Here is a 56,705-nt window from a genome sequence, read left to right on the forward strand (position 1 = left end):
CCGGTGGCGGCGGCCGTCGCGGTCGCGAACCTGAAGCTGCTGCGCGACGAGGGGATCGTCGAGCGCGTGAAGACCGACACCGGCCCGTACTTCCAGGCGCTGATGCGCGAAACCTTCGCGCGTCATCCGATCGTCGGCGAAGTGCACGGGCACGGGATGGTCGCGAGCCTGCAACTGGCCGAAGCGCCGGCCGAACGCCGCCGCTTCGCGAACGGCGGCGACGTCGGCACGATCTGCCGCGACTTCTGCTTCAACGGCAACCTGATCATGCGGGCGACCGGCGACCGGATGCTGCTGTCGCCGCCGCTCGTGATCTCGCGCCAGGAAATCGATGAACTCGTGTCGAAGGCAAAGAAGGCCGTCGATGCCACCGCCCAGCAACTGGGTATTTCGTAACGGTTTTGCCTACAGGCGTGCGGCGGGCGCCGCACGCCGCCATCACCCAAGGGAATTCCACCATGCGTGCCTGCTTACTTCGCCAAGCCTGTTCCATCGCGGCCCTTGCCGCGGTGGCCGCGTTCACGTCGGTCGCCAGTCCGTCGGCTCATGCCGAGGACCTGAACGTCTACAACTGGTCCGACTACATCGCGCCGGACACGATCCCGAACTTCCAGAAGCAGACGGGTATTCACGTCAAGTACGACAACTACGACAGCGACGACACGCTTCAGGCGAAGCTGCTGGCCGGCAGCTCCGGCTACGACATCGTCGTGCCGACGTCGAACTACATGGCCAAGCAGATCCAGGCCGGCGTGTACCAGAAGCTCGACAAGTCGAAGATTCCGAACCTCGCGAACCTCGACCCGCTGCTGATGAAGATGATCTCGGATGCCGATCCGGGCAACCAGTACGGGGTGCCCTGGGCGTACGGCACGGACGGCATCGGCTACAACGCACAGGCGGTGAAGAAGGCGCTCGGCGACAAGGCGCCGGTCGACAGCTGGGCGCTGGTGTTCGATCCGGCCAACATGGAGAAGCTGAAGAGCTGCGGCGTGTCGTTCCTCGACCAGGCCGTCGACGTGTTCGCTGCCACGCTGCAGTACATGGGCAAGGACCCGAACAGCAAGAACCCCGGCGACTACCAGGCTGCGTTCGAAGTCCTGAAGAAAGTCCGCCCGTACATCACCCAGTTCAACTCGTCCGGCTACATCAACGACCTCGCGAACAACGACGTATGCGTCGTGCTCGGCTGGTCGGGCGACGTCGGCATCGCGCACCGCCGCTCGGCCGAAGCGAAGCGTTCGTACGACATCAAGTTCTCGAATCCGAAGGAAGGCGGCCTGCTGTGGTTCGACGTGATGGTGATCCCGAAGGATGCACCGCACCCCGAGGCCGCGCTGAAGTGGATCAACTACATTTCCGACCCGAAGGTCAACGCGGCGATCACCAACACGGTGTTCTACCCGACCGCGAACAAAGCCGCGCATCAGTTCGTCACGCCGGCCGTCGCGCAGGACCAGACCGTCTATCCGCCCGAAGACGTGCTGAAGAAGATGGTGCTGATGAAGCCGATGCCGGCCGAGATCCTGCGCCTCGAGAACCGTCTGTGGGCCCAATTGAAGACGGGCCACTGATCGCGATGCCTCACGGCGGCGCAGGCATCGCGGTCCGCCTGCCCGCCTGACATTCGCGGACCTCCGTCCGCCCGCGCGCCACGCGCGCTGTTCCATCCGGCACGAGCCGTTGCTCGCGAGTCGCGTTGCGCGCCTCGCGTGGGGACGCTCACGCCTGCAATCCGTGAAGAACGAATGGTGACTCCCATGCAATCGATACCCTCTTCCGCTGCTGCACGCCAGACCCAACCTGCCGCCGCACCCCGTACGCAAAACGATGCGTTCGTGCGCATCGAAAACGTCGTGAAGAAATTCGGCGACAGCACGGCCGTCGACAACGTGAACCTGACGATCGCGAAGAACGAGCTGTTCGCGCTGCTCGGCAGTTCGGGCTGCGGCAAGTCCACGCTGCTGCGCATGCTCGCCGGGCTGGAAACGGCGACCTCCGGCAAGATCTTCGTCGACGGCGAGGACCTCGCGTCGCTGCCGCCGTACCGCCGCCCGGTCAACATGATGTTCCAGTCGTATGCGCTGTTCCCGCACATGACGGTCGAATCGAACGTCGCGTTCGGCCTGAAGCAGGAAGGCACGCCGAAAAACGAGATCAGGGAACGCGTGGCCGATGCGCTCGCGCTCGTGCAGATGACCAAGTACGCGAAGCGCAAGCCGCATCAGCTGTCGGGCGGCCAGCAGCAGCGCGTCGCGCTCGCCCGCTCGCTGGTGAAGCGCCCGAAGCTGCTGCTGCTCGACGAGCCGATGTCCGCACTCGACAAGAAGATCCGCCAGAAAACCCAGCTCGAACTGGTGAACATCATCGAGAAGGTCGACGTGACCTGCGTGATGGTCACGCACGACCAGGAAGAGGCGATGACGATGGCGAGCCGCCTCGCGGTGATGAGCGAAGGCAAGATCGTGCAGATCGGTTCGCCCGGCGAAGTGTACGAATACCCGAACAGCCGCTTCTCGGCCGAATTCATCGGCTCGACCAACCTGTTCGAGGGGCGCGTGGTCGAGGACGAGCCCGACCACATCTTCGTCGAAAGCGACGATCTCGAGAACCGCATGTACGTGAGCCACGGCGTGACCGGCCCGCTCGGGATGCCGGTCGGCATCTCGGTGCGCCCGGAGCGCGTGCACGTGTCGCGCGAGAAGCCGGGCGCGCGGCACAACTGGGCGCGCGGCGTGGTGACCGACATCGCGTACATGGGCAGCTACTCGCTGTACCACGTGCGTCTGCCGAGCGGCAAGACGGTGGTGTCGAATCTGTCGAGCTCGCACCTGATGAACGACGGCGCGCCCGCGTGGAACGACGACGTGTTCGTGTCGTGGTCGCCGGCCAGCGGCGTCGTGCTGACGCAATGAGGACGCGACGATGAGAACCTCCGCTTCCACGCCTTCCGCGCCGGTGCCGACCGGCGCCGCACGCACCGGCGCGGGTCACGCCAGCCGCCGCCGCTTCGCCGCGCTGTCGCGCTTGCTGCCGTCGGGCCGCACCGTCGCGATCGGCGTGCCGTTCCTGTGGCTGGCCGTGTTCTTCGCGCTGCCGTTCGTGCTGGTGCTGAAGATCAGCTTCGCCGACCAGGTGATGGGCATCCCGCCGTACACGTCGCTCGTCGAGTTCAAGGACGGCGTCGTGCACTTCGCGCTGCAGCTGTCGCACTACGCGTTCCTGCTGCAGGACGACCTGTACATCGCGACCTACCTCAGCTCGCTGAAGATGGCTGCCGTGTCGACAGTGCTGTGTTTGCTGATCGGCTATCCGATGGCGTACTACATCGCGCGCTCGGAGCCGAACCGCCGCAACGTGCTGATGATGGCCGTGATGCTGCCGTTCTGGACGTCGTTCCTGATCCGCGTGTACGCATGGATCGGCATCCTGAAGGACGACGGCCTGCTGAACCACACGCTGATCGCGCTCGGCATCATCCACACGCCGCTGCGGCTCTATCACAGCGATGCGGGCGTCTACATCGGAATGGTCTATTCGTACCTGCCGTTCATGGTGATGCCGCTCTATGCGCACCTCGTGAAGATGGACCTGACGCTGCTCGAAGCCGCGTACGACCTGGGCGCGAAACCGTGGGTCGCGTTCACGCGCATCACGCTGCCGCTGTCGAAGAACGGGATCATCGCCGGCAGCCTGCTGGTGTTCATCCCGGCGGTCGGCGAGTACGTGATTCCCGAACTGCTCGGCGGCGCCGACACGCTGATGATCGGCCGCGTGATGTGGGATGAATTCTTCAACAACATGGACTGGCCGATGGCGTCCGCGGTGACGGTCGCGATGGTGCTGCTGTTGCTGGTGCCGATGGCGCTGTTCCAGTACTACCAGGTCAAGGAACTGGAGGACGCGAAATGATCAAGCCGAGCAAACCGCTGTCGACGGGCGTTCTCGCCTTCGGCTTCCTGTTCCTGTACATCCCGATCATCAGCCTCGTCGTGTATTCGTTCAACGAATCGAAGCTGGTGACGGTGTGGTCGGGCTTCTCGCTGAAGTGGTACGCGGCGCTGCTGGACGACGACGAGCTGCTGACCGCCGCGTGGCTGTCGCTGAAGATCGGCCTGTTGACGGCCACCGCGTCGGTCGTGATCGGCACGTGGGCCGGCTTCGTGCTCGCGCGCTTCGGCCGCTTCAAGGGCTTCACGCTGTACACGGGGATGATCAACGCGCCGCTGGTGATTCCGGAGGTGATCCAGGGGATCTCGCTGCTGCTGCTGTTCGTCGCGCTGGAGCAGATGTTCGGCTGGCCGAAGGGGCGCGGGATGGCGACGATCTGGATCGGCCACGTGATGTTGTGCGTGTCGTACGTGGCGATCATCGTGCAGTCGCGCGTGAAGGAGATGAACAAGTCGCTCGAGGAGGCCGCGCTCGATCTCGGCGCGACGCCGCTGAAGGTGTTCTTCGTGGTGACGCTGCCGCTGATCTCGCAGGCGCTGCTGTCGGGGTGGCTGCTGTCGTTCACGCTGTCGATCGACGATCTGGTGCTGTCGGCGTTTCTGTCCGGGCCGGGCTCGACGACGCTGCCGCTGGTGGTGTTCTCGCGCGTGCGCCTGGGCTTGAACCCCGAGATGAATGCGCTGGCGACGCTGTTCATCACGGCCGTGACGATCGGCGTGATCGTCGTGAACCGGATGATGATCGCGCGCGAGCGGCGCCGGATGGCCGACTTGAAGGCCGCGTTCGCGATGGCCTGAACGCTCGACTCCTTCAACGATAACAAGCAGTGCAGACAAGCATGACGCGCCGCCCCGGGGGGGGGCGCGATTCGATCCCGTTTTGACAGGCGCACGACTAGGAGAATCCGCAATGAAGAAGAAACTGATCTGCCTGCTGGTGGCCGGCGCGTTGCCGGGCGTCGCGCTGGCCGGTTCCACCTCCGCCGAAATCAAGGCGCTGCAGGCGCAGGTCGCGGCGCTGCAGAAACAGATGAAGGCGATGCAGGCGCAACTCGCCGCGAAGCCGGCCGGCGCGAGCGGCGGCATGGCCGGCGGCGGCAACGCGGTCGCGGTCGCCGCCGATCCGAGCTCGCCGGATTACGGCCGCGCACGCGCCACGCTGACCAACGACGAGGTCAGCGAAATGAAGCAGCAGATCGCGAACCAGCAGCTGAAGGTCGACTCGCTGACCGACGCGGCCACCACGGGCCCGCTCGCCGGCCTGTCGGTCACCGGCTACATCGATCCGACCTACATCTACAACCGCGCGGCCGGCACGTCGTCGTTCCTGTTCGCGAACCACGAGAACGCGTACAACTACTTCAACAGCACGTTCGGCGACCTCTACCTCGACATCAAGAAGACGTTCGGCGTCGGCCCGATGGCGCCGTCGGCCGAAATCACGCTGATGCCGAACCGCGGCAACGGCATCACGCTGCTGCAGAACTCGCGCGGCTCGATCACCGACAACCTGCTGAACACCGCGGTCATCAACGTGCCGATCACCGCGGAAACGACGCTCGTCGCCGGTTTGATCCCGAGCTTCGGCGGCTACGAAGTGCAGCAGTCGAACCAGATGCTCACGCTCACGCACAACCTGCTGTACGATTTCTCCGATCCGGGCAGCTACGTCGGTGTCGGCGCGAACTACACGAAGGGCGCCTGGGCGTGGAAGTTCTTCCTCGGCAACGAGCAGTACCGCACCTACGGTTCGGTCACGCAGACGGGCACCAATGCGCTCGGCGACCCGATCACCACGAGCAACAAGGTGCCGACCTTCACCGCGCGCGCGGACTACACGTGGTCGAGCGCGCTCGATCTCGGCGGCTCGTTCAACATCGGGCGGCAGACGCTGTCGAGTGCGATCGATTCGGACGGCGTCGTCCACTACGGCCCGGGCGGCGCGGCGCCGAGCGGGTACGGTTCGTTCTTCTTCGGCGAACTCGACGCGACCTACACGCTCGCCGATATTCAGTACAACGCCGAAGTCGACTACGGCCGGCAGCAGCATGCCGCGTTCAACGGCGGGCTCGCGCAGTGGTACGGGCTGTCGCTGCTCGCGCACCGCAAGTTCAACGCACCGGTGGTCGGCCGCATGGGCGTGACGCTGCGCTACGACCTGCTCGCGAACTCGAAGAACGGCGGCGGCGGCGGCGGCATCGCGCTGAACGGCAACGGGATGGACCCGAGCAACGGCTTCGGCGTCGATGCGGACTGCCTCGCGCAGTCGAAGGCCGGCGGCGGCCTGGGCTTCGAGTGCAAGGGCGCGGTGCGCCAGGACGTCGCGCTCGACCTGCTGTTCTATCCGACCCAGCAGATCACCGTGAAGGTCGAATACCGGCACGACTGGGCGAACAACAAGGTGTTCCTGCGCAACGACGGGTCGTACGGCAAGTCCAACGACCTGCTCGCGACGCAGTTCATCTATTCGTTCTGATGCAGCACGCGCGGGGCGCCGTGCCGCACGCACGGCGTCCCGCGCCGTTTTCCGGCTGCGCGCCGTTCGCAGCCTTGTCGAGGGAGTCAGTTTCATGACGCAGTCTTTCACCCGCCGCGCCGAGGCGCTCGCGCGCGACTCGTATTACGAAGCCACGGCCACACGACCCGTGGCCGACGATCCGATCCTCGAGGATGCGATCGACGTCGACGTCTGCGTGATCGGCGCCGGTTTCGCGGGCCTGTCGACGGCGCTCGACTGCCGCGCGCGCGGGCTGTCGGTCGCGGTGATCGATGCGCACCGGCCCGGCTGGGGCGCGTCGGGCCGCAACGGCGGCCAGGCGATCACCGGCTTCGCGAAAGACGAGGTGATCGAGAAACAGCTCGGCGCCGACGGTGCGCGCGCCGCGTGGTCGCTGTCGCTCGACGGCGTCGCGCTGATCGCCGAGCGCATCGCGCGCTACGGGATCGACTGCGACTTCACGCGCGGCTACCTGACCGTCGCGACGAAGCCGCGCCGCGTGGACGACCTGCGCGCGTGGATGAATGCCGCGACGTCGCGCTGGGGCCACCCGTCGCTCGCGTGGCTCGATACCGGCGAGATCCACGCGCGCATTGCGTCGACGCGTTATCTGGCCGGCGTGCACGACCCGCTGTCGGGCCACCTGCATCCGCTCAAGTATTGCCTCGGCCTCGCCGATGCCGCGCGCCGCGAAGGCGTCGCGCTGTACGCGCACACGCCCGCGCTCGACGTCGTGCGCGGCGCGCGGCCGGTCGTGCGCACGCCATCCGGCGAAGTGCGCTGCCGCTTCGTCGTGTCGTGCTGCAATGCGGGCCCCGGCGGTGTGCTGCCGGCCGCGACCGCCGCGCGCATCGCGCCGATCGCGTCCTACATCATCGCGACCGAGCCGCTCGGCCGCGCGCATGCCGACGCGCTGATCGCCCGACGCGAAGCCGTGTGCGACAACAACTTCTTCCTCGACTACTTCCGGCTGTCGGCCGACGACCGGATGCTGTTCGGCGGCCGTGCGAATTCGGCCGGCGCGTCGCCCGCCGCGCTCGCCGAAGCGATCCGGCAGCGCATGGTCGGCGTGTTCCCGCAGCTCGGCGACGTGCGCGTCGAGCACGCGTGGGGCGGCTTCGTCGACGTCACGCGCAACCGCGCGCCTGACTTCGGCGCGATCGATCCGAACTTCTTCTACGTCCAGGGCTTCAGCGGGCACGGCGTCGCGCTCACCGGGATCGCCGGACGCGCGGTCGCCGGCGCGATCGCGGGCGACACGCGCGCGTTCGATCTGTTCGCACGCGTGCGTCACCGGCGCTTTCCCGGCGGCGACGCATGGCGGCAACCGGCACTCGAGCTCGGGATGCTGTATCACCGCGTCCGCGAGCTGTTCTGAGCCCTCTCACTCCGCCCTCCTCATCATGCAGACATTCGCCAACCAGCCGCACGTCGCGTCGTACTACGCGGCGACCGTCAACGACACGACCCGCCACGCGCCGCTCGCCGGCTCGACCGACGCCGACGTATGCGTGATCGGCGCGGGCCTCACGGGCCTGTCCGCCGCGCTCAACCTCGCCGAGCGCGGCCATTCGGTGACCGTGCTCGAAGCGTCGCGGGTCGGATGGGCGGCGAGCGGCCGCAACGGCGGCCAGCTGATCGGCGGCTTCGCGTGCGGCATCGACACGTTCGCGCAATTCATGCCGGAAGGCGACGTGAAGCGGATCTGGGACATGGGGCTCGAAACGCTGTCGCTCGTGAAGGCGCGCATCGCGCGGCACGACATCGACTGCGCGCTGGTGCCCGGCTACCTGACCGCGGCGAACACCGAGCGCGACGCCGATGCGCTGAAACGCTGGCGCGACGAAGCCGCGAAGCGCTTCGGTTACGACCGCTTCCACTTCGTCGAAGCGGACGAACTCCCCGACTACGTGCAGTCGGCCCGCTATTGCGGCGGCCTGTACGACCCGGACAGCGGCCACCTCCATCCGCTCAACTACACGCTCGGCCTCGCACGGGCGGCCACCGACGCGGGCGTGCGCATCCACGAGGACAGCTGCGTGACGCACGTGCGCGACGTGTCCGGCGGCCACGTCGTCGAGACGAGCGGCGGCAACGTGCGCGCGCGCTTCGTCGTGCTCGCGTGCAACACCTACGTCGGCACGCTCGCGCCCGCATTGTCGAAGAAGATCATGCCGGTCGGCACCTACGTGATCGCGACCGAACCGCTCGGCGAAGCGCGCGCCGCCGCGCTGATGCCCGCGCGCGCGGCGATCTGCGACAGCCGCTTCGTGCTCGACTATTTCCGGCCGGCGCCCGACACGCGGCTCGTGTGGGGCGGCAAGGTCAGCTATTCGACGCGCGAGCCGCGCGATCTCGCCGCGGCGATGCGCGCGGACATGCTGAAGACGTTCCCGCAGCTCGCGGACGTGAAGGTCGACTATGCGTGGGGCGGCTTCGTCGACATCACGATGAACCGCGCGCCGCATTTCGGCCGCATCACGCCGACGACCTACTTCGCGCAGGGGTTCTCGGGGCACGGCGTGAACACGACCGCGCTCGCGGGCAAGCTGATCGCCGAGGCGATCGACGGACAGGCGAGCCGCTTCGACCTGTTCGACAAGATCCGGCATCGCGACTTCCCGGGCGGCGAGGCGCTGCGCACGCCGGCGCTGGTGCTCGCGATGAGCTGGTATCGGCTGCTGGACGCGTTCGGCGTGCATTGAGCGGCGTACGCCCGCGAAACACGGCCGCGTTGAAAACGCGGCCGCCCGCTTCCCGCTAGTCGCCCACCTTCTGCCGCATCGTCACGAACTCCTCGGCCGCGGTCGGATGAATGCCGATCGTGTCGTCGAACTGCGTCTTCGTCGCGCCCGCGCGAATCGCGATCGCGATGCCCTGAATGATCTCGCCCGCGTCGCGGCCGACCATGTGCGCGCCGATCACGCGCTGGCTGTCGCGCGCGACGACGAGCTTCATCAGCGTGCGCTCGTCGCGGCCCGACAGCGTGTGGCGCAGCGCCTTGAACGACGTGCGGTAGATGTCGACGTCGCCCAGCGTGCGGCGCGCATCGGCCTCGGTCAGGCCGACCGTCGCGACCTCCGGCTGGCTGAACACGGCCGACGGCACGTACGCGTGATCGACCGCCACGCGCGAGCCGCCGAACAGCGTGCGCGCGAGCAAGCCGGCGTCGCGCGTCGCGACCGGCGTGAGCTGCGGCCGCGACGTGACGTCGCCGATCGCGTGGATCGACGGCACCGACGTCGCCGAATACGCATCGACGGCAATCGCGCCGCGTGCATCGAGCAGGATGCCCGCCTGCTCGAGCCCGATCCCGTCGACGTTCGGCACGCGGCCGGTCGCATAGAGCACCTGATCGTACGGCCCGTGCCGCGCGTCGCCGACATGCACGAACAGCGCGCCGTCGTCCGCGCGCTCGATCGATTCGATCACCGCGCGCGGGTGAATCGCGACGCCCTGCTTCGTCATCTCGTCGGTCAGGAACTGGCGCACGTCGTCGTCGAAGCCGCGCAGGATTTTTTCGCCGCGATAAAACAGGTCGACGTGGCTGCCAAAGCCGTTGAAGATGCCCGCGAACTCGACCGCGATATAGCCGCCGCCGACCACCGCGATGCGCTTGGGGCACGTCGCGAGCGACAGCGCCTCGCGCGACGTGATCGCATGTTCGATGCCGGGCCGCGGCGGCAACGACGGCCGCGAGCCGGTCGCGATCGCGATGTGGCGCGCGCGGATCGAGCGATCGCCGATCGCGACCGTATGCGCATCGACGAGCGTCGCGCGGCCGGCGTGCATGTCGACGCCCGATTGCCGCAGCAGGCTGATGTAGATGTCGCTCAGCCGGTTGATCTCGCGGTCCTTCGCGGCGATCAGCGCGGGCCAGTCGAGCGTGCCGGCGCCGAAGGTCCAGCCGAAGCCCTTCGCGTCGTCGAGTTCATGCGGGTAATGCGATGCGTAGACCAGCAGTTTCTTCGGGATGCAGCCGCGCAGCACGCAGGTGCCGCCGATCTGCTCTTCTTCCGCTATGCCGACGCGTGCGCCGTATGACGCGGACATGCGCGCGAGCCTCACGCCGCCCGAGCCGGCGCCGATGACGAACAGGTCGTAGTCGAAATCCATCGCATTCCCTCATCGCAGTTCGGATGGGGTGACGATAGCAAGATTCGGGGATTCGTGCGGCGCGCGGTGCGTGCCGCGCGTCCAATAAAAAACGGCGAGAGACGTGGCCTCTCGCCGGTCAAACCGGCTGGCGGTTGTGCCATGCGTCACCGATCGACCGCATGCCCGACCTGCCGATTGCGCGGCACCGGTCGGCCCAGGCGCGCGAAGGGCGCGCCCGCGGCCGGACCGGCCGCCATGCTCATGCCTGCGACGTGTCGCTGCCGTCCGTCGCCTGCGTATCGTCCGCCTGCTGCGGCTGCTCGTCCTTCTTCTCGAGCAGGCCTTCGATCGCCTCCGCGCCCTTGAAACCGGCGACGGCCGCGGCCGCCTTGGTCAGCAGGCCCGCATCCGGATCCACCTTTTCCACGCCTTCGACGGCAGCCACTGCGCCGGCGATTTCGCCCACAACGTTCAGGATACCCATCGTCATCCCCTTTCAAGAAAATCGTGAGCGCATCGTCCCACGAAAGAAACCGGCGGACCGCGTTTGTCATCGCCGGATACACAAGTTACGCACAGGCCGCCCGCGCTCGCGGCGCGCCGCCGGAACGACGCACGCGCACGCCTGACGGCATGCCACGCGCGATGCACGCAGCGTAGCGGAAAGCCCGCGCGCGGACTGTAAAAGTGTGTTCTGGATCGCCGACGGATCGCTTACGGCGCGGGCCTGGCGCAATGGAGCGTTTGCCGAATAATCGGTTGCGCGTATGAAGGTCGCGTGACGAAAAAAAGAGGCTCCGCGCGGAGCCTCTTCGATGCGCGCCGGACGAAGCCGGCGCAGGCATTGTCCGACGTTCGTCAGAAGATATTGCGCAGGCCGATCGCGATGCCCGTCTGGTTGCTGCGGCCAGGCAGCTCGACGTTCGCCGCGCCGTTCGTCTTGTTGAAGTCGACGGTGCCGTAGATTTCGGTGCGCTTGCTCAACGCGTACTCGGCGATGCCGACGATCGCGTAGCGGTTGCCGCTCGCGAGCGTGCCGTTCGTGGTCATCGCATTGCGCATGTGGTCGTAGTAGAACGCGCCCGTCAGCGTCAGCGGCGCGCTGACCTGCCAGCTCACGCCCGCGAACGGACCGTCGTCGATGCGGCCGGTGCCCTTCGCGACCGGAATCGACTGCTGCGCGAGCAGGCTGTCGACGAAGCCCGTGTCGTCCTTCGAGCGCAGGTAGCCCGCGTAGATCTTCGCCTTGCTGAACGCGTACACGACGTTCGCGTGGTAGATCGTCTGCTTGCGCGCCGAGTTGTCGCTGTTCTGCTGCGCGCCGGCCGCGATGCTGAGCGGGCCCATCACGTACGACAGCGATACGCCCCATGCATTGCCCTTGCCGAGCGAGCCCGGAATCTGGCCCGAGAAGCCGCCGGCGCCGGTCGATTCGTAGTTGGTGCCGGTCGAGTACATCGCCTTCGCCGTCAGGCCCTCGAACTTGCCCGTGTACTTGATCTGGTTGTCCGCATACAGGCCGCCGCCGAGCGCGACCGGCAACCACGCGTTTTCGAGGTAGTTGCCGACGGTCAGAGGATCGTAGGTATCCGCCAGCAGGTCGAACAGCGGCGTCTTCTGGCGGCCGAGCGTCACGGTGCCGTACGGGCTCTGCAGGCCGACGTACGCCGCGCGGTTGAACAGGCGGCCGCTGTCGGCGAATGCGCCGTTCTGCAGGTTCACGCCGCTCTCGAGGTTGAACACGGCCTTCAGGCCGCCACCGAGGTCTTCCGTGCCGTAGATGCCGAAGCGGCTGTTCGTGATCGCGCCGTTGGTCATCGACAGCAGGCCGTCGTTCTTCGCGTTGGCGTTGGTCAGGTAACGGATGCTGGCATCGGCCACGCCCCACAGCGTGACCGAGCTTTGTGCTGCTGCGTACTGGCTGGCGAAGGCCAGCGCCGCGCCCCCTGCGATGACTGCGAGTCGGGTGGTCTGCTTCATGAGCGTTCCTTTTTTTAGGTGTCTCCATTCATGACCGGCCGCGTGCGCAGCCGGGTGGCGATCGCGGCGCGCTCATGGCGCGCGCGACGTGGGGTGAATCATAGGATGAGTACGGAGGCTGAAAGAAATTGAAATGCGCGGCAATCGCGCGATTGTCGTCCGGGAACAACGTTTCCCGCGCGGGGCGTGTTTTCGTGCGGCGGCGGCACGGTGGGCGGCGGCGCCGGCGGGCACGCGCGGCGCTGCAAGGTTCGGCGATGGTGCGGCGTGGTCACGCGGATCGCGGAGAAATCGCCGGTGCGATCGTTGCGGCGGGTTGCGGGTTGCAGCCTGCCGTCAGGCCGTTTGCGTCGCCCCGTCGCTGCTGTCGCCCTGACCACCCTGACCGCCCGCGCCACCCGCACCGCCGTTCCCCGCGCGACGCCACGCACGCCGCACGATTTCCGCGAACGCGCCGACGAGCAGCAGCACGGCGCCCCACAGCGCGATGTCCGGCACGAGCCGCGTCACGAGGCCGCCGACCACCGCGCCGCCCAGGAAACAGAAACTGATCGTCGCGAGCAGCGCCGAGTCGTGCAGCGCGCCCGCGTCGTAGCGCGGAATCAGCCCGACGAACAGCTTCTGCGCGGCGCGCCGCAGGTTGCCGGTCGTCATCACCGACGTGTACGACAGTGCCTCGAGATGGGTGAACGACAGCGTCTGCAGCGTCGCGACGAACGAGATGCCCGGGATCAACCATGCGCTCGACGCGCCGACGACGCCGCTCGCGGCGACGCCGAGAAACGCGATTTCGACGATCAGGCTCACGAACGCCGTATGTCGCATCCAGCCGCGCTGCGCGGCCAGGGCGAGCAGATGCGCGACGAACACCGCGAGCACGAAGCCGCCGAGCGGCGGCACGTGATGCAGCGCGGCGGCCCATTCGCCGGCCGACAGGTTGATGCCGAGCAGCGCGACGTTGCCGGTCATCGTGTTCGCGAACACGTGGCCGTGGCCGACGTACGTGTACGCGTCGAGGTAGCCGCCGGACAGCGTCAGCAATGCGGCGACAGTGAGATTGCGGCTGGCGCCGTCGAGATCCATCGATCCTCCCGTGAAAAGTCGCGCCAGTATCGCGCACGGGAGGGCGGTTGTGCGCCGTTCACTGCCCGATGCCCGTGAGCCCGATCAGCGCGCCGCCCGCGAGCAGCCACAGCGGATGGATGCGCGTGCGCCACGCGAGCACCGCGCATGCGGCCGTGATGCCCCACTGGATCGCGGTGCGGTTCGACGCCTCGGAAATCAGCACCGCGCTGGCCGCGACGAGCCCGGCCGTCACCGGCATCATTCCCTGCTGCACGTAGCGGCGCCACGGCCGGTCGCGAAAGCGCTCCCACGCATGCAGCGCGAGCACCGTCACGATCGACGACGGCCCGAACTTCGCGACCGACGCGACGAGCAGCCCGGCCCAGCCGGCCACGTGCCAGCCGACCAGCGACACGATCATCATGTTGGGCCCGGGCGCCGCCTGGGCCAGCGCGAACAGCGCGGTGAACTCGTGCGCGCTCATCCAGTGGTGCACGTCGACGACCTGCCGCTGCATCTCCGGCAGGATCGTGTTGCCGCCGCCGAACGCGAGCAGCGACAACTGGCTGAAGATCGTCGCGATGGCGATCAGCGTATCGCTCATGGCCGGCGCTCCTGTTGCGTGTGGGGCGAGTCGTGCGCATCGTGCGCGCCTCGCGCGGCAGCCGGCGCCGGCCGCGGCGTGCCGGCCTCGCGGCGGCGCGACGCGAGCCAGATGCTGACGGGCGTCAGCACCAGCATCGTGGTCAGCAGCGGAAGTCGCAGCACCGCGATCGCGACGAATGCGAGTGCCGCAATCGCCGCCGCGGTGCGCGGCGCCCGAAGCAGCGGCTTCGCGACCTTCACGGCCATCGCGACGAGCAGCCCGGCCGCCGCCGCGGCGAGCCCCGCGAACAGGTGCTGCACGCGCGGATCGTTCTGTGTCTTCGCGTACAGCACGCCGAGCGCGACGACGACGAGCGTCGGGCCGGCGATCAGCCCGAGAATCCCGGCGAACGCGCCGGCGACGCCGCGAAAGCGCATGCCGACGGCGACCGACAGGTTGATCACGTTGCCGCCCGGCAGGAACTGGCACAGGCCGAGCAGATCGGTGAATTCGTCGGCGGAGAGCCACTTGCGCTCGTCGACGATCGTGCGCCGCGCGAACGGCAACGCGCCGCCGAACGACATCAGGCCGAGCGACAGGAAGCCGGTGAACAGCTCGGCGAGGCCGACGCTGCGAGGGGACTCGGCAGGCGGCGGGAAGGCGGGCGGCAAAGCGGATTGCATGGGGCTCCTCATCAAACGGTGAATCGAGGTTACCGCCGTTCAGGATTCCGGCAAAACGATTTTATCGGCGCGCCCTTGTGATCTAAAATCACAAGCATGGCACGCGATCTCCCGCCCTTTTCCGCGCTTCGGGCCTTTGAAGCCGCGGCACGACATGAAAGCTTCAGTGCCGCCGGCGACGAGCTGCATGTGACTCACGGTGCCATCAGCCGGCAGATCGCCGGGTTCGAGGCGTGGCTCGGCAAGCCGGTGTTCCACCGCTACGGCAAGCGCGTGAAGCTCACCGACGAAGGCCGCCGCTACCTGGACACCGTACGCGCGGCGTTCGACAGCATCGCGCACGCGACCGAGCAGTTGCGCAACACCGGCGCGGCGCGCGTGCTGCGCATCAACGCGCTGCCGACCTTCGCGATGAAATGGCTGCTGCCGCGCCTGTCGCGGTTCCAGCGCGACGTGCCGAACGTCGAGCTGAAGCTGTCGACGTCGAACGCGCCGCTCGACACGCTGAACGGCTTCGACGTCGCGATCCGCCGCGGCCCCGGCCACTGGCCGAACTGCACGAGCGGCCACTTCCTCGACGAAAGCGTGATTCCGGTGTGCAGCCCGGCGCTGCTCAAGCGCGCGCCGATCACGCGGGCCGACGATCTCGCGCGGCACGTGCTGCTGCATTCGGATACGCGGCCGGAAGGCTGGCGCGACTGGTTCGCGGCGGCCGGCGTCGCGATGAAGGGGCGCAAGCGGCAGTCGTTCGACCACTTCTACCTGGCGCTGCAGGCGGCGGTCGACGGGCTGGGCGTCGCGCTCGGCCCGTTGCCGCTGATCGACGACGAACTCGCGAGCGGGCGGCTGGTGATGCCGCTCGACGGGCCGCGTATCGCGACGCGCAGCTACTGGTGGATCGCGCCGGGCGCGCCGGCCGACGATCCGCTCGTCGCGCAGTTCTGTGCGTGGTTGCAGGGGCAGTCGAATACTGGCGCGTAATGCAAGCGATCGGCAGCGTTGCGCCGCCCACCCGGGTCAGACAACATACGGTCGAGCGCTTGGTCAGGGCTGATCCGGATCACCCCGCCGCCTCATGACGAGAATCCTGGCCGATGCGTTCAGATCAGCGGCTGCGTACCGGGCATGGCCGCGCCTCGCGTCAATTCCTGGCCGGTCTGCGCCGAACGGATCACCAGTTGGACATAACTGTTCGTCGGCCCGTACGGCGCGAAGAACCGTTCGAGCAGCTTCGTGAACACGACCAGGCTGACTTCGCGCAGCGCGGTCTCGTCAAGCGACAACATGATTTCGATGCCGCGCACGAACGACGGGAACTGATTATCCAGCGACATCCATTTCATTGCCGGCTTGTAGTCCAGTTCGGTAATCGCGTCGATGCAGCGCAGCGCGAACGGCGTCGTGCGCACCGCGTGAAGCCGCAGGAATGCTTTCAGCCCCGATAACCCGTCCCGCGTCAGGTCCAGCGGATGCGGCGCAAGCGTCGACAACACGCGCCACAACGCACCGTGGCCACGCGGCAGATCAGCCGTCAACGTCGGTCGGGTAATCAACTGGATCGGACAATCCAGCGCCTTGCTTTCGAGCAGCAAATCGCCCACCGGATTGCCGATCGACAAGCGCGCCGGCAAGTCGCCGTTTGTCACCGTCGTCACCACATCGATTTGGGGCAGCTTTGGCCGGACCGACTGTCCGTCCAGTCCGACCAGCGACAGCATCATGGATTGACGACCGGGCGATCCCGTATCGCGGTCACGAAACGCAACCCAATAGACCGCCGCCGAATCCGGGCGCGGATCGTGACTCAGCGCCTGATAGGGCCGCACCAGGGTTCTAGGCCGATCACTGTCGAGCGATACGTCCTCGTCTTTGTCCTTCTTCCTTGATAACTCGCCGAGATAGACCGCGTCGACCGAATACACGCCCAGCGGCGAATGTTTCGCCAGTCGCATGGGTTGGACCGGATAGGCGTCCTGCCCCTTCAACACAATGGGCAGGGCCGGTTGAGAAAAGAGATTCACGACGGGCGTACAAAACAGCTTGAACGCCGCCGCGTCCAGCGATGCAAGCGCCAGCGCGGCGACCGAGTCGGCAGGCGTATCGCGCAATACGACGTGCAACGTTAGTTCCCGAGCGTCGGGAGCGCTTGCTGCCCGCCGCACGCGGCCGATGTCGAGATCGACGAAATCGAACAGTTCGGGAAACGCGAAGTATTCCAGCAAGTAGCGGTAGGTGGTCGCGGTGCGGCTGGTGGTTCGGTTGTCCGGCAGCAAGCGGTCGTCATCGGCGAAACCGACCGGTTCGAACGGCACCTTCGATATGGCCCGCCAGCGCCCACATTGATCGACCTCGACATACGCGGCCGCCGCGCGCAGCAGCAAAGCGTCCAGCAGCGACGAGACGAACGGCCGTTCGCCGGAAAGATAGATCCGGACAGGCCCGTCCGGAATAGCCGCCGTGAATGGACCGGCAGCCGACGCGAAGCTGATCGACAGCACGCCGGTTGCGTCTGTCGGCAATCTCACGGCCGACGGCGCCAGCATCGCCGGGGCATACCGCGCGGACCGGATTTGCAATGGCGAGAGGGTCACGTCGTAGGCCGACCGGAACCGTATCGGGGCGGTGCGCGCATTCAACGCCATGCCTCGCGGCACGATGATCGGCTCCGTCAGTTGACCGACGATCGTCCGTGGTTCGACCGAGGCAATCGCGCACGACGGTATGGTGCGCAGATAGTGGGGGTGGACGACCTCGAGCAGCGCCTCGGTGAACTCGGGATAGTCGTCGGCCAGCTTCGAATCGAGGTGTGCGGCCAGAAACGAAAAGGTTTGAATCAGACGCGCCACATGCGGATCGTCGCTTCGGCCGCTCTGGATGCCGAGCCGAGCCGCGATCTTTGGATAGCGGATCGCGAAATCGCCGAGTGCCCGCGCGAACAACCCGAGTTCATATTCGTAATGCGACAGCAGGTGATCCATTCAGCTACAGCCCTAGTCGGTCGGAACGCACGAGTGTCGGGCCGACGAAGATAAGTTTGCGCAATCCTCCTTGTGGGCCGTATGGCTGCATCCGGATCACTTCATGCCGCGGGCCGTACGACGGGAGAGATTCGGCCGCCTCGGCGTCGAGAATCGCCGGGCCGACGACGTGTCGGTCATAGAGATGTTCGATTTCCGCTAGCCGTTCCGCCCGCGTGCGCTTGCCAGGCTCCGGGAAGTGGCGTAGCCGGTTCAAATAAAGCCAATGATGCACAACCTGCGCGTCGGGCGACGATTCGCCGATCAATGCCGTTTCCTTCATCGGATCTACCGAACCGCCCATACGCGATGACCTCTATTCAAGCGACGAAATCAGTCGCGCTCCGCACTCCGTCGGATCATCGTGAAAGGCTACCGGCGTACCGTGATGGTTGCGCGTACTGTTTTGGGGAATGATCCTGAACTGCCCGCCGCACTTCGGACATTCGGTCAGGTGCCCTTCGAGCGCGACGGGAATGCCCTGCGCTTTCAGATCGTCACTCGCGGTGATCACGTGGCCACCGTGCGTCGTCTTGTCATTCAGGCGGATCACGCCACGTCCGTTTTCATCCTTCATCATCCTTTCCGCATCGTTTGCATTGTCATGCCGTTGAACAAGCAAGACCTGATCGGTCCCGCATCCAGGTCAACCGTCGCTCTTCGGAGCGACTCCGCTAAAAGTTTTCGGATGCCGAGCATTGGCGCAAATTCGATTCCATCCGGAGAATTCGAACGCGGTCGCGTACCTGCCTCCATTGTCCTCATCACGAATTCCGTAATTCAGCTCAGGCTTCTCCAGGCTGAGCGGGCCATAGTCGGCAAGTGACGGATCATCCGAACGGGTCACATAGATAAAACGCGCGCGAACCAGCTGGCCGGCCCGATTTTTGTAGGTGACGTATCCGCAAATGAACGTGCGCGTGTAGTTCGGCGTCGAACTTATCCCGTGCAAATCAAGCGTGTTTTCGTATAAATCAAAAAAATCGATGTCTTGGGCATCGACCAATGCTGATTTGACCGCTTCTTCCGCTGCATCGTATTTCGCAGATGCACTTGACGAGCATCCAGCGAACAACACAAGTGCCGTGGTTAGCGCCGCTACGATGTGCCTTTCAATCATGCCGGAAATCCTCTTCGTCAAGCACCGTTAGCTTCGCACTGCCGAGTTTGCCATGTTGGCAGCAGGATTCTCGAGCCAAGCTGCCGCGTACATTCCGCCGTCGGGTTCACCCCTCCAGTCTTCGACCCGCGCTTTCGACCCATTCGGATACTCGCCGCGCTGCTGGGCCAACACAGTGTCTCCCCATCCGACAGGCGTCCCTGAGCGCGGTTCCGCGTAAAGATCATCGGGCGCGATCGCGGAAATTTGCTCGATGGCGGCAGGCCAGACAGGATCGCGACAGGTCGCATTCGCAATGATTCGCATGACGGTAAAGATCAGAATCAGCGGCATCATCAGCAAACGAATGAAGACCGGCGCGCGCATCCCGAAGCTATACAGAGAAAACAGGAACGACTCGCGTGGCGTCTCGCGCTGCGTGTGAAACAGCATCGGTTTGGGCAAACCGTTCGGCCCGCCGTTCATGTACGCGCACCAGTAGTTCCACTGCGCGAGTGCCATTTCAACCTGCTGCTTGCCGGTCCATTCCCGACCTATCGAGAACACGCGAGTGACATTGCCGTGGTCGTCGACCGTATAGTGCCGAATGTGGAAAATCGTGCCGAACGACGTGTCTTCGCGGTGCAGACAAAAGATCGAATCTTCCGTCCACGGTGCTTCCCAAACGATGTCACCTTCGCCGGGTTTCGCGAAAAAGCGTCGTGCGCGAATCGCAAAAAGCTTGCGAGCTTCGCGATGGAAACGGATCGGGCGATAGCGGAGACCAAAGAACAGGCCGCGCCCGAGTTTCCAGACCATGAAACCAAAGCCTAGAGAAATGCATAGCGCAAAAACGTCGCCCAGTGAATCGGCTGCGTATGGGTAGCGAACATGAGTGAGCCAATAGACATATGGCCCGATCCCTATACACATGAAGGCGAACACTACGCCAGTGACAAACCACTGTTTTTCGAGAAAGGAAGGCTCGATCACATCCATAAAGATCGAGTTAATGCTGAAAGTCGCCCCGAAGTCCTGAACGTCTGGACCAACGGCTCGATTGATCGGCAAGCGATGTGCGAGATCCCACTCCGGTACCGGCTTGCCAATGCACTTCTTCATGACGCGTTCGTCCATATGTCAGGCTCCCGCCGCCGAGCTAAATGCCTTGAGTTCCGCCTCAAGCGAGTCGTAGTGCTCCCCCTTGCTGAATTTGCAACGGGAGACCCAATCCTTGAGGGCTGACGCCTTGAAAATTGCGATCGCAATCGCTATCAGAATCGACAAAATCAGGGCCGGCCAGAAAAGGGGCCAACTGAAAAGTGCGGCGACAGCTACGTACGCGCCAAGACTTCCACTTCCGATATAGAGCCATCCCAATTTTTTTTCGCGATTTTGGAAAGCCTCAGGCGCATTCTTGAATATGTCAAACCCGGCCAAGAAGAGGCCTGCGATCGCGCCGAGTCCACGCCCAAACTTCACGCCAACCTCAGCGCCGTCCTTGGATACGCCCCACGCCTGCATCAGATACGCTGACAACGGATGAGCGGGCGTTTTCACTACGGTCTCCGACGAGTATTCGATGAGGGATCCGATGATCGCAACAACAGCACCAGCGCCCTTCATAGTGGTTTCGGTTTCATTGAACTGATCTCGATCCTTCCAATCCAGGGCAGCAAACGTGAGCGTCGCCATCTGAAAGATTACAGTCGCGACGCCCAAGTTGAACTCGGTCGACGAATTGAGCCACTTCTTTGCTGAGTCCACTCCTGGGACTTTAACGGCCTTGATCGCACTGGCCTCGAGCTTCCCGTCCCGAACCAGCGCGTCGACGTCCATCTCGTAGGCGACGACGTTCGGATCACTCGGTGGTGCCGTCCTCAGAACCTGTTTCCCGACCTGGGTCGCCGATGCGCGCTGTTCCGTCCGGTTTCCGTCCAATTTGACGCCCAACTCCCGGGCTTGCTGCAACGCCCAGTCGCGAATGGCAAGTTTGCTGACTTGTGACGGTTTGAGTCGAACTCCGGACTGTATCGCCAAACGAATAGTCACGAAGCCGAGCGCGGCACCGCGCGTGGTCTTCGTGAGTACGCCGACGATCTGATTGGCGGTCGTCACGATGAGCCGATCGCGCAGACTGGCCGCGTTGCCCAGATTTTCGATCTTCTTGAACGCTTCCTTGTAGAGATTCAGGAAGTTCTCGTATTGGATATCAGAACCGTGCACCTGTGCGTCCGCCGCTTTTATCAGCGTGTCCTGATTGAACATCAGGGCGCGCACGTACAGATTGCGGTTGTTCGAAGCCTGACCGTTCAGCCAGTCATCGAGCACTTTCTTGCAGGCTTCGGTGCCGACAGCGGCACCAATGGCCTGTGCGCAGGACTCACTGTATGCGTAGCCGCTCCGAAGGTCCTGCGAATCGTGAACGCCAGCCATCCATTCGGCGAGCAATTGCGACTTGAGCCATTCCGCATGCGCTTGCACAAGCGGCTGCCACTTCGGCTTGAAAGCTTCGAGCGCTTGCTGATACTCCTGTGGGAAGCGTTTCAACGCCTCTTCATCGAGCACGCTGGTTCGCTTCCCATCGGGACCGACCTTGAACGCTGCGTCCTCCCACGCCTCGTTCGCCGCCTCTTCCTGCGTCGCGGGAACGTCCCCCGTCTTTCTGTCTTCCTCCTTCATCGCCTGCTCAAGACTTCCCGTCCTAATCCACGAGCGCATGACGTGAAAAAAACCGACCGCATCCGGCGCGACGGGAGCGCCGACCTTCATATTGACGGCATTGGCATCGGCGATGGTCTTCGAAGTTCCATAGGTCAGTCCAGTAACGGCCTTCGCATTCGCTCGAATTCCCGCTTCAGCACGTTGGAGCAGTTGCGCCGATGTCCACTTCCAATACATCTGTTCGTCGAAACCATTGTTCAGGTTGGGAACCGTCAGTTCCGCGAGATCGTTAGCGACGCCGACAGGGTCGTTGACCGCGACCACAAAGCCTTTCTTGTTCGGAGATTCAGCCATTGCATCACCGATTCGTTTGGCGACGTTGCGCTGACGTAGTCGGATCTCGTCCTTGGGTGTGCGGTTGCTAAAGCCGAACGCTGCCTTCATCGCCTGAGCATCCATCGCAAAATGCGCGATCTTGCTCTGCGTGGCTTGAAATTCGCCCGTATCGGTGGCGCCCCCGGCCAGCATCGCGGGAACGTTGATGCACTGCATATGCTGCTTGCGCCAAGCGTCTTCATTGATTTTGTTGTGTACGAGGTCCTTGGTCCACCGCACGTTCGACCAGCCAATCCAGAGATTGGTCGCCTCGTCACTTCCAGGCGTATGCTGAACACTGACACATCGCCCCAGCGACTCGAAGTCCGTTTCGGCACGTGCGATACAACTTTGAGTGAGTGCGCTTTTGGAGTCGCCCGGAGGTGGCGTCGTGTCGGGTGGGAAATACCAAAGACTGCCATCATCCAGAACCATGTAAGCGCTGAGCCGTTTGCGCTTCTCGTCGTAGGTGTATAGATAGCCTTGACGCAGCGCGCGTAACGTGAATTTGGCGGAGGCAACTGCTTGAGGTGCCCGACCGTCAATTTTGAAATTACCGGACAGCGCTGGGGCTTTCGCTGCGCCACGCGGACAGGCGATGGCGTACCGTACGGGATAGATCAGCAGCGATTGGCGATCGCACAGCGGGCAACCTTTGGTCGTCATGGTTTTGATCCTCGAGTTTCAGAGTCAAGTGCAATATCGAGTCGCAAGTGTTGCAATGCATACTCGACAAGCGCATCGACATCCATAGCGTGGCCGCTCAGAATCGCCTCACTGAACACCCTGTCCAGTGCGATGGGGAATTGCGCGGCGTGCTCGACAGACATGGTGGGTAGCCGGCGTAGCACCCGATCTGCGGCTTCACTGCAATTGATGCGCGGCCATTGCTCGCGACGCGGCCAGCCGGACGGTTGATCGGTGTCCGCTGTGTCGGCGCCGGAACGCGTAACGCACCAGCGATGTCCGGCCCACGCGAACTGCCACGCCTGAATCGGGCCAAACAATACCCGTTGCTGAGACGAATCGAGCACCGCGTGTGTCAGGCTCAGCACACGTGGATCGTAGTAACGCCAGAACGTGGGGTTACCGTCTGCGCCCGGACCGACCAGATAGCGTGCAACGTGTTCGCATATCGCGTCGGCGGGCGCATCGCTGCTGAGCCATGCGCACACCACAGGCGGGCGTTCAATATGTGTTTCTGCTACCCAGCACGCGGTTGCCAGCGCACGCGCTTCGTCGTCCAGCGCGGAGATATCGACGAGTTGGGGCATCAATTCCTCACGGTGTGCCAGCGCGCGCGGGGTACACGGCTGCATATCCAGTGCCAGCAGCTCAGGTGCATGAACTAGTGTCGTCGGTTCCACCAACAGGAAACCGTGTGTGAGCGGCCCCGAGAAGTTAGGGGCTGCTTGCAGGGGAGCAATAGTCATATGCCTTCGCTCATGTCAGTGCGACCGATGCCTGGCCAGCCTGGGCTGCGCCACTGGCAACCTGTTCACACAGATCATTGCCAGGGAAGTTGGCCGGCACGCTCTGCGGCCCCACCGTATCGTGACTGCCCGCATGGATCTTGTTTTCACCGGGCGTATAGCCCACGATGCCTTTCGCGCTGACTTCGAGCTGGCTGTTGCCGGCCGTCAAGCGAATGCCCTGCTTGGCGGTAATGTTGATCCAGTCCGTCGTGCTGATGATCGACAAGACCTTCTTCGCCAGCAGCTCCAGCTCGTCGTTTTCCGCATGCACCTGCACCTTGCCGCTCGCGGCGATCAGCTTCATCCCCATCTTGTGCACGAACAGCGAGAACTTGTCCGATACGCTGGCGAAGAACGATTTCCCCGTCGCGACCGACATGCTTTCGCCGGCCGTCACGGCTACGTGCTGGCCGCCCGTGACGTGCGCGGTCGCGGGCGTCGTCACGGCGATGCCAGCCGCGCCGGCCAGCAGCAAGTGCGCTTCGTTGAGTTCCGGGAAGTCGCCCTTGTCGCTGTTGCCCGTCGCACCCGCGCCCTGGATACCCTCCACCTGCGATTTCAGCACATCGGCGATCGGTGTCTGGTCCGCTCCGTTGTCCTGCGCCTGATAGTGCTGCGCAAGCTTGCCAAGCTGCCCATGTAACGTTTGTGCTTTGGTCAGTCGCGATGCGGGTTCGCTAACGTCCGAGAGGTGCCCCTGCGCAGCAGGACGCACCTCGGTGCTGATTACCATGCCCTTGCCGGAGCGAATCGCGCCGACCTCATCCGTACGCAGCTCGAAGCCCTCGCCCCGAGCATCCTTGCGCCCCTGCCAGTCCTCGATCCGGGTGATCTTGCCGAGCGAGAGTTGGCTCGCCGCATGGTCGGACCGAAGTTGCGCCTGAATGGCGTTCGCCGTGTCATCGAAGATCAGTTGATTGCTTCGGCCGGACGACGCGTTGCCATCCGCGCCGATCAGTTCCCGGCTGCGAATCCCCATCAGTGGATGCTCGTCCGGCAGCTTCCACGACGGCACGTTGCGCGCGTTCATCACGCGGCCCGTGATGATCGGGTGGTCCGGATTTCCATCGAGCCATTGCACGATCACTTCGGAACCGATACGGGGCAGCGCCGCCATCCCTTGGCCGCCGCCGGCCCAGCCGCTCGCGACCCGCACCCATGTCGAATACTTGCCGTCGCGATCCCAATGGAATTGAACCAGCACGCGGCCGTGTTCGTCGGTGTGGATGCTCGTGCCGGACTGGCCGACGACGGTTGCCGTCTGTGGCGCAAGGATCTTCGTGTCGATGCTGTTGTAGCCGCGCCCCGGCCGCCACGGCGTCGCCTTGGGGACACACGTGAACTCGTTGCGGTATTCCGCCAGCACGCCCGTGTCCTGCAAATAGTTGTTGGTCACCACGTGCCGAACCGAGACGATCAGGTATTCGTCGTCGTTCGGGTCGCGGCTCAGCGCCGAACCGTAACGGTCGGTCAGCTGGAACCAGCGCCCCGGCTGCACGAAGCGATTGTTGCCCGTCGCGTCGAAGCGCTTGATCGTCGCCTCGATTTCCTCCATTCGGCGATTCGCGATCTGATACCCATGCTCCATGTTCCGGTAGCCGTACGCGCCTGCGTACTCGTTCCATTCGAGCTGCGGCAGCGCGGCATCGGGACTCAACAGACTCGTTTGAACGTGGGTCGGCGTCGGCGTCTTGAAGTCGAAGCGGGACAGTTCCGCGTGCGTCGATGTCGTCTGCTGGAACGGGGACCAGCTCCGGATGCTGTTCGACTCTTCCGCCCCCTCGCCATTGTGGAAGCGGACTTCGTGAATCTTGCCGTCGATCGCGGGCGCGGGACGCGTCGGGTCGGAAACGGTCAGTTTGTGCGACGTGGCCGTGTGCTCGTACCAGTACAGGTAGCCCGCATGCTCCCAGCGCCGATGAACGTAATTGTGGTCGTCTTCATCGAACTGGCAGGCCATCGTCATGCGCGGATCGTCTTCGCCGACGTGCCACGCCCATTCCGGCAACACGCCGTAGTCCTGAAAAACCGTCGCTGTCTGGTCGTGCAGGTTCTGGTCGAGAAACAAACGATTGTGCTGGCTGTACTTCAGGTAGCGCAGCCACGGGCCTGCGTGCGCCTCATAGAATACCCAGCCGCCATCCGTGCGAACGTGCCGGAACGCGAAAATATGGCCGTTGAAATATCGCAGGCTTCCGTCGCCGCGCGCCAGACTGATCGTAATGCGCTTGCCGATGAAATCTTCGGTGCAAGATGATCGTTATCCGACAGGATTTCGATCTTGTACGCGAAATCCTTCGATAACGCTTCAACCGCCTCGAATGCGTTCGGCAGCAGGATTCCGTAAGGCGCGTTATCGTCCGGAAAGCTGATTTGCACTTGCCGGTTGTATTGCGGGCCCAGCGCAAGGTCTCTCAGGGCCTGTGCCGTGTTCTGCATTGTTCTCGTCCCTCGGTCTGCGCGCGACGTGCCGGTGGGCTACTCGTATGCCCCGGAATACTCCGGCAAAGGGGGACGGATGATGAGAGCATCGCGCCCATGCCGCGATAAGCTCAGACGTATACCACAAAGCCCCGCGACGACACACGGGAAGAAGTGTCAGGAATATTGAACGAATGCTAACGTGTCGTGCGGAGCGAGCGCCGTATCAACGCCGACCAGCGTCTCCATCGAGACCAGGGCTGGCTCTTGAGATCCAACACCGTTACAGAATGTGAAGCCAGAAACGAACGCCCAACAAAATGGCTGATTCCAGTATTTTCCGCCCGATCTGACATCGCTTGGAACGTCTCGGACGAACACCTGCGGTCCCGATGTTTTTGTACCGTCAACCCGCGCTGCCGGGCGGCATTGCACCGCCCGCTCCCGCTCACACCACCGGCCCCGGTTCCTTCTCCTTGCGCAGGATCGCGTACAGGATGATCGCGCCGAACGTCGCGGTGCCGATCCCGCCGAGCCCGAAGCCGCCGATCTTCAGCGAGAAGTCGCCGGCGCCGAGCACGAGCGTGACGGCCGCGACGATCAGGTTGCGGTTGTCGGAGAAGTCGACCTTGTTGACGACCCAGATCCGCGCGCCCGTCACCGCGATCAGCCCGAACACGACGATCGACACGCCGCCGAGCACGGGGCCGGGAATCGTCTGGATCACCGCGCCGAACTTCGGCGAGAAGCCCAGCCCGATCGCGATCAGCGCCGCGACCGCGAACACCAGCGTCGAATAGATCCGCGTGACGGCCATCACGCCGATGTTCTCCGCGTAGGTCGTCACGCCCGTGCCGCCGACGCTGCCCGATACGATCGTCGCGAGCCCGTCGCCGATGAACGCGCGGCCGACGTAGCGGTCGAGATTGGTGCCCGTCATCGCGCTGACGGCCTTGATGTGGCCGAGGTTCTCCGCGACCAGGATCACCGCGATCGGCGCGAGCATCAGCATCGCGTGCGGATCGAACACCGGCGCGCGGAAGCTCGGCACGCCGAACCACGCGGCCTGCGCGACGATCGCGAAATCGATCGGCTTGCCGAGGCCCATGCCGTTGGTCGCGATCGCGTAGATCACGTACGCGATCACGAGCCCGACGAGGATCAAGAGGCGCTGCATCATCCCGCGCGCGAACACCGCGACGCCGCCGACGCACAGCACCGTGACGAGCGCCATCACCGACTCGAAGGTCGAGCCGGACACGCCCTTGACCGCGATCGGCGCGAGGTTCAGCCCGATCACCGCGACCACCGCGCCGGTGACGACGGGCGGCATCAGCGTCTCGATCCAGCGCGTGCCGATCGCCTGCACCAGCGCGCCGAGCGCGACGTACACGACGCCGCACGCGACGATCCCGCCGAGCGCGACCGGAATGTTCGGGTTCGGGCCGCTGCCGCCGTAGCCGGTCACCGCGATCACGAGGCCGATGAACGCGAAGCTCGAGCCGAGATAGCTCGGCACGCGCCCGCCGACCAGCACGAAGAACAGCAGCGTGCCGATGCCCGACATGAAGATGCACAGGTTCGGATCGAAGCCCATCAGCAACGGCGCGAGCACGGTCGAACCGAACATCGCGACGACGTGCTGCACGCCCATCGCGACCATCTGCGGCCACGCGAGGCGCTCGTCGGGGCCGACCACGCGCGAGGCCGCGCCGGTCGATTGGACCCGCCAGCGCGGGAAGTAGGAATCGGACATGGGGAAAGCGCTCCTGTCGGTCGTCGGTCGCCGGCTGCGAAGGATGCGCCGGTCTGGAATCTGGCGCGAGTTTACGGAGCGGAAATGGGGCTGGCAAGCGAACCGGCGGGCGGAGCCGGCCAAACGAGAACGCGGCAGGCCGCGCGAGAGAGCCGGTGCGCGACCGCGCGGCCCCGGCGAAGCGCCCGTCCGCGCACGATGCGCGGCTGGCAGCGGCAAGCACCGGCCGCGAAGTAAGCGTGCGCTCACATCGAGGCCGGCGCCGCGTGCATCACGGATTGATGTACTGGAACAGCGACAGGTTCTGCAGTTGCACGTACGCCTTCTGCGCGCCGGTCAGCGCGTTCTGCACCTGCAGGTACTGGCTGATCGTCGTGACCATGTTGGTGCTGGTCAGGTCCGTCAGGTTGCTGGTCGTCTGCAGCGACGCGGTCTGGGTGACGGCCTGCATCGCCTTCACTTCCTGCTCGCGGCCGCCGACGGATGCCTGGATCGTCGTCACGTTGCGCATCGTGTTGCCGACCTTGATCGACCCGGTCATCAGCGCGTTCTTCAGCGACACGGCCGCGACAGGGTTGCCGGTCACCGGCGTCTTCAGCGCCGCGATCATCGAGTCGAGCGTCGAGAAGATGTCGGCGCCGCCGCTCGCCTGCGGGCCGGGCGTCACGGCGAACGTATCGCCCGTGCTCGGCGTGCCCGATACGGCCACCGTCATCCCGCTGCCGAGCGCGATCGACGCACCCGACGTATAGGCCTGCGCGGGCGTCGTGGTCGGCGGCTTGGCCGAGTTGTCGGTCACCGTGTAGGTCGGCGCGGCGGGCGTGCCGCCGAACGTGATCGCGAAATGGTGATCGTTGGTCGCGGCGGACGGGTCCGTCACCGTCACCGCGCCGATCGCGCCGGTGCCGACGTTGCCGGCGCCGGCCGACGGAACCTGCGCGCTGCCGAGCGACGGCACGGACATGAACACCGCCGAACCGGTGTCGCCCTGCGACACGCTGCTCGAATCGGCGATCTGCACCTGGCGCGTGCCCGAGTCGCCGACGTAGCTGATGCTGCCGTTCGGGCTGGCCGTGAACGGCGCCGTCGAATTGTTCAGGCCGGCGAACAGGTAATTGCCGGCACCGTCGTTCGAGTTCGCGAGCGTCACCAGCTGGTCGCGATAGCCTTGCAGCTGCGTCGCGAGCGCCGAGCGGTCGCTGTCGGCCAGCGAGCCGTCGCCGGCACGCACGATCAGCGTCTGCACGCCGGTCAGCACGCTGCTCACGCTCTGCAGCGCCTGGTCCTCGGCCTGCAGCGACGCGAGCGCGGTGGTCTGGTTGGTCGTGTACTGCGACAGCGTCGCCGACGTCATCGACAGTTGCACGGCCTGCGCCGCGCCGACCGGGTTGTCGGCCGGCGTCTGCAGGCTCGTGCCGCTCGAAATCTGCTGGTACAGCTGCGCGAGCTGCGCCTGCTGATCGTTCATCTGTGAAACGTTCAGCTGGAAGAACTGGGCGCTGGAAATTCGCATCGCTTCTATCCCTCGAATCCGGTCAGTTGAACAGGCCGAGCACGGTCTGGAACAGCGTCGCCGCCGTCTGGATCACTTTCGCGTTCGCCTGGTAAAGCTGCTGGTACTGCATCAGGTTCGCCGCTTCCTCGTTCTGGTTCACGCCCGACACCGACTGCTGCGCGGTCGTGATCTGGCCGACGAGCGAGGTCTGCGCGGCGCTCGACGACTTCAGCTGGCTCGCCGTGTTGCCGATCGCGTTCACGTAGTTCGCATACGCGCCGGTCAGCGTCGTCGTGCCGCCGCCGAGCGCCTTCGCGGTGACGAGCTGCGACAACGCTTGTGCGTTGGAGCCGTCGCTCGTGCCGCCCGCGTACGGTCCGATCGTGAACGTGTCGCCATCCGACGGCGCGCCGGACAGCGTGACGGTCACGCCGTTCATCACGCCCGCCGGGGCCGGCTGCGTGGTGCTGTTGATCGTCAGCTTCGCGCCTGCCGTCGCGTTGTACGGCACGCTGTCGGTCGGGCTCGTGATCGTCACCGAGGTCGGCGGGGTGCCCGCGATCGTCACCGTGGTGCCGGCCGGGAAGCCCGACAGCGACTGCGACGCCGCGTCGTAGGTCAGCTTGGTCGGCGTCGTCGGCACCTGGTAGCCGGCGCTCACCGCGCCCTGCGTGATCTTTGCCGTGCCGATGTTGGTTTTCGATGCCGCAGCGACCACCGGCGACGCGGCCGCGATCGCCGAGCCGCTCGTGGTCGCGAGGCCGAAGCCGGTCAGCGCGCCGCGCGTCGGCAGCACGGTGAACTGGTCGCCGGCATTCATCGCGCCGGACGAGAACGAGAAGTTCAGCCCGCCGAGCGAGACCGGCATCGGACCCGCCTTCTGGTCGACCACCGACCCGCTCGCGCGGTCGGTCAGCGTGTAGTTCGTGCCGTCGTACGACAGCGTGTAGTCGCTCGTCGTCGGCTGCGACGCATTGGCGAACGACACGGACAGCGACGCGTTGCCGGTGTTGCCCTGATTCGAATAGACGGTCGGGTTCGTCACCGTGAACAGGTTGCCGCCCGGCTTGCCCGCCAGATCGACGCCGAGCGCGTTCTGCGCGTTGACCTGCGCGGCGAAGCTGGTCGCGAGCGCGCCGAGCTGCGCCTGGGCCGGGTCGAGCGTCTGACGGCGGAACGCGAGCAGGCCGCCGAGCGTGCCGCCCGACAGCGACGCATCCGGCAGCGCCTGGTTCGGCCCCTGCGGATTCGCGCCGGCGATGCCCTGCGACACGACGGTCAGCTCGCTCGGATCGGACGACGACGTGACGGTCGCAAGCTGGTAGCTCTTGTCGGCGACGACGAGCGGCTGGCCGCCCGCGAGGAATACGCTGTAGCCGCTGTCGTTGCGCACGACCTGCACGCCGGCGAGGCTCGACAGGTTCGACACCGCGAGGTCGCGCTGGTCCATCAGCTGGTTCGGCGGCTGCCCCTGGCTGCTCGCCGCCGAGATCTGCTGGTTCAGCTGCGCGATCTGCGCGGTGTACGTGTTGATCTGCGACACGGTGCTGGTGAGCTGCGTGTTCACGCTCTGGCGCAACGCGTCGTATTGCTGGCCCGCTGCCTTCAGCTGGTCGCCGAGAATCTGCGCGTTGCTGATCGCGGTCTGCCGCACCGACGGATCGGACGCATTGTTCGCGACGTTCTGCAGCCCCGTGAAATAGCTCGTGATCGCGGTCGAGATGCCGGCCGTCGGGCTGCCGACGTAGTTGTTCAGCTGGGCGACGAGCGAATACCACGTCGACAGCGCGCCGCCCTGCGACTGCGCACCGTTCAGCTGGTCGCTCAGGTACTGGCTGTACTGCCGTTGCACGGTGACGGTGTTCACGCCCTGCGGCAGGTAGCCGCTGCTGGTGTACTGCCCGCTCGCCTCGGCATAGACGGGGCGTTCGACCGAATAGCCGGGCGTCGCGGCGTTGCTGATGTTCTGGCCGGTCGTCGTGAGGCCCCAGAGCGCGGCATTCAGGCCGCTGACGCCGAGGTTCATGAGTGTGTTGGACATGCGCGATCCTGATGAGCCGGCCGCGCTGCGGCCGCCGGGTTGCGTGACTCCCGGTATAACGGCCGCGGATTGAAAAAATTGAGGAAAAAATGCACGCCCGACGCACGGGCGTGCGTCGCCGCTGGAAGCGCCCGGCGCAAGGCGCCGGCGGCGCTGCGCGGGCGGCCCGTGGGGGCCGGCGCGTCAGGCCCGCGCGAGCGAGCGGCGCTTCATTTCGAGCTGCGTGATCAGCCGCTGCAGCGTGTTCTCCGCGCTGCCCGGCAGCGACATGTAGCGAAAGCCGAGCTGGTAGCGCCGCGCCCCGTTCGGCATCTGCGTCGAGCGCTGCGACACCAGTTGCAGGTCGAGCGACAGCTTGCCGTGGCCGGTCAGCTCGAGCTCGACGTCCGGCAGCAGCGTGCCGACCTCGAGCGCCTCGACGCGCTCGTCGGCCGTGCGCAGCCCCACGCCGCCGAGCGACAGGTTGTGCACCTCGAACAGGAAGCTTTCGCCGTCCGGCAGCTTGCCGCGGCACAGGAACGGATCGACGATCGGCGCGTCGACGCGGAAATATTCGCGGCGCTGGATGCACACCAGCACGTCGGGGAAATCGGCGACGAACGCGGGCAGCCCCTCGTAGCGCGTCTCGCGCGGCGTGCCCGTGGTGAATTCGACGCGCACGCCCTCCGGCGCGGCCGCGAACGTGCAGTGCGACGCGCCGAGGATGCCGGCGTTCTGCTCGGACAGCGCACCCCAGTCGAACGTGAACGTCCGCTCGCCGACGTCGACCTCGAGCAGACGCGTGACGAGCTGGCCCCCCGGATACTGGACGGTCAGGAAATCGCCGCGGTTCACCAGGTTGCGCAGCTGCACGCCGATTTCCAGCGGATTGCGGCGGGCATAGTCGGGCCCGGAGTGGCCTGCATCCAGGCTGGGGTCCGTCGACGTTTCGATATTCATGGCTAGCCGGTCTTTCTTGTCATGGGCGCCCGGGGCAACCGGTGCGCAATAAAACCGGGCCAGAACGGGGGCCCGGTCGCAGGTCTCTCACACTTAGCGGCAGTGCTGACCGAAAGTTTAGATCGAAACGGCGATTTATTTCTCGCAAACGTTGAAACCGCGCGCGGCAAGGTGCCGGGCGCGGTCCAAAAGGGGTGGCGAGCCGGGAGCGGGCGGGCCCGTCAGCCGATCTGCTGCATGATCGAGATCAGCTTCTTCGCGTAATTCGGGTCGGTGGCGTAGCCGGCCTTCTGCATCCCGTGCGCGAAGCCTTCGACGCTGCGGCTCGCGCTCAGCACGCCCGCATAGCGCGGGTTGTTCTTCAGCAGGTTCGCGTAATCGGTCATCGCGTGCTCGTACGAATCGTACGCACGGAACTTCGCGACCACGCGGCGCGGCGTGCCGTTCACGTATTCGGTGGTCAGCGCCGACACGGTGCGGCCGGTCCAGCCCTTGTTCGCCTTGATGCCGAACACGTTGTAGCTGGTCGAGCCGTCGGTCGCGCGGATCTCGCGCTTGCCCCAGCCCGATTCGAGCGCGGCCTGGCCGACGATGAAACGCGCCGGGATGCCGGTCGTCGCGCTGGCCGCCTGCGCGGGCGCCGCGAGCCGGTCGACGAACGCGTCCGCGTTCGGCACGCCGCTCGCGCCCTTGACCGGCGGCGTCAGCGCGCTGCCGGCCGAGTAGCCGCGCGCGCCCGCGAGCCCGCCGTTGTTCGCCGCGTTCGCATAGGCCTTCGCCATCGCGTTCATCGCGGCGAGGCTGCCTTCGTTGCCGGCCGTGCCGAGGCCGCCGGCGCCCATGCCGCCCAGACCGCCCGCGCCGACGTCGGCCGCCGTGTCGCTGCCCGCGCTGGCGCCCGCATTGCGCAGCAGCTGCTTCATCAGCGCATCGGCGACGCCGATGCCGCGCGTCGACATCTGCTGCGCGAGCTGCTGGTCGAGCATCGACGTGTACATCTTCGACGTATGCGAATCGAACAGGCCGCCGTCGGGCGACGCGTCGCGCATGCTCTTGAGCATCATCTGCGTGAACATCGCGTCGAACTGGCCGGCGACCGCCTTCGCGCCGGCCTGCGGCGACTGCTTCGCCTGCGCGCGCAGCGCGTCGAAACCCTGCACGTCGAGCGCGAAGCGCTGCGTGAGGTCGTTTGCGTTGGGGAGCGTGGCTGCCATTTAGATCACCTCCAGGTCGGCGCGCAGCGCGCCGGCCGCCTTCATCGCCTGCAGGATCGACATCAGGTCCGCGGGCGTCGCGCCGAGCGTGTTCAGCGCCTTCACGACGTCGGCGAGATTCGCGCCGGCCGTCACCATCTTCAGCGCGCCGTTGTCCTGCTTCAACTGGATCTGCGACTGCTGCGCGACCACCGTCTGCCCGTTCGAGAACGGCCCCGGCTGCGACACCACCGGCTGCGTGTTGACGACCACCGACAGGTTGCCGTGCGCGACCGCGCAGCTTTGCAGCGTGACCATCTGGTTCATCACGATCGAGCCGGTGCGCGCGTTCAGGATCACCTTCGCCGCGGCCTTGTCCGGGCTCACGTCGAGGTTCTGCAGGCGCGCCATGAACGCGACCTGCTGCGCGGAATCGGCCGGCGCCGCGAGCTGGATCGTGCGGCCGTCGAGCGCCGTCGCGGTGCCCGGGCCGAAGCTCGAGTTGACCGCGGACACGATCCGCTGCGCGGTGCCGTAATCCATGTCGTTCAGCTGCAGCTGCAGTACGCCGTTCATCTGCGCGACCGCGTTCGGCACCGCGCGCTCGACGATCGCGCCGCCGACGATCCGGCCGGCCGCGAGCTGATTCACCTGCACGCGGCTGCCGTTCGCGCTGGCGCCCGCGCCGCCGACCGCCATGTTGCCCTGCGCGAGCGCGTACACCTGCCCGTCCGCGCCCTTCAGCGGCGTGAGCAGCAGCGTGCCGCCGCGCAGGCTCTTCGCGTTGCCGAGCGACGACACGGTCACGTCGAGCGCTTCGCCGGGCCGTGCGAACGGCGGCAGCGTGGCCGTCACCATCACGGCCGCGACGTTCTTCAGCTGCATGTTGTTCAGCGACGACGGGCCGCCGTTGGCCGAACCGTTGTTGATCGAGATGCCGAGGTTCGCGAGCATGTTCGCGAGCGTCTGCGTCGTAAACGGCGTCTGCATCGTCTGGTCGCCCGTGCCGTCGAGGCCGACGACGAGGCCATAGCCGATCAGCGGGTTGTCGCGCACGCCCTGGATCTGCGCGAGATCCTTCAGGCGTTCCGCGTGCGCGGGCGCGGCGCCGAGCACGCACGCGGCCAGCACGACGGCGGCACACCGCGCGACGGCGCGTGCACGCAGCGACAGGCGGTGGAAAAGGGGGAGCTGCATCGTCATCACCACGGCGCGATGTTGAGGAAGAAGCGCTGCAGCCAGCCCATCGTCTCGGCTTCGTTGATATAGCCCTTCGACGAGTATTCGATCTTCGCGTCGGCGACCTGCGTCGAGTAGACGGAGTTCGCGCCCGAGATCGTGTTCGGGTTGACGACCCCCGAGAAGCGCACGAATTCGTTGCCCTGGTTGATCAGCATCTGCTTCTCGCCGCTGACCACGAGGTTGCCGTTCGGCAGCACGCTGGTGACGGTCACCGTGATCGTGCCGTTGAACGTGTTCGCCGCGCTCGCGCCGCCAGTGGCCGCGAACTTGTTCGCGCCGGCCGCCGACAGGTTCGCCTTCGCGAACAGCCCGCCGAGGAACGCGGCCGTCGGCACGCTGAAGTCGGTGTTGCCCTGCCGGTTGGTGTTCGCGCCCGACGACTTGGTCGCGTTGATGTTCTCCGCGATCATGATCGTCAGGATGTCGCCGATGTTGCGCGGGCGCTGATCCTCGAACAGCGGCCGCCCCGCGTAGCCGGGGTTGTAGATCGAGCCGGGCGCCTGCATCGACATCGGCATCGGCGGCTGCGCCGTCATCGGCTGCTGGATGATCGGATCGCGCGGAATCTGCGCGCAACCGGCGAGCGCCGCCACCGCGACCGCGCACGCGGCGCGGACGGTGGCTGACGAGGGGAGGCGAACCTGCTTCATGGCTGCGACGGGACGTTCCGGTTAGCTCTTCATCTGCGTGACGGTCTGCAGCATCTGGTCGGACGTCGTCACGGCCTTGCTGTTGATCTCGTAGGCACGCTGCGTCTGGATCATGTTGACGAGTTCCTGCACGACGTTCACGTTCGACGCCTCGACGTAGCCCTGGTTGAGCACGCCCGCGCCGTTCAGCCCCGGCTGCGACACGTTCGGCGCGCCCGACGACGTCGTTTCCGCGAACAGGTTCTCGCCCTTCGCCTCGAGGCCGGTCGGATTGATGAAGGTCGCGATCTGCAGCGAACCGATCTGCACCGCGTTGCCGGAACCCGGCTGCGTGACCGACACGACGCCGTCCTTGCCGATCGTCAGCGACTGCGCGTTCTGCGGCACGGTGATCGCCGGCAGGACCTGGTAGCCGCTCGACGTGACGAGCTGGCCCTGCGCGTTGGTCTGGAACGAGCCGTCGCGCGTGTACGCGTTGGTGCCGTCCGGCATCAGCACCTGGAAGAAGCCCGCGCCGTTGATCGCGACGTCCTTCGAGTTGCCGGTCTGCGTGAGGCCGCCCTGCGTGTACAGGCGCTCGGTCGCGACCTGCTGCACGCCGGTGCCGAGCTGCAGGCCCGACGGCAGTTCGGTCTGCTGCGTCGAGTTCGCGCCGGGCTGGCGGATGGTCTGGTACAGCAGATCCTCGAACACCGCGCGCGACGCCTTGAAGCCGTTCGTGCTGGTGTTCGCGAGGTTGTTCGAAATCACGTCCATCTGCGCCTGCTGCGCATTCATGCCGGTCGCGGCGATGTAGAGCGAACGATTCACTTGGTCAGTCTCCTGCGTAGGCTGGCGCGGGCGCTCAGCTGAAATTGAGCAGCTGGTTCGCCGTCTGCTCGTTCTGGTCGGCCGTCTGGATCAGCTTCGACTGAAGCTGGAACGCGCGCGCGTTGTCGATCATCGCGACCATCGCGGTCACCGGGTTCACGTTGCTGCCTTCGATCGAATTCGGCGTGACGACCACGTTCGGGTCGGCGTCGGCCGGATTGCCGTCGGCGGTGCGGAACAACCCGTCGTTGCCGCGCGTGAGCGTGGCCGGATCGGGATTGACGAGCTTCATCTGGTCGACGATCGCAACCGCCGTCGGCGGGTCGCCCGGCATCAGCGCGGACACCGTGCCGTCCTTGCCGATCGTCACTTCCGCGTTCGGCGGCACCGAGATCGGGCCGCCGTTGCCGACCACCGGCAGGTTGCTCGCGTTGACGAGCTGGCCGTTCTCGTCGACGTGCAGGTTGCCGGCGCGCGTGTACGCCTCGCCGCCGTCGGCCGTCTGCACCGACAGCCAGCCCGCGCCCTGCACCGCGACGTCGAGCGGATTGCCGGTGCGCGTGATCGGACCCGGCGCGTAATCGGCGCCGGGCGTGGACGCGAGCACGTAGGTGCGCGTCGTCGTCGGGTCGATGTTGCTGCCGTCGCCGAAATTCATCGGCACCGCGCGATACGTCGCGAGCTGCGCGCGAAAACCCGTCGTCGACGCGTTCGCGAGGTTGTTCGCGACGATCGCCTGCTGGTCGAGCGACTGCGACGCGCCCGTCATCGCCGTATAGATCAGTCGGTCCATGGCTGCCGGTTATCCGCGCTTACAGGTTGATGAGCGTCTGGTCGACGGTCTGCTGCGTCTTGATCGTCTGCGCGTTCGCCTGGTAGTTGCGCTGCGCGGTGATCAGGTTGACGAGCTGCGAGGTCAGGTCGACGTTCGAGTTCTCGAGCGCGCTGCCCTGCAGCGTGCCGTGGTTCGTGCTGCCCGGCGCCGACACCTGCGGCACGCCCGACGCCGACGATTCGGCGTACTGGTTGCCGCCGAGGTTCACCAGCCCGTTCGGGTTGTTGAAGTTCGCGAGCGCGATCAGGCCAAGCACGGCGGTCTGGCCGTTCGAGTAGTTGCCGGTCAGCTTGCCGTCGCTGCCGATCGAGTAGGTGGTGAGCCTGCCGCTCGCGTAGCCGTCCTGCGCGAGATTGTTCACGCCGTCCTTGCCGCCGTACTGCGTCGTGCCGGTCAGGTCCAGCGTCAGCGCCTGCGGCGTCGCCGAGCCGTCGGTGTTCGGCACGGTGAACTGGAACTGGCCGAGCGACGCGGTCGGCGCGGCCGGCGTGCCGGTCGTCGTGCTCTTGATCGCGCCCGACGTATCGAACGTGATCGTGCCGAGATCGGTCGTCGCGCCGCCCTGGACGCCCGCGTACGCTTCCCACGTGCCGGCCGCCGACTTCACGAAGTACATGTTGACCGCCTGCGAGCCGCCGAGCGAGTCGTACACCTGGATCGCGGTCGAGTAGTTGTACGTCGTGTTGTCGGTCGCGCTGAACGGCGTCTTGGTCGGCACCGTGTCCTGCGAGTTCAGGTTGAACTGGCCGGTGATCTTGGTCGTCGCGGTCGGCGCGATGTTGTTGGTCGGCGCCTGCAGCGGCACGGTCTGCGCGGTGTTGATCACGCCGCCCGCGTTGGCCGCGTAGCCCATCAGGTTACGGCCCTGCGCGTCGACGATGAAGCCGTTCTTGTCGCGCTGGAACGTGCCGTCGCGCGAGTACGTCGTCACGCCGTTGTTCGACATCTGGAAGAAGCCGTTGCCGTTGATCGCGACGTCGAGCGACGAGTTCGTCGTATTGATCGTGCCCTGCCCGAAGTTCTGCTGCACCGAGTTCAGCGACGTGCCGATGCCGATCTGCGTGTTGACCGACGTCGCGACCGAGTTCGCGTACATGTCGGCGAACTGCGCGGTGCTCGACTTGAAGCCGACCGTGTTCGCGTTCGCGATGTTGTTGCCGATCACGTCCAGCGCGTTCGATGCGCCGGCGAGGCCGCTCAGACCCTGTTGATAACCCATTTCGCTCTCCGTGACGAGAAAACTCGATCAGTTGGTGGTGGTGTCGCCGGTCGAGGACGACTTCGTGTTCGGGAAGATCGACGCAACCTGGGTGAGCCCCACCGTCGTGCCGTTCGACAGCACGAGCCCCGCCGTGCCGTCCGCCTGCTTGATCACGCTCTGCACCGTCGCGGCCGCGAGCACGGTCGGCGCATACGTCTTGCCGTCGCTGCCCGTGTACTGCGCGCTCACGGTGTAGACGCCGTCGGGCAGCGCGTTGCCGGCCGCGTCCGTCGGCGTCCAGTTGAACGGCACGGTGCCGGCCGACTGCTTGCCCGCGTTGATCGTGTTGACGACGGCGCCCGTCTTGTCCTTCACGGTGATCGTCAGGTTCGACACGTCGCTCGCGAGCGACACGCCGAACGGCGACGCCGCGCCGCTCTTCACGCCGACGCTGTTGCCCGGCGCGAGCACGTTGGTGCCGATCAGCAGCGCGGCCTGCGTCTGCTGGCCGGCCGCGAGCTGCGTCGACAGCGACGTGAGCGACGTGTTCAGCTGCGCGATGCCGCTCACCGTGTTGATCTGCGCGAGCTGCGACGTCATCTGCGAGCTGTCCACCGGGCTGGTCGGATCCTGGTTCTGCAGCTGCGTGACGAGCAGCTTCAGGAACGTCGCCTGCAGGTCGCTCGCCGACGTGCCGTTGGTCGACGACACGTTGTTGGTGTTCATCGTGTCGGTCGGCAGCGTCGACACGTTGGTGCCGTTGCCGCCGATCGTCGTGTTGGAGGAAGTCATCCTGGGTGGCCTTCTGTCGGAACTGTCGGTCCGGGTCTCGGTAGGAAAAGGTCGGGCGGCGCGCGGCTTACGAGCCGATCGTCAGCGTCTTGAGCATCAGCGTCTTCGCGGTGTTCAGCGTCTCGACGTTGGCCTGGTACGAGCGCGACGCCGAGATCATGTTCACCATCTCCTGCACCGGGTCGACGTTCGGCATCTGCACGTAGCCGTTCGCGTCGGCGGACGGGTTCGCCGGGTCGTAGGTCGATTTCATCGGCGACGGGTCGTCCATCACCTTGGTCACGCGCACGCCGCCCACGCCCTGGCCGGACGCGCTGCGCGCGCCGCCGATCGGATCGGTCGCGAACACGACCTGCTTGGCCTTGTACGGCTTGCCGTCGGGGCCGGTCGCGCTGTCGGCATTCGCGAGGTTCGACGCGGTCACGTTCAGGCGCTGCGATTGCGCGGACAGCGCCGAACCGGCGACGCCGAAGATGTTCATCAACGAAGGCATGGAGGCTCCTTGTGCTGGGTGCCGGATTCGGAAGCGGCCGGCGCTTACGAGTTCGTTACGAGTTCGTCGTGATCGCGGCGAGCATCGCCTTGATCTGCTGGGTCATCACGGTCATCCCGGTTTCGTAGTGCAGCGCGTTGTTCGCGAACTGCACGCGCTCGACGTCGAGATCGACCGTGTTGCCGTCGAGCGACGGCTGCAGCGGCATCCGGTATTGCGCGCGGCCGTAGTCGTCCGACGGGCCGCCGGTCGGGATCAGCTTCGCGGTGCCGGCCATGTGGCCCGCCGCCGTCGACACCATCGACATGCCGCTCGTCACGCCGGCCGGCTGCGCCATCGGCAGTTGCGCGGCGTTGCTGGGCGCGAGCCCGCCGCCCGTCTGCTTCAGCGAGCGCGCGAGCGTCGACGCGAAATCGACGTCGCGGGCCTGGTAGCCGGGCGTGTCGGCGTTCGCGATGTTCGACGACAGCAGTTCCTGCCGATAGGCGCGCACGTCGAGCGCCTGTCGGCCGAACGCGAATTCCGCATCGAGTTTGTCCAGCATGTGTGCGTCTCTCCGTATGAAGCGCTGCACGCCCCTCGCACCGGATGGCGACCCGAGAGGCTTTTTTCCATGACAGCGATGGTAGGCGCGGGACGCAACCGGCAATCGGGCGAATAACGCGGCAAAGGCCCCCTCTATTCATCGTTTGCGCGACGCCCCGGCTCCCTAGAATGCGAAGCGGATCAACGGATCGGAGGCATGGCGATGACGGGCGGCGCACTTCGCGGCAGGAACGGGCGGCTCACGCACGCCCGGCGTGCGTTCGCGCTCGCCGCGGCGCTGTGGATCGCCGCGCCCGCCGTGCACGCCGATGACGGGATGATCGTGATTCCCGGGCGCGGCGAGACGGCCGAAACCGCGCTCGCGCACGCCAATGCAGCGAGCGGCGGGCAGTTCGGCGGGAATGCGGGGATCGCTTCGGCGTCGGCTTCGGGCGGACGGCGCGCGGCTGGCGCGGCGAGCGCCGCGACCGGAGATGGCTACGCGGCACAACCGGCCGGCCAGATGGTCGTGACGAGCGTCCCGCCGCCGGCCGCTGTGCAGGCCCCTGCGCCGCTCCCCGTCTATGCAGCCGCCCGCGCGAACGCCGGATACGGCACGACGCCGCGCGCGGCGGACCCCGCCGCCATCGCGACGGTCGTCGCCGGCACGGCCGAGCCTGCATCGGCTTTCGCGCGGCCGGCGCCGCAATCGGCAGCTTCGGCGCGCCTCGCGGCAGCCCGTGCCGCGTCGGCCGCAGCGGCAGCGCGCACCTCGGCCGCTTCCGCCAACCCGGCCCCGGCTCCGGCCGCCGCTACGGCCCAGCCCGCGACGCCGCCCGGCCAGCAAGACCCCGAAACGATCCGGCGCGCGGCGCTCGCGTTCCTGCAGCAGCAGATCGCCGGCCTGCCCGGCAAGACCACCGCGACGGTCACGACCGCCTTTCCGCGCGGGCTCGCCGCATGCACGACGCTCGAGCCGTTCTTGCCGACCGGCGCGCGCCTGTGGGGCCGCACGACGGTCGGCGTGCGCTGCGCGGGCGAGCGGCCGTGGACCGTCTACCTGCAGGCGAAGGTCGCCGTGCAGGCCACCTATTACGTCGCCGCGCGGCAGATCGCGCCCGGCGAGCCGCTCTCCGCGGCCGACCTGGTCGCGCGCGACGGCGACCTGACGGTGCTGCCGCTCGCGGTGATCACCGATCCCGCGCAGGCCGTCGGCGCGACCGCGCTCGCGCGCATCTCGGCCGGGCTACCGCTGCGGCAGGACATGCTGAAGAGCGCGGCGTCGGTGTCGGCCGGCCAGACGGTGCGGGTCGTCGCGGCCGGCCCCGGCTTCACGATTTCGGCCGAGGGCAGCGTGCTCGCGAATGCGGCGCCGGGCCAGTCGGTACGCGTGCGGATGGCGGCCGGGCAGATCGTCACGGCGATCGTCAAGGACGCCGGCACCGTCGAAATTCCGCTGTAGGAACGGATCTGCCGCAAAAATGTAAAGAATTGTTTATTCGGGGCATTTCGGGCTCGCGATGCTAAAGTTCGGGCCGACCCGGCCGTTATCTGGGTCAAACCGTACAGGAAACCCATCGTGAAGATCGATTCCACTCCGAAACCGAGCCCCCTCGCGCCGACCGGCACCGGCGCGGCCCGTGCGCCGTCCGGCACGGCCCAGTCGTCCGCACAGGCAGCCGATGCAGGATCGAGCGGCAGCGACACGAACGTCAACCTGTCGGGTCTGTCCGGCCAGCTGCGTTCGGTATCCGCGTCGGGCGACGCCGATATCGACACGGGTCTGGTCCAGTCGATCAAGGACGCGCTGAACGACGGCACGCTGACGATCGACGCGAACAAGATTGCCGACGGCGTATTGAACACCGCCCGCGAACTGCTGCAGCAGCAGCGCCCGCAGGGCAGCTAAGCCCCGGCCTCGTGGCCGGGTCACCCGGTTTGCCGGCGCGCGCGACACCGCACGCACCGGCGTGACGAGCATGACGCGATGAGAGAAGAGCTGCTGGCCACGGTCAACGACGAACACGCGACGATCGAGGCGTTCGCGTCCCTGCTCGTCTACGAGGAAAAGGCGCTGACGACGGCCGAGCCGCTCGAGATGCTGCCCGGCATCGTCGAGAAGAAAAGCGAACTGATCGACCGGCTCGCGCAGCTCGAACGCACGCGCGACACGCAGCTTTCCGCGCTCGGCTTTCCGGCCGGCAAGAAAGGCATGGACCAGGCGGCCGAGCGCGATGCGCGCCTCGCGGGCCGCTGGCAACTGCTGCAACAGGCCGCCGAACGCGCGCGCCAGGCCAATGCGAACAACGGGATGCTGATCCGGATCCGGATGGACTACAACGAGCGCGCGCTCGCGGTGCTGCGCTCGGCGCCCGCGCCGTCCGGCGTGTACGGCCCCGACGGACGCGTGTCGGCGCTCGCGCGCTGACCGGCCGACGTCGCACCGCGCGGCCGCCCTGCAGCCGCGCCTGTCCCTTCCCTTCGTTACAGCAGCGGACACGCGGTGACCTGCGTGCCGCTTTCCACGCACCGCCGCTCGTAGTCGCGCAGGTACGCACGCTCGGCGTCGTCCAGCAGATCCAGATCGATCAGGTCCCAGTCGTAGCCGACCGTCACGATGTTCTCGAACGTCACGGTGCCGGGCTGCGCGTCGTCGGGCCGCACGATCACGATGTTCTCGATCCGCACGCCGCCCTTGCCCGGCAGATAGATGCCCGGCTCGACCGAAATCACCGCATTCGGCACCAGCCCGTAACGCGCGCCCGGCGCGAACCGCACGCCGCCCTCGTGCACGTGAATCCCGACGCCGTGCCCGGTGCCGTGGCCAAAATCATGGCCGTGATCGCGACACACCTGCCGCACCAGCGCATCGACGTCGCCGCCTGTCGCGCTCGCCGGAAAGCGCGTGACGAGCCCCTTGATGCAAGCCTTCAGCGCGACCGTGTAGATCTCGCGCTGCCACGGCTGCGCGACCGTGTCCGGCCGCGTGCGACGCAGCACGACGCGCGTGCAGTCCGTCGCGAAGCCGGCTTCGTAGTACGCGCCGCTGTCGAGCAGCACGAGTTCGCCTTCGGTCAGCTCGACGTCGGCGCTCGCCGCCGTGTAATGCGCGAACGCGCTGTTCGCGCCGTTCGCCGCGATCGACGGAAACGACAGCGCGACCGCCGAACGGGCGCCGTATGCGTCGTTGATCGTGCGCGCGAGGTCGTACTCGGTGTGGCGCACGCCCGGCTCGCCGGTCTTTGCCCAGCGCATCGTCTCGGCGATCGCCGCGGCGCTGCGCGCGAACGCGTCGCGGAACTGGTCGAGCACCGCCGGCGTCTTGCTCGCCCGCATCGCCTCGACCGGGTTGAAATCGGCATGCCGCGCGTGCGGCCACACGCGGTTCACCGCGTCGACGAGCGCGCAGTTCACCGATTCGAAGCCGTAGCACACGTGCTCGACCGCGAACTGCGCGAGAAAGCGCTCGAGCGCCGCGACGTCGCGCCGGATCACGTGCAGCGCCGGATACGAATCGAGCGCGACCTCGCAGCGGTCGCAGCCTTCCGGCAAGAACAACGCCACCTGAGCGCCGATCGCGAACAGGAAGCCGAGGTGCGACGACGCATTCGGGATGTGATAGCCGCGGCTGTTCAGCAGATACGCGAGATCGTCCGACGCGCAGGTGAAGAACGCGGTCTTGCCGTCGGCCGCGCCGGTATGCGCGGCGAGCCGGCGGTTCAGCGTGTCGAGGTTCTGCGCGACGCTCAGGCCGGTCATCGTGGCGGGAATCTCGAAGATCGGCCGCTCGACGTTCCAGCCCGGCAGCGCGATCGCCTGGTCGATTTCGCGATCGGCGAGGCTCGTCCAGTCGAGCGTCGCGGCCTGCGTCTGCTCGAACAGCCGGTTGCGCTGCGCGACGCTGATCCGCCGTGCGTCGTAGCCGACCCGCGCGAGCCGGCTCGCGTGCGCGACCAGCCAGTCGGCCATCGCCTGCCAGATCGTCACGTCGATGCCGAGCTTCTCGACGCGCACGCGCGCCGGATCGCACTGCTCGTCGGCCTGGAAGTGATAGCGGCCGTCGACGAACAGCACGAACGGCGGCACGCCAAGCGCCTGCGCGGTCGCCGCGCTCAGGAAGATCCCGCAGCCGGCCGAGCCGTCGAAGCCCGACACCGCGTAGCGCGGGTTGTTGCTGCGCGGCAGGTACTCGGTCACGTACTCGTCCTGCGACGTGATCACCACCGCGTCGAGTCGCGCGGCATCGAGCAGGCGCGACAGGCCGGCCTGGGTCTCGGCGACGGACGCGTCGTACGAGGGAAGGCCGGAGAAGCTGTATTTCAGTCGGTCGATCATCGGATGCCCGTTATTCATTGTTGTCCGCGGCTAGCGGCGCGTCGCGGCAGCGCTGCTGCCTGACACGACACGTCGCCGCGGCGCAGCTCGCGCATGGCGCGACGCGCGGCCGGACCGCGCCGCGGTTCCAGCGGCCGCTCTCGGCAAATTTTCGTCTCACTTAACTTTGTTTGATGCGCGACAGAATCTAGAGCAGGCCGAAATCGAGGTCAAGCCAAAATTTTCGTAGGACTAAAATCGGCGCACGGCCTGCGGATCCCGGCACAGCGCCAATTCACCCGGCGATGCTGCGCGGTACAATGCGCCGGCCTCCGCCCCGGCGAGCGCACCGCCGCCGTGCCCGCGCCCCGACTCGTTGCCACGAAAGAGATTCATGGATTCAGACCTCATGCGTATCGGCCAGCGCATTCGCCGCCTGCGCCGGGAAGCGAAGAAGACGCTGCTGGAAGTCGCGACCGAAGCGAAACTGTCGGTCGGGTTCCTGTCGCAGGTCGAGCGTCATCTGACGGGCATCTCGCTGTCGTCGCTCGTCAACGTCGCGAAGGCGCTGGGCGTGCCGCTCGGCACGCTGATCGAGCAGCCTCGCCAGCCGCAGCCCGATTCGCACGAGGGCAGCCGCAAGCCGTACGCGCTCGACGCCGCGTCGCAATGGTACGAACGGCTGTCCACCACGTTCGACGGCAGCCAGATCAACGCGCTGAAAGTGCAGATGATGGAAGGCTACCGGTCGGAATGGGTCGCGCACGGCGGCGACGAATTCGTGTACGTGCTGGCCGGCCGCGTCTGCTACACGGTCGGCAGGAAGAATTACCCGCTGGGGCCCGGCGACTCGCTGCACTTCGACGCGCGCAAGCGGCATCGCGTGGCCAATGTCGGCGACGGGCCGGTCGAGCTGATCACCGTCAGCACGCTGCCGCTGTTCGACGACAGTTCGGCGGAATTCGCGTCCGCGACGACGGAAATCCGGCAGTCGAAGCCCGCCGAGCCGCGCGTGAGCCGCCGTGCGCCGACGCCCAGACGGGATGTTCGCGACGCCGCCGCGGCGCGGCCGTCCAAGGTTGACGCAGCCGACAAGAAGGGTTCGGCGAAGCCGCGCGCCGCCGCCGGCAAACGCCCGGCGGCCGCGACGCCGGCGCGCAGGAAGAAACCGTAACGGCCGACGGGCGCACATGCCGCGCGCCCGGTTCCGCGCCGATTACTCGCCGACTATTCGTCGACTACTCGCCGATCGCGAGCGCCTGCGCGACGGCCTGGATCCGCGCGCGATGCACGGCTTCCTTGATCTTCTCCGTGTCGCTGCCGATGCCACGCGCGATCGCGCCGGCATCGACGCTGCGCGCGGCCGCGAGCGCGACGCGCAGCCGCTCGGCCTGCGGATACGGCTGCGCATCGAGCCCGAGCCGGCCGCGCGCGTCCGATTCGCACGCCTGCAGCAACTCGGCGAAGCGCGCCGGCTTGCGCAGCGCGTCGCTGCGCTCGAAGAGCCGCACCAGCGCGGCCGCGCCCATCTCCATTACGCGATGCAGGTTGCCGTGCTCGCGCGCGACCACCAGCGCGAGATCGCGGCATTCGTTCGGCACGCGCAGCCGCTCGCACAACGGCTTGAGCAGCTCGACGCTGCGGCTTTCGTGGCCGACGTGGCGCGGCAGCACGTCCGCGGGCGTCGTGCCCTTGCCGAGATCGTGCGTGAGCGCCGCGAAGCGCACCGCCAGCGAATAGCCCTGCTTCGCCGCGTAGTCGACGACCATCATCACGTGCACGCCGGTATCGACTTCCGGGTGGTAATCGGCGCGCTGCGGCACGCCCCACAGCGCGTCGACCTCCGGCAGGATGCGCGCGAGCGCGCCGCAGTCGCGCAGCACCGCGAACATCCGCGACGGCTTCGCCTCCATCAGCCCGCGCGCGATTTCCTGCCACACGCGCTCGGGCACGAGCGCGTCGACCTCGCCCGCGTCGACCATCCGCCGCATCAGCGCGAGCGTTTCGTCGGCGACCGTGAAATCCGCGAACCGTGCGGCGAAGCGCGCGATGCGCAGGATCCGCACCGGATCCTCGACGAACGCGTCGCTCACGTGCCGGAACACGCGCGCGCGCAGGTCGGCCTGCCCGTCGAACGGATCGATCACCGGGCCGACCAGCGCGCCTTCCGGGCTCACCTCGCGCGCCATCGCGTTGATCGTCAGGTCGCGCCGCGCGAGATCCTCGTCGAGCGTCACATCCGGCGCGTAATGGAACCGGAAGCCGTGATAGCCGGCCGCCGTCTTGCGCTCGGTGCGCGCGAGCGCGTATTCCTCCTGCGTCTGCGGATGCAGGAACACCGGGAAATCCTTGCCGACCGGCCGGAAGCCCTGCGCGGTCATCTGCTCGGGCGTCGCGCCGACCACCACGTAGTCGCGATCCTGCACCGGCACGCCGAGCAATTCGTCGCGGATTGCTCCGCCTACTGCGTAGATGTTCATGGCTGCGGTTCGTATTCGGCGATCACGTTGGTTTCGCGGCGCGCGGCATCGATCCACCGCTGCACCGCCGGCAGCGCCGTCACGCGCGCCGCATAGCCGGCCGCCTCCGGCGACAGCGCCGGCGCATACGTGTTGAAGCGCATCACGACGGGCGCATACATCGCATCGGCGATCCCGAATTCGCCGAACAGGAACGGCCCGCCCGACGCCTCGATGCATTCGCTCCACAGCGCGTCGATGCGCGCGACGTCGGCGAGCGCGTCGGGCGTCGCGCCGCGCCCCGGCATCGACGCGCGGATGCTCATGCCCATCTGCGTGCGCAGCGCCATGAAGCCCGAATGCATCTCGGCGGACACGCAGCGCGCATGCGCACGCGCGAGCGGGTCGGCCGGCCACATCGGGAATTGCGGATAGCGCTCGGCGAGCGTCTCGGCGATCGCGAGCGAATCCCAGATCGCCGCGCCGTGATCGTCGACCAGACACGGCACCTTGCCGGTCGGCGAGTATTCGCGGATGCGCGCGGCCGTGTCGTCGCGGCGCAGTTCGACCACGATCTCGTCGAACGGGATGCCGAAATGCGCGAGCAGCAGCCACGGCCGCATCGACCACGACGAGTAGTTCTTGTCTCCAATGACGAGCTTCATGACGGGGTTCCGAAAAATGCGAAACAGGAAACGAAAGGCGCCGACCGGCGGCGCCCCGCGGGTATTAGCGACGCGAGCGGAACCAGTCGAACCGCGAGCGCGTCGGCGCTTCGCCGAGATACGCGGGCGCAATGCTTTCGAGACTCGCGGGCGAGAGCCCGAGTTCCGGCGCGAGCGGCCCCGACAGCACGTTCGGCACCGACATCGTCGCGAGATTGTCGCGCGTGAGCACCGGCTCCCCCGGCAGGCATTCGAACACGCTCGCCTGCAGCCGCGCAAGCGCGTCGGGCAGCCGCACGATGCGTGCCTGCCGGCCGACCAGCGTGCCGCAGTAGCGCACCAGTTGCTCGAGCGTGTAGACGGTCGGGCCGCCGAGTTCGTAGGTCTTGCCGTGCGCACCCGCGAGATCGAGCGTGTTGACGAACGCGCGCACGACGTCGCCGACGAACACCGGCTGGAAACGCGCGTCGGGCATCGCGAGCGGCAACACGGGGACCGTGCGCTGCAGTTTCGCGAACGTATTGAGGAAGGCGTCGCCCGGGCCGAACACGACCGACGGCCGGAAGATCGTCAGCGCGAGCGAATCGGTGGCCGCGACCGCATGCAGCGCGGCTTCGCCGTCGCCCTTCGAGCGCTGGTACATGCTCGCGCCGTGCGAATCGGCGCCGAGCGCGCTCATGTGCAGCAGGCGCTGCACGCCGACCTCGGTGCAGGCGGTCGCCAGCGCGGCCGGCAGCGCAACGTGCGCGCGCTCGAAGCCGGGCCCGTACGGCGTGCCCCGGCCGCCGTGCAGCACGCCGATCAGGTTGATCGCCGCGTGCGCGCCGGCGACGAAGCGCGCGAGCGTGCGCGTGTCGAGCGCATCGAGTTCGACGATGTCGACCGGCAGCATCTGCAGGTGGCGCGCGTGGTCGCGCCGCCGCGTGCCGATCCGCACCTGCTTGCCGGCGTCGATCAGCGCATTGACGAGCCGGCTGCCGATGAAGCCGGTGCCGCCCAGCAGCGCGACGGTCTGGCGATCCATTGTTCGAGTCCTAAAAAGAACACTGCCGCGTCTCGCGCGGCAGTGTGAAGATTGCGTATCAGGGCGAGATCATGCCTAGACGTTTCTTCAACGACTGCGGTTTGCCCTCGAAGAGCGCCGCGTAGTAGACGGTGTTCGACAGCACGTTCTTCACGTAGTCGCGCGTCTCGTTGAACGGAATCGTCTCCGCGAAGATCGCGCCTTCGACCGGCTGCGTCAACACCTGGCGCCACTGGCGCGGCCGCCCCGGGCCCGCGTTGTAGCCGGCCGTGGCGAGCACCGGCGAGCTGTCGAAGTTGTTGTAGATGTCCGCGAGATACCAGGTGCCGAGCTGGATGTTGGTGTCGATATCGTGCATCTGCGCACGCGAGATCGTGCCCATGCCGAGCTTCTTCGCGACCATCTGGGCCGTCGCCGGCATCAGCTGCATCAGGCCGCCCGCGCCCACCGACGAACGCGCGCTGATGATGAAGCGCGATTCCTGGCGGATCAGCCCGTACGCCCATTCGACGTCGAGTCCCGTCGATTGCGCGTAGCGCTCGACGGTCGTGCGGTACGGCGACGGATAGCGCAGCGTGAAATCGTGCTCGGCTTTCGTGCGGTCGGCCGTGTTGACCGTGCGGTCGAGCAGTTCGACGCGCTTGCCGTATTCGGCGGCCGCGAGCAGTTGGCGATCGGTCATCCCGCGCAGCGGCCAGTTCCATTCGCGATTGCCTTCGAGGCGCAGGTTCAGCGCGTAGAAGCGTTGCGCGAGCGCGAAGCCCGGAATCTTGCCCATCGCGTCGACCTCGGCGTCGCTCACCTTCGTGCGCGGCGGAATCGTCGTGCGCTGGCCGAGCTCTTCGCCGGCCAACTGCCCGTAGAAGTTGAACTGGCCGGCGACCTGCTCGAATTCCTGGTTCGCCTGCAGCGTGTCGCCGCTCTGCTTGAGCGCGCGCGCATGCCAGTAGATCCACGCCGGGTCGTTGCGCAGCGACGGCGGCATCTGCTCGATCGACCAGCGCACCATCGGCCAGTTGCCGGCGAGCAGCGCGGCGCGCGTGCGCCATTCGTAGCCGGGATTCGACAGCGGCGCGTTCGCCGATTTCGCATACCAGACCGACGCCATCGGCGAGCGCTTGATCGCGCCCTGGTAGCCGATCGCGCCCCACGCGATCGCCTGCTCCTGCTTGGTCAGCGACGGCGCGACCGTCGTCAGCATCCCGGCGGCGGCGTCCGGATCGTTGCGCGCCATGCGGCTGAGCGCGATCAGCGCGATCTGATGCGATGCGGCGTCAGCCCCGACGCCGCGCGCGAGGTACAGCGGCGGCGCGCTCGTCGCCTGGTCGAAGCCGACGGGGCGCGGGCCGAGCGCGTCGACGATCTTGCCGCCGAGCGTCGTGTAGTTCTGCTCGTACGCGAGGCGCGCCTGCTGCCACACGTCGTCGCTCGTGAACTGCTGGTTGACGGTGAGCGCGGTGATCAGGTCGACGCACGCATCGCCGTAGTTCTTCGGCTCGACGAGCAGCGCGCGCGCCGCGTCGGCGACGTTCTCGTTGCGCGCCGCGCGCGACTCGAGCGCGTAGCACTTGACCTGCGTGTCGTCGTCGAGCACGAAGCGCTTGTACTGGTCGTCGAAATTGCGCCAGTCGTGGCGCGCGCCGAGCACGAGCAGGTAGTCGTTGCGCAGGCGATCGGCGATCGCCTGGCCGTCGTAGCGCTGCAGGAACGACTGCACGGGCGCGTCCGGCGCATCGACGCGCGCGCGGCCCGTCGAATCGAACAACTGCGGCTTGATCTGGAAATACTCGACGTAGGACGGCACCGGATAGTTCGGGATCATCGACGCGAGCTGCGCGGCCTTCGCGGCGTCGTTGCGGCGTGCGGCTTCGCGAAGCTGCACGAAGATCTGGTCGTCCCCGGCGAGCGTGTCGTCGTTCGGTGCGGCGCATGCGGCCGTGCCGGCGACGAGCGCGGCGGCCGAAAGCGCGAGCGCGACCGCGCGATATACTCGGAAAAGGCTGTTCGACATCGTTTTGAATGGAGCACGAAGTGACCGAAAGCATAGCACGCAACCCTGTGCCGAACCCGAAGGTTGCGCTGCGCAAAACGCTGTCCGGCGCCCGTCGCGACGCCGCGTCGCAACCCGCCGCGAACGCCGCGCTCGATGCGCGGCTGCGCACGCTGCTCGACCGTCTGGCGCCGCGCACGGTCGGGTTCTACTGGCCGCTGCCGGGCGAATTCGATGCGCGCGACGCGGTGCTCGCATGGTGCGCGGCGGGGCCCGGCCGGTGCGCCGCGCTGCCGGTGATCGGCGAGCGTCACACGCCGCTCGCGTTCCGCGCGTGGGACGCGCACACGCCGATGCGCGAAGGCCATCACCGGATTCCCGAACCGGCGTCGGGAATCGTCGTCGTGCCCGATCTTTTGCTGATTCCGTGCGTGGGATTCGATCCGCAGCGCTACCGGCTCGGCTACGGCGGCGGCTACTACGATCGCACGCTCGCCGCCTGGCCGGGCGACACGCTGCCCGTGACGGTCGGCATCGCGTACGAAGCGTGCCGCGTCGATGCGCTGCCGGCCGAGGCGCACGATCTCGCGCTGCGCTGGATCGTCACCGACGGTGCGCTTTACCCGGCCGCCGGATGATGGCGCGCGCGGCGCCGCGATCGTCGCGGCTTGCCGTGAGCGCGTCGCGGCGACCGACCGTTTCCGCGCTCGGTTACAGCGACGCCGCCGCGCGCGCGGCCGTGTCGTAGAGGCCCGACGCGTGGCGCAGCAACTGCGCCGCGTCTCCGATCTGCGCGTTGGTGAGGCCGCTGTCCTTCAGCGTCTCGATCAGGCAATGCTCGCGCACCTCGCGGTACTTCAGGCACAGCTCGCGGCCCGCGTCGGTCGCGAAGAAGAACACTTCCTTGCCGCTCTTCTCGCTTTTCACATAGCCGCGGGCGATCAGTTTTTTCAGCGCATAGGTCGCGACGTGCGTATCCTCGATATTGAGCACGAAGCAGATGTCGGCGAGCTTCTTCTTGCGTTCGCGATGGCTGACGTGATGCAGCAGCGAGACCTCGACCGCCGTCATGTCCTTCGCGCCCGCCGCCGACATGCAGCGCACCATCCAGCGGTTGAACGCGTTGCCGGCCATGATGAGCCCGTATTCGAGTTCCGACAGCTCCGCGCTCGAATCGGAAACGAGGTGTTCGGATGACACGATCTTGGTCGCAGGACGCTTCATGGAAAGGCGGCGCAAGCCGGATGACAGGATGTGCCCGAGTGTACGCCAGAAGCCCCGGCCTACGAGCTAGGCGAAAACGCTTATTGAGAAGTTGTCGATATTTTATTGACAATGTGCGCTAACATTGCCGTCCGAACCGTGCCAGTCCGATGACGCCACCCCGCATTTATCCGCTCGGCGATGCCGCCCTCGTCTGCGAGGTGCCGCCGCCCGCCACGCTCGATTGCCAGCGCCGCGTCTGGGCCGTGGCCGCGGCCGCGCGCGCGTGGCCCGACGTGATCGACGTCGTCCCCGGCATGAACAACCTGACCATCGTGTTCGACCCGCTCGCCGCGACGGCCGACTCGCTCACGCCCGCGCTGCGCGACGCGTGGGAGACGGCCGACGTCGAGCACGCGGACGGCCGCGAGGTCGAAATCCCGGTCGAGTACGGCGGGGCCGCCGGCCCCGACCTGGCCGCCGTCGCAGCGCACACGGGGCTGTCGGCCGACGAGGTCGTCGCACGCCACGCGGCCGGCGCCTACGTCGTGTTCTTCGTCGGATTCCAGCCGGGCTTCGCGTATCTGGGCGGCCTCGACGCGTCGCTGCATACGCCGCGCCGCGCGGCGCCGCGCCTCGAGGTGCCGGCCGGCTCGGTCGGCATCGGCGGCGCGCAGACGGGCATCTACCCGGCCACGTCGCCCGGCGGCTGGCAGCTGATCGGCCACACGTCGCAGCGGCTGTTCGATCCGGCGCGGCCGCAGCCGACGCTGCTGCTGCCCGGCGACCGCGTACGCTTCACCATTGCGGGAGTCGACGCACGATGACCCAGAGCAACGCACCGGGCACCGTCGAGGTCGTGCGGGCCGGCCCGCTGTCGACCGTGCAGGATCTCGGGCGCCGCGGCACGCGCCATCTCGGCGTCGCGCAAGGCGGCGCGCTCGACGGCCTCGCGCTCGAAGTCGGCAACCGGCTCGTCGGCAACCGCCCCGACGCGGCGGCCGTCGAAATCACGATCGGCCCCGCCACGTTCCGCTTCACGCGCGCCACGCGCATCGCGATCACCGGCACCGAGTTCGGCGCGACGCTCGACGGCAAGCCCGTGTATTCGTGGTGGAGCCTGCCGGTCGACGCCGGCCAGACGCTCGTGCTGCCGGCCGCGAAACGCGGGATGCGCGGCTACCTGTGCATCGCGGGCGGCATCGACGTGCTGCCGATGCTCGGCTCGCGCAGCACCGATCTCGCGTCGCGCTTCGGCGGCCTCGGCGGTCGCACGCTGCGCGACGGCGACCGGCTGCCGGTCGGCGCGCCGCCGGCCGGCGCCGGCTGCCTCGCGGCCGACGCGCCCGAATTCGGCGTGAAGGCGCCGGCGTGGTGCGCGTTCGTGCGCGTCGACGAGCCGCCGCGCCGTCACCGCCCCGCGCATGCGCCGTGGGCGATGCCCGTGCGCGTGCTGCCGGGCCCGGACTACGCGTCGTTCGCGGCCGATTCGCAGCAAGCGTTCTGGGACGAGGAATGGCTCGTCACCGCGAACAGCAACCGGATGGGCTATCGCCTCGCCGGCGCCGAGCTGGTGCGCGAGCGGCCGGCCGAGCTGCTGTCGCACGCGGTGCTGCCGGGCACGATCCAGGTGCCGCCGAACGGCCAGCCGATCGTGCTGATGCACGACGCGCAGACCACCGGCGGGTACCCGAAGATCGGCACGGTGATCCGCGCCGACCTGTGGAAGCTCGCGCAGGCGCGGCTCAACCTGCCGATCCGCTTCGTGCGCACGACGCCCGACGCCGCGCGCGCCGCCCTCGTCGCGGAACGGGCGTACCTGCGCCAGATCGACGTCGCGATCGAGATGCGCGAGGAAGCGCGCCGCCGCGCGCAATCGCGCGCGGCGTGACAATGGCGGAAGCGGTAACGAAAGACGCGCCACGCAACCAGTGGACGAGGAACATATGGAAATCGATCTGAATGCCGATCTCGGCGAAGGATGCGGATCGGACGAGGCGCTGCTCGACCTCGTCACGTCGGCGAACATCGCATGCGGCTGGCATGCAGGCGGCGCGAATGCGATGCGCGACTGCGTGCGCTGGGCCGTGCAGAAAGGCGTGTCGATCGGCGCGCACCCGAGCTTTCACGATCCGGAGAATTTCGGCCGCAAGGAAATGCAGCTGCCGGCCGGCGACATCTATGCGGGCGTGCTGTACCAGCTCGGCGCGCTGTCGGCGATCGCGCAGGCCGAGGGCGGGCGCATCGCGCACGTGAAACCGCACGGCGCGCTGTACAACCAGGCCGCGCGCGACCCGCTGATCGCCGACGCGGTGGTGTCCGCGATCCACGACTTCGATCCGTCGCTCGCGGTGTTCGGACTCGCGAACAGCGTATTCGTCGCGGCCGCGCGGCATGCGGGGCTCGCCGCGGTGGAGGAAGTGTTCGCCGATCGGGGCTACCGCGCGGACGGCTCGCTGGTGCCGCGCAGCCAGCCCGGCGCGTTGATCGACGATGAGGATGCGGTGCTCGCGCGCACGCTCGACATGGTGCGCAACCGGCAGGTGCGCGCGCTGAGCGGCGAATGGGTGCCGCTCAATGCGCAGACCGTCTGCCTGCATGGCGACGGGCCGCATGCGCTGGCGTTCGCGAAGCGGATCCGCGCGGCGCTCGAGGCCGCCGGCGTCGACGTGGTGGCGCCCGGAGCGGTGCAGGCCGACGAAGGCGCGTAACTGCCCGTTCGACGCACTCGACGCATTCGCGACGTTGCCCGCTCACCGCACGTTTTCATCGCACCAAAGAAAAAAGCGCCCTCGTGGCGCTTTTACGTTGATGCAATCGCTGCGGCTTCGCCGTCTGTCGATTCATCCCCCGAAACCGTCTTTCGACGGTGACCGGAAAAATATTCCGGATTAAAAAACGTCCGCCGCCGCCCGATCACTGCCTTCCCCGGTCAGACGACGGAACGTCGCTTATGTGCAAGTCGACCTGCATGCCTATGTTGTTCGACGACGATTGGCCCCGCCGTGCATGCAGACTCTCCGCGGCCGGCACGTGCTTCACGTGCCGGCGACGCTCACCCCGCGCTTTATTTCTGCTACCCCGTAGAACTTATCTATTCTTTTCATTTTTTCAACTTGTGGGATGAAGAATAGATATCGGCCGATCGGGATGTCAATCGTTTTAAACGCTATTTTCCGATGATTCGAGGGTTTTCCTTATCGACCGACGCCCCGCGCGCAAGCGCCTCGCGCGGGGCGCGCGACGTCGATCAAACAGGGGAAGATCGGTGCGGACAGCCGGGCGCGATCAGTTCGCGTCGACCCGGTATCCTTGCTGGCGCAACAATTCGAGCACGCCGCGCGAGCCGCCCAGATGCAGCGCGCCGATCGCGACGAACAACGGCCGGTTCGGCGCGGCGATTGCCGTCATCCGTGCAACGAAGCGCCGGTTGCGCTCGTACACGATCTTGTTGTCGAGCGACGCCGACAACGCCTTCGAACGCGCGAGCCGCTCGCTCTTCGCGACGGCCCACGCGGCGATCGCATCGGCGTCGCCAATTCGCCACAGTCGATGCAGCGCCTTGATGTCGTCGGCGTTCTGCGCGGGCGTCTGCACCATGTCCTGCGCGAGCATCTCGCGCTGCTCGGCGAGCGTCAGCCCGGTGAATGCGCGCATCTGTTCGGCGAGAGTCTCGAGCCCGATCACGCGGCCGCCCTTGCGCTTCAGGAACACGTTCTGCAGTTGCGCCTCGGTGCCGTATTCGGTCTGCAGGCCGGCCGACAGCGAATCGTAGGTCTCGACGACGAGCGCCGCGAGCCACGGCCGCATCTTGCGGATCTCGGCGAGCGCGGCCGGGTTGCCGCGCAGGCGCGCCGCGAGCCGCTGCCACAGCGGCTCGGGCAGCAGGCGCTGCAGGCACGGGTAGCGGCACACGCCGTACTTCGACACGTCGTCCTGCGATTCGAGCAGATCGTCGGGCGACAGCTCGAGCGCGAGCGTCGGCGACGCGGCGAGCGCCGCGAGGATCTGCGGCCGGAACGGCTGCGCGCTCGGGTAATCGGACGGGTCGCCCGTGTGCAGCGTGCCGAGCACGTAGAGCGTGACCTTGCCGCGGGTCGCGACGTAGAACGGCATGCGCGCCGGCTGCACGCGCACGGTGCCGCGCGACACCGTGCCATCGGACACGGCCGGCGCATGGAAGCCCGGCAGGCTCATGCCGGGCCGCGGCACCTGCGACGGATGAATCGGCGAGGTCGCCGGCGCACGCCCTTCGGCGCGCGCCGGTTCGACGGGGACCATGACGCTGGCCGCCACGCACGCGCCGGCCAGCGCCGCGCCCGTGACGGTACGCACGCTCCAGCGCCGCGCATCGCGGTACGCACGCATCGCGCGCGCGCCGCCTGCTCCCGCACGGCGCACGCCGGACACGCGCGCCGCCAACGCTTCAGGCATTCTCCTCCCCGACCTCCTCGGCGCGATGGCAGGCCACGCGCCGGCCGTCGACTTCGCGCAATGGCGGCTCCTCGACGCGGCACCGCTCGATCGCGTACGGGCAGCGCTGGTGAAACGAGCAGCCCGACGGCGGATTGAGCGGCGACGGCAACTCGCCCTGCAGCTTGATCTGCACGCGGCGATCTTCCTCGAAGATCGCCGGCGTCGCCGACATCAGCGCCCGCGTGTACGGATGACGCGGCCGTGCGTAGATCGTCGCCTTGTCGCCGAGCTCGGCGACGCTGCCGAAGTACATCACCATCACGTCGTCCGCGACATGCTCGACCACCGACAGGTTGTGCGAGATGAACACGTAGCTCGTCTTGAACTGCTCTTGCAGATCCATGAACAGGTTCAGGATCTGCGCCTGGATCGACACGTCGAGCGCGGACACCGGCTCGTCGGCGACGACGATGCGCGGATCGAGGATCATCGCGCGCGCGATCGCGACCCGCTGGCGCTGGCCGCCCGAGAACATGTGCGGATAGCGTTTCGCGTGCTCGGGCCGCAGGCCGACCGTGCGCATGATCTGCGCGATGCGCGCGGCGCGCTCGGCGGCCGTCAGGTTCGCATTGATCTCGAGCGGCTCCGCGAGCGTCTGCTCGACGGTCTTGCGCGGATTCAGCGACGCGAACGGGTTCTGGAACACCATCTGCACGCGGCGGCGCAGGTCGGCGACCGTCTCGCGGTTCGCG

53 protein-coding genes (1 of these 53 running past the window's edge) are annotated in these 56,705 nt (G+C 66.9%); 17 read left to right on the forward strand and 36 right to left on the reverse strand.

The genetic code is table 11. The annotated features are described in order from the left end of the window. The 8 genes from J8I35_RS28150 to J8I35_RS28185 all read left to right on the forward strand — a co-directional run. Positions 1 to 396 (forward strand): aminotransferase class III-fold pyridoxal phosphate-dependent enzyme (locus J8I35_RS28150; protein ID WP_124557380.1); only part of this gene is annotated, 396 nt, incomplete at its 5' end. Positions 397 to 458: 62 nt separating this feature from the next. Beyond that, positions 459 to 1,574: a polyamine ABC transporter substrate-binding protein gene (locus J8I35_RS28155; RefSeq protein ID WP_050014288.1), complete on the forward strand. Its 1,116-nt coding sequence runs from the start codon at positions 459 to 461 to the stop codon at positions 1,572 to 1,574. A 186-nt stretch (positions 1,575 to 1,760) separates the two neighbouring features. Next, positions 1,761 to 2,915, forward strand: a complete 1,155-nt coding sequence (gene potA, locus J8I35_RS28160; protein ID WP_089488887.1) for a polyamine ABC transporter ATP-binding protein — start codon at positions 1,761 to 1,763, stop codon at positions 2,913 to 2,915. A 10-nt stretch (positions 2,916 to 2,925) separates the two neighbouring features. Continuing rightward, on the forward strand, positions 2,926 to 3,912 hold the full coding sequence (locus J8I35_RS28165) for an ABC transporter permease subunit (protein ID WP_209928074.1): 987 nt from the start codon (positions 2,926 to 2,928) through the stop codon (positions 3,910 to 3,912). Beyond that, a complete protein-coding gene (locus J8I35_RS28170; RefSeq protein WP_050014285.1) occupies positions 3,909 to 4,748 on the forward strand; it encodes an ABC transporter permease subunit in 840 nt (279 codons plus the stop codon). The genes J8I35_RS28165 and J8I35_RS28170 overlap by 4 nt, the downstream gene beginning before the upstream one ends. A gap of 112 nt (positions 4,749 to 4,860) precedes the next feature. After that, positions 4,861 to 6,426 (forward strand): DUF3138 family protein, encoded by a 1,566-nt coding sequence (locus J8I35_RS28175; RefSeq protein WP_209928079.1) that lies wholly within the window; start codon positions 4,861 to 4,863, stop codon positions 6,424 to 6,426. 94 nt (positions 6,427 to 6,520) lie between these two features. Then, on the forward strand, positions 6,521 to 7,825 hold the full coding sequence (locus tag J8I35_RS28180; protein ID WP_209928085.1) for an FAD-binding oxidoreductase: 1,305 nt from the start codon (positions 6,521 to 6,523) through the stop codon (positions 7,823 to 7,825). Between the two features lie 25 nt (positions 7,826 to 7,850). After that, positions 7,851 to 9,152 carry an FAD-binding oxidoreductase gene (locus tag J8I35_RS28185; RefSeq protein WP_209928087.1) on the forward strand — a complete coding sequence of 434 codons (1,302 nt, stop codon included), beginning with the start codon at positions 7,851 to 7,853 and terminating at the stop codon, positions 9,150 to 9,152. Positions 9,153 to 9,207: 55 nt separating this feature from the next. Here the strand turns inward: J8I35_RS28185 and gor are convergent, their stop codons facing one another. The 6 genes from gor to J8I35_RS28215 form a co-directional block, all read right to left on the reverse strand. After that, positions 9,208 to 10,563, reverse strand: a complete 1,356-nt coding sequence (gor, locus tag J8I35_RS28190; protein WP_124557374.1) for a glutathione-disulfide reductase — start codon at positions 10,561 to 10,563, stop codon at positions 9,208 to 9,210. Positions 10,564 to 10,804: 241 nt separating this feature from the next. Next, on the reverse strand, positions 10,805 to 11,029 hold the full coding sequence (locus tag J8I35_RS28195; RefSeq protein ID WP_050014343.1) for a hypothetical protein: 225 nt from the start codon (positions 11,027 to 11,029) through the stop codon (positions 10,805 to 10,807). A gap of 374 nt (positions 11,030 to 11,403) precedes the next feature. After that, on the reverse strand, positions 11,404 to 12,525 hold the full coding sequence (locus J8I35_RS28200; protein ID WP_050014280.1) for a porin: 1,122 nt from the start codon (positions 12,523 to 12,525) through the stop codon (positions 11,404 to 11,406). 336 nt (positions 12,526 to 12,861) lie between these two features. Continuing rightward, positions 12,862 to 13,608: a YoaK family protein gene (locus J8I35_RS28205; protein ID WP_050014279.1), complete on the reverse strand. Its 747-nt coding sequence runs from the start codon at positions 13,606 to 13,608 to the stop codon at positions 12,862 to 12,864. Between the two features lie 58 nt (positions 13,609 to 13,666). After that, entirely contained in the window at positions 13,667 to 14,194 is a 528-nt protein-coding gene (locus tag J8I35_RS28210; protein WP_050014278.1) for a chromate transporter, read from the reverse strand. Next, a complete protein-coding gene (locus J8I35_RS28215) occupies positions 14,191 to 14,859 on the reverse strand; it encodes a chromate transporter (RefSeq protein WP_209928095.1) in 669 nt (222 codons plus the stop codon). Before J8I35_RS28215 ends, J8I35_RS28210 begins: the two co-directional genes overlap by 4 nt. A gap of 96 nt (positions 14,860 to 14,955) precedes the next feature. Between J8I35_RS28215 and J8I35_RS28220 the strand changes: the two genes are divergently transcribed. Next, positions 14,956 to 15,840, forward strand: a complete 885-nt coding sequence (locus J8I35_RS28220) for a transcriptional regulator GcvA (protein ID WP_050014276.1) — start codon at positions 14,956 to 14,958, stop codon at positions 15,838 to 15,840. Positions 15,841 to 15,959: 119 nt separating this feature from the next. Here the strand turns inward: J8I35_RS28220 and tssF are convergent, their stop codons facing one another. The 22 genes from tssF to flgB all read right to left on the reverse strand — a co-directional run bounded on the left by tssF (position 15,960) and on the right by flgB (position 39,901). Next, positions 15,960 to 17,837, reverse strand: a complete 1,878-nt coding sequence (gene tssF, locus J8I35_RS28225) for a type VI secretion system baseplate subunit TssF (RefSeq protein WP_209928101.1) — start codon at positions 17,835 to 17,837, stop codon at positions 15,960 to 15,962. A gap of 4 nt (positions 17,838 to 17,841) precedes the next feature. Continuing rightward, positions 17,842 to 18,159, reverse strand: coding sequence for a hypothetical protein (locus J8I35_RS28230; RefSeq protein WP_209928107.1), 318 nt, complete (start codon positions 18,157 to 18,159; stop codon positions 17,842 to 17,844). A gap of 33 nt (positions 18,160 to 18,192) precedes the next feature. Continuing rightward, positions 18,193 to 18,453 (reverse strand): PAAR domain-containing protein, encoded by a 261-nt coding sequence (locus J8I35_RS28235; protein ID WP_050014342.1) that lies wholly within the window; start codon positions 18,451 to 18,453, stop codon positions 18,193 to 18,195. Positions 18,454 to 18,522: 69 nt separating this feature from the next. Next, positions 18,523 to 18,996, reverse strand: a complete 474-nt coding sequence (locus J8I35_RS28240) for a hypothetical protein (protein ID WP_209928111.1) — start codon at positions 18,994 to 18,996, stop codon at positions 18,523 to 18,525. A gap of 27 nt (positions 18,997 to 19,023) precedes the next feature. Beyond that, positions 19,024 to 20,112 (reverse strand): DUF6708 domain-containing protein, encoded by a 1,089-nt coding sequence (locus J8I35_RS28245; RefSeq protein ID WP_124846578.1) that lies wholly within the window; start codon positions 20,110 to 20,112, stop codon positions 19,024 to 19,026. A 3-nt stretch (positions 20,113 to 20,115) separates the two neighbouring features. After that, positions 20,116 to 22,680, reverse strand: coding sequence for a T6SS effector BTH_I2691 family protein (locus J8I35_RS28250; protein WP_209928116.1), 2,565 nt, complete (start codon positions 22,678 to 22,680; stop codon positions 20,116 to 20,118). Then, positions 22,677 to 23,447 (reverse strand): DUF4123 domain-containing protein, encoded by a 771-nt coding sequence (locus tag J8I35_RS28255; protein ID WP_209928122.1) that lies wholly within the window; start codon positions 23,445 to 23,447, stop codon positions 22,677 to 22,679. Before J8I35_RS28255 ends, J8I35_RS28250 begins: the two co-directional genes overlap by 4 nt. Before the next feature lie 10 nt (positions 23,448 to 23,457). Further along, entirely contained in the window at positions 23,458 to 25,680 is a 2,223-nt protein-coding gene (locus J8I35_RS28260) for a type VI secretion system Vgr family protein (protein WP_245170463.1), read from the reverse strand. Then, positions 25,578 to 25,928, reverse strand: a complete 351-nt coding sequence (locus J8I35_RS34725) for a hypothetical protein (protein ID WP_245170462.1) — start codon at positions 25,926 to 25,928, stop codon at positions 25,578 to 25,580. The genes J8I35_RS28260 and J8I35_RS34725 overlap by 103 nt, the downstream gene beginning before the upstream one ends. Before the next feature lie 430 nt (positions 25,929 to 26,358). Beyond that, a complete protein-coding gene (locus J8I35_RS28265) occupies positions 26,359 to 27,666 on the reverse strand; it encodes a solute carrier family 23 protein (protein ID WP_050014271.1) in 1,308 nt (435 codons plus the stop codon). Positions 27,667 to 27,937: 271 nt separating this feature from the next. Then, positions 27,938 to 29,179, reverse strand: coding sequence for a flagellar hook-associated protein FlgL (gene flgL / locus J8I35_RS28270; RefSeq protein WP_050014270.1), 1,242 nt, complete (start codon positions 29,177 to 29,179; stop codon positions 27,938 to 27,940). 22 nt (positions 29,180 to 29,201) lie between these two features. Beyond that, entirely contained in the window at positions 29,202 to 31,202 is a 2,001-nt protein-coding gene (gene flgK, locus J8I35_RS28275) for a flagellar hook-associated protein FlgK (protein WP_050014269.1), read from the reverse strand. Between the two features lie 183 nt (positions 31,203 to 31,385). Then, a complete protein-coding gene (locus J8I35_RS28280; protein WP_209928127.1) occupies positions 31,386 to 32,141 on the reverse strand; it encodes a flagellar brake protein in 756 nt (251 codons plus the stop codon). 221 nt (positions 32,142 to 32,362) lie between these two features. Then, a complete protein-coding gene (gene flgJ / locus J8I35_RS28285; RefSeq protein ID WP_124593502.1) occupies positions 32,363 to 33,355 on the reverse strand; it encodes a flagellar assembly peptidoglycan hydrolase FlgJ in 993 nt (330 codons plus the stop codon). Then, complete coding sequence (locus tag J8I35_RS28290; protein ID WP_050014341.1) at positions 33,356 to 34,531, reverse strand: flagellar basal body P-ring protein FlgI; 1,176 nt, start codon at positions 34,529 to 34,531, stop codon at positions 33,356 to 33,358. 5 nt (positions 34,532 to 34,536) lie between these two features. Beyond that, positions 34,537 to 35,226 carry a flagellar basal body L-ring protein FlgH gene (gene flgH / locus J8I35_RS28295; protein ID WP_050014266.1) on the reverse strand — a complete coding sequence of 230 codons (690 nt, stop codon included), beginning with the start codon at positions 35,224 to 35,226 and terminating at the stop codon, positions 34,537 to 34,539. Between the two features lie 21 nt (positions 35,227 to 35,247). After that, positions 35,248 to 36,036: a flagellar basal-body rod protein FlgG gene (gene flgG, locus J8I35_RS28300; protein ID WP_175905256.1), complete on the reverse strand. Its 789-nt coding sequence runs from the start codon at positions 36,034 to 36,036 to the stop codon at positions 35,248 to 35,250. 34 nt (positions 36,037 to 36,070) lie between these two features. After that, positions 36,071 to 36,829, reverse strand: coding sequence for a flagellar basal-body rod protein FlgF (gene flgF, locus J8I35_RS28305; protein ID WP_050014265.1), 759 nt, complete (start codon positions 36,827 to 36,829; stop codon positions 36,071 to 36,073). Between the two features lie 19 nt (positions 36,830 to 36,848). Next, a complete protein-coding gene (flgE, locus tag J8I35_RS28310; protein ID WP_050014264.1) occupies positions 36,849 to 38,090 on the reverse strand; it encodes a flagellar hook protein FlgE in 1,242 nt (413 codons plus the stop codon). Between the two features lie 27 nt (positions 38,091 to 38,117). After that, positions 38,118 to 38,864, reverse strand: coding sequence for a flagellar hook assembly protein FlgD (locus J8I35_RS28315; protein ID WP_050014263.1), 747 nt, complete (start codon positions 38,862 to 38,864; stop codon positions 38,118 to 38,120). A 67-nt stretch (positions 38,865 to 38,931) separates the two neighbouring features. Continuing rightward, positions 38,932 to 39,357: a flagellar basal body rod protein FlgC gene (gene flgC, locus J8I35_RS28320; RefSeq protein ID WP_050014262.1), complete on the reverse strand. Its 426-nt coding sequence runs from the start codon at positions 39,355 to 39,357 to the stop codon at positions 38,932 to 38,934. A 55-nt stretch (positions 39,358 to 39,412) separates the two neighbouring features. Then, on the reverse strand, positions 39,413 to 39,901 hold the full coding sequence (gene flgB / locus J8I35_RS28325; RefSeq protein ID WP_050014261.1) for a flagellar basal body rod protein FlgB: 489 nt from the start codon (positions 39,899 to 39,901) through the stop codon (positions 39,413 to 39,415). A gap of 204 nt (positions 39,902 to 40,105) precedes the next feature. Between flgB and flgA the strand changes: the two genes are divergently transcribed. The 3 genes from flgA (at position 40,106) to J8I35_RS28340 (ending at position 42,310) form a co-directional block, all read left to right on the forward strand. Further along, entirely contained in the window at positions 40,106 to 41,344 is a 1,239-nt protein-coding gene (gene flgA, locus J8I35_RS28330) for a flagellar basal body P-ring formation chaperone FlgA (protein WP_124631183.1), read from the forward strand. Positions 41,345 to 41,461: 117 nt separating this feature from the next. Continuing rightward, positions 41,462 to 41,791 carry a flagellar biosynthesis anti-sigma factor FlgM gene (gene flgM, locus J8I35_RS28335; protein ID WP_050014260.1) on the forward strand — a complete coding sequence of 110 codons (330 nt, stop codon included), beginning with the start codon at positions 41,462 to 41,464 and terminating at the stop codon, positions 41,789 to 41,791. Between the two features lie 78 nt (positions 41,792 to 41,869). After that, on the forward strand, positions 41,870 to 42,310 hold the full coding sequence (locus J8I35_RS28340; protein WP_124557371.1) for a flagellar protein FlgN: 441 nt from the start codon (positions 41,870 to 41,872) through the stop codon (positions 42,308 to 42,310). Positions 42,311 to 42,366: 56 nt separating this feature from the next. Here J8I35_RS28340 and J8I35_RS28345 read toward each other — a convergent pair whose 3' ends face one another. Next, positions 42,367 to 44,217 (reverse strand): M24 family metallopeptidase, encoded by a 1,851-nt coding sequence (locus tag J8I35_RS28345; RefSeq protein WP_209928140.1) that lies wholly within the window; start codon positions 44,215 to 44,217, stop codon positions 42,367 to 42,369. 373 nt (positions 44,218 to 44,590) lie between these two features. Between J8I35_RS28345 and J8I35_RS28350 the strand changes: the two genes are divergently transcribed. Continuing rightward, positions 44,591 to 45,370 carry an XRE family transcriptional regulator gene (locus J8I35_RS28350; RefSeq protein ID WP_089488900.1) on the forward strand — a complete coding sequence of 260 codons (780 nt, stop codon included), beginning with the start codon at positions 44,591 to 44,593 and terminating at the stop codon, positions 45,368 to 45,370. Between the two features lie 64 nt (positions 45,371 to 45,434). Here the strand turns inward: J8I35_RS28350 and J8I35_RS28355 are convergent, their stop codons facing one another. The 4 genes from J8I35_RS28355 to J8I35_RS28370 all read right to left on the reverse strand — a co-directional run bounded on the left by J8I35_RS28355 (position 45,435) and on the right by J8I35_RS28370 (position 50,355). Next, the gene (locus J8I35_RS28355; RefSeq protein ID WP_124638315.1) at positions 45,435 to 46,676 is read right to left on the reverse strand and encodes a multifunctional CCA addition/repair protein; all 1,242 of its coding nucleotides are present in this window, start codon (positions 46,674 to 46,676) and stop codon (positions 45,435 to 45,437) included. Further along, a complete protein-coding gene (locus tag J8I35_RS28360; protein WP_124557368.1) occupies positions 46,673 to 47,320 on the reverse strand; it encodes a glutathione S-transferase family protein in 648 nt (215 codons plus the stop codon). The genes J8I35_RS28355 and J8I35_RS28360 overlap by 4 nt, the downstream gene beginning before the upstream one ends. Positions 47,321 to 47,384: 64 nt before the next feature. Then, positions 47,385 to 48,344 (reverse strand): complex I NDUFA9 subunit family protein, encoded by a 960-nt coding sequence (locus tag J8I35_RS28365; protein WP_124680326.1) that lies wholly within the window; start codon positions 48,342 to 48,344, stop codon positions 47,385 to 47,387. Positions 48,345 to 48,402: 58 nt separating this feature from the next. Beyond that, complete coding sequence (locus J8I35_RS28370) at positions 48,403 to 50,355, reverse strand: lytic transglycosylase domain-containing protein (RefSeq protein ID WP_050014253.1); 1,953 nt, start codon at positions 50,353 to 50,355, stop codon at positions 48,403 to 48,405. An 8-nt stretch (positions 50,356 to 50,363) separates the two neighbouring features. Here J8I35_RS28370 and J8I35_RS28375 point away from each other — a divergent pair, with 8 nt between their 5' ends. Beyond that, positions 50,364 to 50,972, forward strand: coding sequence for a 5-formyltetrahydrofolate cyclo-ligase (locus J8I35_RS28375; protein WP_204383466.1), 609 nt, complete (start codon positions 50,364 to 50,366; stop codon positions 50,970 to 50,972). Between the two features lie 73 nt (positions 50,973 to 51,045). Here J8I35_RS28375 and J8I35_RS28380 read toward each other — a convergent pair whose 3' ends face one another. Then, positions 51,046 to 51,558 (reverse strand): winged helix DNA-binding protein, encoded by a 513-nt coding sequence (locus J8I35_RS28380; protein WP_057924555.1) that lies wholly within the window; start codon positions 51,556 to 51,558, stop codon positions 51,046 to 51,048. A gap of 149 nt (positions 51,559 to 51,707) precedes the next feature. Between J8I35_RS28380 and pxpB the strand changes: the two genes are divergently transcribed. Genes pxpB through pxpA form a run of 3 tightly spaced genes read left to right on the forward strand, consistent with a single transcriptional unit; the run spans position 51,708 to position 54,248 of the window. Then, entirely contained in the window at positions 51,708 to 52,364 is a 657-nt protein-coding gene (gene pxpB, locus J8I35_RS28385) for a 5-oxoprolinase subunit PxpB (RefSeq protein ID WP_050014251.1), read from the forward strand. Continuing rightward, positions 52,361 to 53,428 (forward strand): biotin-dependent carboxyltransferase family protein, encoded by a 1,068-nt coding sequence (locus J8I35_RS28390; protein ID WP_050014250.1) that lies wholly within the window; start codon positions 52,361 to 52,363, stop codon positions 53,426 to 53,428. The genes pxpB and J8I35_RS28390 overlap by 4 nt, the downstream gene beginning before the upstream one ends. Before the next feature lie 55 nt (positions 53,429 to 53,483). After that, positions 53,484 to 54,248 carry a 5-oxoprolinase subunit PxpA gene (gene pxpA, locus J8I35_RS28395; RefSeq protein ID WP_050014249.1) on the forward strand — a complete coding sequence of 255 codons (765 nt, stop codon included), beginning with the start codon at positions 53,484 to 53,486 and terminating at the stop codon, positions 54,246 to 54,248. A 577-nt stretch (positions 54,249 to 54,825) separates the two neighbouring features. Here the strand turns inward: pxpA and J8I35_RS28400 are convergent. Together J8I35_RS28400 and J8I35_RS28405 are read right to left on the reverse strand one after the other, a co-directional pair. Next, positions 54,826 to 55,971, reverse strand: coding sequence for a TraB/GumN family protein (locus J8I35_RS28400; RefSeq protein WP_050014248.1), 1,146 nt, complete (start codon positions 55,969 to 55,971; stop codon positions 54,826 to 54,828). Then, on the reverse strand, positions 55,964 to 56,705 hold the 3' portion of the coding sequence (locus tag J8I35_RS28405) for a peptide ABC transporter ATP-binding protein (protein ID WP_050014247.1). The gene runs 272 nt beyond the window's last position; only the last 742 of its 1,014 coding nucleotides appear in the window; the start codon falls outside the window, past its right edge; the stop codon is at positions 55,964 to 55,966. The genes J8I35_RS28400 and J8I35_RS28405 overlap by 8 nt, the downstream gene beginning before the upstream one ends.

This window comes from Burkholderia sp. CpTa8-5 (assembly GCF_017815045.1).
Classification (GTDB): Bacteria; Pseudomonadota; Gammaproteobacteria; order Burkholderiales; family Burkholderiaceae; genus Burkholderia; species Burkholderia sola.

Bases quoted from the DNA above. Each gene is read 5' to 3' on its own strand.
- J8I35_RS28155 (WP_050014288.1), top strand. From the start codon at position 459: ATGCGTGCCTGCTTACTTCGCCAAGCCTGTTCCATCGCGGCCCTTGCC.
- potA (WP_089488887.1), top strand. From the start codon at position 1,761: ATGCAATCGATACCCTCTTCCGCTGCTGCACGCCAGACCCAACCTGCC.
- J8I35_RS28165 (WP_209928074.1), top strand. From the start codon at position 2,926: ATGAGAACCTCCGCTTCCACGCCTTCCGCGCCGGTGCCGACCGGCGCC.
- J8I35_RS28170 (WP_050014285.1), top strand. From the start codon at position 3,909: ATGATCAAGCCGAGCAAACCGCTGTCGACGGGCGTTCTCGCCTTCGGC.
- J8I35_RS28175 (WP_209928079.1), top strand. From the start codon at position 4,861: ATGAAGAAGAAACTGATCTGCCTGCTGGTGGCCGGCGCGTTGCCGGGC.
- J8I35_RS28180 (WP_209928085.1), top strand. From the start codon at position 6,521: ATGACGCAGTCTTTCACCCGCCGCGCCGAGGCGCTCGCGCGCGACTCG.
- J8I35_RS28185 (WP_209928087.1), top strand. From the start codon at position 7,851: ATGCAGACATTCGCCAACCAGCCGCACGTCGCGTCGTACTACGCGGCG.
- gor (WP_124557374.1), bottom strand. From the start codon at position 10,563: ATGGATTTCGACTACGACCTGTTCGTCATCGGCGCCGGCTCGGGCGGC.
- J8I35_RS28195 (WP_050014343.1), bottom strand. From the start codon at position 11,029: ATGGGTATCCTGAACGTTGTGGGCGAAATCGCCGGCGCAGTGGCTGCC.
- J8I35_RS28200 (WP_050014280.1), bottom strand. From the start codon at position 12,525: ATGAAGCAGACCACCCGACTCGCAGTCATCGCAGGGGGCGCGGCGCTG.
- J8I35_RS28205 (WP_050014279.1), bottom strand. From the start codon at position 13,608: ATGGATCTCGACGGCGCCAGCCGCAATCTCACTGTCGCCGCATTGCTG.
- J8I35_RS28210 (WP_050014278.1), bottom strand. From the start codon at position 14,194: ATGAGCGATACGCTGATCGCCATCGCGACGATCTTCAGCCAGTTGTCG.
- J8I35_RS28215 (WP_209928095.1), bottom strand. From the start codon at position 14,859: ATGCAATCCGCTTTGCCGCCCGCCTTCCCGCCGCCTGCCGAGTCCCCT.
- J8I35_RS28220 (WP_050014276.1), top strand. From the start codon at position 14,956: ATGGCACGCGATCTCCCGCCCTTTTCCGCGCTTCGGGCCTTTGAAGCC.
- tssF (WP_209928101.1), bottom strand. From the start codon at position 17,837: ATGGATCACCTGCTGTCGCATTACGAATATGAACTCGGGTTGTTCGCG.
- J8I35_RS28230 (WP_209928107.1), bottom strand. From the start codon at position 18,159: ATGAAGGAAACGGCATTGATCGGCGAATCGTCGCCCGACGCGCAGGTT.
- J8I35_RS28235 (WP_050014342.1), bottom strand. From the start codon at position 18,453: ATGAAGGATGAAAACGGACGTGGCGTGATCCGCCTGAATGACAAGACG.
- J8I35_RS28240 (WP_209928111.1), bottom strand. From the start codon at position 18,996: ATGATTGAAAGGCACATCGTAGCGGCGCTAACCACGGCACTTGTGTTG.
- J8I35_RS28245 (WP_124846578.1), bottom strand. From the start codon at position 20,112: ATGGACGAACGCGTCATGAAGAAGTGCATTGGCAAGCCGGTACCGGAG.
- J8I35_RS28250 (WP_209928116.1), bottom strand. From the start codon at position 22,680: ATGACGACCAAAGGTTGCCCGCTGTGCGATCGCCAATCGCTGCTGATC.
- J8I35_RS28255 (WP_209928122.1), bottom strand. From the start codon at position 23,447: ATGACTATTGCTCCCCTGCAAGCAGCCCCTAACTTCTCGGGGCCGCTC.
- J8I35_RS34725 (WP_245170462.1), bottom strand. From the start codon at position 25,928: ATGCAGAACACGGCACAGGCCCTGAGAGACCTTGCGCTGGGCCCGCAA.
- J8I35_RS28265 (WP_050014271.1), bottom strand. From the start codon at position 27,666: ATGTCCGATTCCTACTTCCCGCGCTGGCGGGTCCAATCGACCGGCGCG.
- flgL (WP_050014270.1), bottom strand. From the start codon at position 29,179: ATGCGAATTTCCAGCGCCCAGTTCTTCCAGCTGAACGTTTCACAGATG.
- flgK (WP_050014269.1), bottom strand. From the start codon at position 31,202: ATGTCCAACACACTCATGAACCTCGGCGTCAGCGGCCTGAATGCCGCG.
- J8I35_RS28280 (WP_209928127.1), bottom strand. From the start codon at position 32,141: ATGAATATCGAAACGTCGACGGACCCCAGCCTGGATGCAGGCCACTCC.
- flgJ (WP_124593502.1), bottom strand. From the start codon at position 33,355: ATGGCAGCCACGCTCCCCAACGCAAACGACCTCACGCAGCGCTTCGCG.
- J8I35_RS28290 (WP_050014341.1), bottom strand. From the start codon at position 34,531: ATGCAGCTCCCCCTTTTCCACCGCCTGTCGCTGCGTGCACGCGCCGTC.
- flgH (WP_050014266.1), bottom strand. From the start codon at position 35,226: ATGAAGCAGGTTCGCCTCCCCTCGTCAGCCACCGTCCGCGCCGCGTGC.
- flgF (WP_050014265.1), bottom strand. From the start codon at position 36,829: ATGGACCGACTGATCTATACGGCGATGACGGGCGCGTCGCAGTCGCTC.
- flgE (WP_050014264.1), bottom strand. From the start codon at position 38,090: ATGGGTTATCAACAGGGTCTGAGCGGCCTCGCCGGCGCATCGAACGCG.
- J8I35_RS28315 (WP_050014263.1), bottom strand. From the start codon at position 38,864: ATGACTTCCTCCAACACGACGATCGGCGGCAACGGCACCAACGTGTCG.
- flgC (WP_050014262.1), bottom strand. From the start codon at position 39,357: ATGCCTTCGTTGATGAACATCTTCGGCGTCGCCGGTTCGGCGCTGTCC.
- flgB (WP_050014261.1), bottom strand. From the start codon at position 39,901: ATGCTGGACAAACTCGATGCGGAATTCGCGTTCGGCCGACAGGCGCTC.
- flgA (WP_124631183.1), top strand. From the start codon at position 40,106: ATGACGGGCGGCGCACTTCGCGGCAGGAACGGGCGGCTCACGCACGCC.
- J8I35_RS28340 (WP_124557371.1), top strand. From the start codon at position 41,870: ATGAGAGAAGAGCTGCTGGCCACGGTCAACGACGAACACGCGACGATC.
- J8I35_RS28345 (WP_209928140.1), bottom strand. From the start codon at position 44,217: ATGATCGACCGACTGAAATACAGCTTCTCCGGCCTTCCCTCGTACGAC.
- J8I35_RS28350 (WP_089488900.1), top strand. From the start codon at position 44,591: ATGGATTCAGACCTCATGCGTATCGGCCAGCGCATTCGCCGCCTGCGC.
- J8I35_RS28355 (WP_124638315.1), bottom strand. From the start codon at position 46,676: ATGAACATCTACGCAGTAGGCGGAGCAATCCGCGACGAATTGCTCGGC.
- J8I35_RS28360 (WP_124557368.1), bottom strand. From the start codon at position 47,320: ATGAAGCTCGTCATTGGAGACAAGAACTACTCGTCGTGGTCGATGCGG.
- J8I35_RS28365 (WP_124680326.1), bottom strand. From the start codon at position 48,344: ATGGATCGCCAGACCGTCGCGCTGCTGGGCGGCACCGGCTTCATCGGC.
- J8I35_RS28370 (WP_050014253.1), bottom strand. From the start codon at position 50,355: ATGTCGAACAGCCTTTTCCGAGTATATCGCGCGGTCGCGCTCGCGCTT.
- J8I35_RS28375 (WP_204383466.1), top strand. From the start codon at position 50,364: ATGGAGCACGAAGTGACCGAAAGCATAGCACGCAACCCTGTGCCGAAC.
- J8I35_RS28380 (WP_057924555.1), bottom strand. From the start codon at position 51,558: ATGAAGCGTCCTGCGACCAAGATCGTGTCATCCGAACACCTCGTTTCC.
- pxpB (WP_050014251.1), top strand. From the start codon at position 51,708: ATGACGCCACCCCGCATTTATCCGCTCGGCGATGCCGCCCTCGTCTGC.
- J8I35_RS28390 (WP_050014250.1), top strand. From the start codon at position 52,361: ATGACCCAGAGCAACGCACCGGGCACCGTCGAGGTCGTGCGGGCCGGC.
- pxpA (WP_050014249.1), top strand. From the start codon at position 53,484: ATGGAAATCGATCTGAATGCCGATCTCGGCGAAGGATGCGGATCGGAC.
- J8I35_RS28400 (WP_050014248.1), bottom strand. From the start codon at position 55,971: ATGCCTGAAGCGTTGGCGGCGCGCGTGTCCGGCGTGCGCCGTGCGGGA.